This window comes from Olsenella sp. An188 (assembly GCF_002160255.1).
Classification (GTDB): Bacteria; Actinomycetota; Coriobacteriia; order Coriobacteriales; family Atopobiaceae; genus Thermophilibacter; species Thermophilibacter avistercoris.
Genome location: NZ_NFKF01000002.1, coordinates 114,773 through 171,460 on the forward strand (window position 1 = coordinate 114,773; position 56,688 = coordinate 171,460).

Genomic DNA, 56,688 nt, shown 5'->3' on the forward strand with positions numbered 1-56,688 from the left:
CCTCACCCTGCTTCCGTTCAAGGGGGGCATCGTGACCGACGGCAAGACGCTGCACATCTCGCAGAGCCCGGCCTCCTGGGCGGTGCCCCTCATGGCGCAGCGTGCGCGCGAGCTCGCCGGGAGCCGCCTCGTGTCCACGGCAGGCCAGCTGCTCGACTACGTCCGCCGCACGGAGGACGGGGGCAGCCGCGTGAACCGCCGCATCCAGAGGGCGGTCGACCGGGGCTTCGCGGACGGCACGCTGCTGTAGGGCGCGCGACGCTAGCTGTTGTGTGCCAATAGGTTGTTTACGCCGACGATGCGCGACATGGGCGGCAGGCCCCCGCACGCGCTGTGCGGACGGCTCCAATTGTAGTGCTCGAGGTAGGCCGGGAGGGCGTCCGCCCTCTCGGCCTCGCCGTCCCACGCCCGCCCGTACTGCCACTCCTGCGCGAGCGTCCGGTTCATGCGCTCGACCTTGCCGTTCTGCCACGGGCTGTACGGCCTGGTGTATATGTGGCGTACGCCCTCGGCGGCGAGCAGGGCGTTGAGCTCGCGGCTGCGGTACCCCGGCCCGTTGTCCGTCATGACCCGCTCGACCGCGACCCCGAGGCCGGCGAAGAAGGCAAGGCACCGTGCCATGAACGCCGAGCAGGTGCCCCTGCGCTCGTCGGGGAGGAGCTCGGCGTAGGCCACACGGGAGAAGTCGTCGACCGCGACGTGCAGGCAGGCCGCGCGCCGCCCGCCGGAGCCCCTGCCGTGGTCGAGCTCCGAGGCGCCGCGCGCCCTCCACCCGCCGCCGTCGGGGATGCGGGCGACCTTCTTCACGTCCACGTGGAGGAGCTCGCCGGGCCTCTCGCGCTCGTAGCGCACGGGCGTGACGGGCCCGCGGCGACGGGCCTCGCCCGTGACGCGGTCGACGTCGGCGAGCCTCGGAAGCCCCCTCCTCGCGACGATCCGCGCGCACGTCCTCGCCGGCACGCCCGTCACGGCGGCGAGCGCGAGCGGGGGGAGGAGCATGGACGAGCGCGCCTCGCAGACCGCCTCCTCGACCTCGGGAGGGGTGGACCTGGCGAGCCTGCGCGGCCTGCTCGGCCGGTCGGACAGCGGCTCGCCGCGCCGCGCGCGGGAGAGCCACTTGCTCGCGGTCTGCCTGCTCACGCCCATCTGGCGGGCGACGGCGGACACGCGCTCGCCCCCGGCGACCCGGGAGGCGAGCAGCTCCCGCCCCCTGGGCGTGAGCCTTGCGTTAGGATGCTGTGACATGGGAGGGCTCCCCTCGGCTGCAGATCTAGGCAATCCACAGCATGCGGGAGCCCTCCCTGTTTGTCACCCTCGGGGCGTAAACAACGTCTTGGCACTGAACAGCTAGCGCAGGCGCCTCTCCGCCGAGAAGAGCGCGGCCACGCGCTCCCCCGCCTCGTCCGGCGTGACGAACCGCTCGCCCACCGAGGCCGGGGAGCCGTAGCGCCCGTGGTAGTCCGACCCGCCGGTCACGAACAGGCCGAACTCCCCGGCCACCTCAAGGGCGCGCGGAATCTGACCGAACGAGGACGAAGCCCTTACGTCCCTTACACGACGCCGGCGGGAGGCCGAGGGCGGGAGGGCCTAGTCCTCGATGTGGCGGATGCTCGAGATTGCCCAGGTCAGGGCCGCGAGCGCAATCATCGCTGCGCCGGCGCCCACGAACCACGCCGGGGCGCCCACGGCATCGGAGAAGAGCGCGGAGACGGCGAGGCCCGCCACACGAGGGCGAGCGCGGGACCCCACGGGCGCCGCCCCCGGGCGCGCCTCTCCCGTCGGACATGCCGGCCCCCTACGCGTTGAAGACGTGCTCGTCCAGGCGGCGGAAGGCCTCCTGGACGCGCGAGAGCGGCAGCGCGAGGTTCACGCGGACGTGGCACGGACCGTGGAAGGCGCGGCCGTCCTGCCAGTAGACGCCCACGCGGTGACCGGCGCGCTGCAGCTCGTCGATGCCCACGCCGTGCTTCTCGCACCACTCTGAGCAGTCGAGGAAGAGCATGTAGGTGCCCTGCGGGCGGTACACGCCCACGCCCGGCAGACGCTCGGCGATGAAGTCGCAGGCCCAGTCCACGTTTCCGGCGATCACCTGGTTGAGCTCGTCGGCCCACAGCTGGCCCTCCGGCCCGTACGCGCCGATCAGCGCGTGCTGAGAGAGGACGTTCATGTGGTTGTAGTGGGTCTTCTTGCCCTTGGTGTCCACGCGGTCGCGCAGGTAATCGCTGTAGATCACGTGGTAGCTGCCCACGAGGCCGGCGAGGTTGAAGGTCTTGCTCGGCGCGTAGAGCGCGATGGTGCGCTCGCGGGCGTCGGCCGAGACGGACTGCGTGGGGACGTGCGTCACGCCGGGGCGCACGATGTCGGACCAGATCTCGTCCGAGACGACCACGCAGTCGTGGGCGCGGCAGATCTCCATGGCGCGCTCGACCTCCCAACGCTCCCACACGCGGCCGCAGGGGTTGTGCGGCGAGCAGAAAATCACGGCGTGGATGCGCTCCTGCTCGATGCGGCGCTCCATGTCCTCGAAGTCCATGCGCCAGACGCCGTCCTCGTCGCGCACGAGCGGCGAGTGCACGATTCTGAAGCCGTTGTCCTCGAGCGCGTGCGTGAAGCCCACGTAGGTGGGGCTGTGCACGAGCACGGGGTCGCCGGGAGCCGCAAAGGACGTGAGCGCGGAGACCACGCCGCCGAGCACGCCGTTCTCGTAGCCGATGTGGCGCGGCTCGAGGTCGCCCACGCCCTTGCGGATGCGGTGCCAGTCGATGATGGCCTGGTAGTACGCGTCGGACGGCTCGAAGTAGCCGAAGGTCGGGTACTCGAGGCGCTCCTCGATGGCGCGCTTGATAGAGGGCGCCACGGGGAAGTTCATGTCTGCCACCCACATGGGGATGGCGTCAAAGCCCTCCTCCGGCGCCGGGTAGCCCGAGCCCGGCTTGCCGATGGCGTCCACGGCAAGCGCGTCGTGCCCGCGCCGGTCGAGGATGGTGGTGAAGTCATAGGTCATGGGAACTCCTTCGTTGATGTGCCTCCCGCTAGGATACCCGGTGCCGCAAAAGCCCGTCAGTCCGGACAAAGGACGGGGCGCCGCTGTGCAAGGGGGCGGGGCCGGTGCATCCACCGGCCCCGCCGCACACATCGGTCAAAATGCCCCGCACCGAGCGCCCTACCCGAGCGCCTCCACGATCTTGTCACCCATGGCGGAGGTGCCGAGGACGCGATCGGCCGGCGTGGCATCGTCGGCGATGTCGACCGTGCGCCAGCCCCCGTCGAGCACGCGCGTGACCGCGGCGGCCAGCTCGTCGGCGGCCTCGTCCATGCCAAAGCTGTAGCGCAGCATGAGCTCCACCGAGAGGATCTGGGCGATGGGGTTGGCGATCCCCTGCCCCGCGATGTCCGGCGCCGACCCGTGGCTCGGCTCGTAGAGCGCCGTGCCGTCGCCCAGGCTCGCGGAGGCGAGCATGCCAAGCGAGCCCGTGAGCATGGAGGCCTCGTCGGAAAGGATGTCGCCGAAGGTGTTCTCGGTCACCAGGACGTCGAACTGCGCCGGCCGCGCGATGAGCTGCATGGCCGCGTTGTCCACGTACATGTCCTCGAGCGTGACGTCCGGGTACTCGGCGGCGATGCGGTGCGCCACCTCGCGCCACATGCGGGAGGTGTCGAGCACGTTGGCCTTGTCCACCGAGTGCACCACGCCCCGGCGGCGGCGCGCCGCGTCGAAGGCCCAGCGCACCACGCGGTCGACCTCGTACTCGCTGTACTCCAGCACGTCGCGCGCGTACTCGCCGCGCGTGCCGCCCGGGCCCGCGCCCTCCACGCCCATCGTGCGCTCGTGCCCGCCAAAGTAGAGGCCGCCCGTGAGCTCGCGCACGATGATGAGGTCGACACCGCTGAGCACCTCGGGCTTGAGCGTCGAGGCGCCGATCAGCGCGTCGAACATGCGCACCGGGCGCAGGTTGAGGTAGAGGCCCAGCTGTTTGCGGATGGCGAGAAGCCCCTGCTCGGGCCGCACGGCACCAACGCGCGTGTCGGTCCACTTGGGCCCGCCCACCGCGGCGAGAAGAACCGCGTCCGCCGCGCGCGCCGCGCTCAGGGTGGCCTCCGGCAAGGCGGAGACCGGGCCGCCCGCCTCGGACGTGGCGTCGATGGCCGCACCGCCGATGAGCTGGTCCTCGCAGACGAACTCGACGTCGTGGCGCGCGCCCACGGCCGCGAGGACCTTCTTGGCCTCGGCGATGATCTCCGGGCCGATGCCGTCTCCCGGCAGGGTGCAGATGCGATAGGTCTTGGCCGCCATGGTTAGTTGTCGCCCTTCTCGGCCATGACGCGCTTGGTGCGCGCGACGAGGCCGCCGTCGTTGATGATCTCCTGGATGAACGGCGGGAACGGCTGCGCGTGGAAGACGGCGCCCGTGGTCTCGTCCGTGATGGTGCCGGTGTCCGCGTCGACGGAGACCACGTCACCCTCGGAGATGGCGTCGGCGGCCTCCGGGCACTCGAGGATGGGCAGGCCCATGTTGATCGAGTTGCGGTAGAAGATGCGCGCGAAGCTCTTGGCTATGACGCAGGAGACGCCGGCGGCCTTGATGGCCACGGGCGCGTGCTCGCGCGAGGAGCCGCAGCCGAAGTTCTCGTCCGCCACGACGATGTCGCCGGGCTGCACGCGCGTGGTGAACGTGGTGTCGAGGTCCTCGAAGCAGTGGCGCGCGAGCTCCGCCGGGTCCGAGGTGTTGAGGTAGCGCGCCGGGATGATGACGTCGGTGTCGATGTCTCGCCCGTAACGGAAGACCGTTCCCCTGAACTGCATGGCTTTCCTTTCTTGTCAGGTGCCCGGGTCGTGGGACATGCCCCGTGCTCAAACAGCTTGCTGCGCAACAACTGCGCGCGGGGTATGTCCCACGACCCCCGCGAAGACGTGCAGAAAACAAAGGCGGTAAGAGGGCACGCCGAGCCGGACCGCCGTCGCGGGCCGCCCCGCCCTGCCCCGCCGCCGCTACGGAGCCGGCGACCGGGGCCCTTCTCGCCCAGCGACTTTTGCGAAGCAACGAGCTGGCGAGAAGGGCCCGGTCGCCCGGCCCTCGTTACAGGTCGCTCGGCAGGGCGATGTGGCCCGCGACGGCCGAGGCGGCCGCGACGGCGGGACTCGCCAGGTAGACCTCGGAGGTGGGGTCGCCCATGCGGCCGACGAAGTTGCGGTTGGTGGTCGAGACGCACTTCTCGCCCGCCGCGAGGATGCCCATGTAGCCGCCCAGGCACGGCCCGCACGTGGGCGTGGACACCACGCAGTGCGCGTTCACGAAGATGTCCATCAGGCCCTCGTGGACGCACTCGAGCCAGACGCCCTGCGTGGCGGGGATGACGATGCAGCGCACGCCGTCGGCCACGGTGCGGCCGCAGAGCACCTCGGCGGCCGCGCGCATGTCCTCGATGCGGCCGTTGGTGCAGCTGCCGATCACGACCTGGTCGATCTTGATGTGGCGGCTCTCGGTCACGGGGTGGGTGTTGCTCGGCAGGTGCGGCCAGGAGACGCAGGGCACGATGTCGGCCGCGTCGATGTGGATGACCTGCTTGTAGCGGGCGTCGGCGTCCGGGTGGTACTCCACGAAGGCTCGCTGGGTGCGGCGACTCACGTACTCGCGGCACTTGTCGTCCACCTCGAAGAGGCCCGCCTTGCCGCCGGCCTCGATGGCCATGTTGGCGATGGTGAGGCGGCCCTCCACGGAGAGCGCCTCGATCGTGGAGCCCGCGAACTCCATCGCGCAGTAGAGCGCGCCGTCCACGCCGATCTTGCCGATCACGTGGAGGATGACGTCCTTTGCGCTGGCGCCCTCGGGCAGCTCGCCGTCGACGACGATGCGGATGGTCTCGGGCACCTTGAACCAGGCGCGGCCGGTGGCCATGCCCACGCCCGCGTCGGTCGAGCCCACGCCGGTGGAGAACGCTCCGATGCCGCCGTAGGTGCAGGTGTGCGAGTCCGCGCCGATCACGAGGTCGCCGGGCACCACGATGCCGCGCTCGGGCAGGAGCGCGTGCTCGATGCCCATGCACCCCTGCTCGAAGTAGTGCGTGATCTGGTGCTCGTGGGCAAAGTCGCGCGTGACCTTGGTCTGCTCGGCGCTCTTGATGTCCTTGTTGGGCGCGTAGTGGTCCGGCACGAGGCAGATCTTGTCGCGGTCGAAGACGCCGGCGCCGATCTCGCGCACCGTCTTGATGGCGATGGGCGCCGTGATGTCGTTTGCGAGCACGAGGTCCAGGTCACACTCCACGAGCTGCCCCGGGACGACCTCCTCCAGCCCCGCGTGCGCCGCGAGGATCTTCTCCGCCATGGTCTGGCCCATGTCTCTCCTTCCGATGAGCTGGCGGGAGGTTGTCCCCGTGCTCAAACAGCTTTGCTTCGCAAAGAACTGCGCGCGGGAACAACCTCCCGCCAGCGGCAGCTCGATACAGCTTTCTACAACGTAAGACTTGCTTCCAACACTTCCGGTAAGAGCCAAGCGACAAGGACGTGAACGCCCGTCGCGGCAACGTCAGTGTAGGCCGTTCGGGGCGAGGTTTTTCTCGCCCAGCGACTTCTGAGCGTAGCGAAGTGAGCTGGGGAGAAATACCTCGCCCCCGCCCGACCGGACTACCTTCCTTCCTTCGAGCGCGTGGTCTGGATCATGCGGTTGATGGCGTTCACGTACGCCTTCGCGCTCGACACGATGATGTCGTTGTCCGCGCCGCGTCCGGTGTAGACGCGCCCGTCGTCGGCCGTGATGCGCACCGTGACCTCGCCGATCGCGTCGATGCCGCGGGTGATGGCCTTGACGGAGAACTCCGCGAGGTCGCCGTGGACCGCCACGACCTTGTCGATGGCCTGGTAGGCGGCGTCGACGGGGCCGGTGCCCGTGGCGGCCACCACGTGCTTGACGCCGAGCTCGTCGGTGATGGTGGCCGTGGCGGTGGGGATGAGCGGGTCGCCGCAGCTCACCTGCAGCGCGTCCAGGGTGTAGACGGCCGCAACGTCACGCTGGCGCTCCTGGACCATGGACTCGAGGTCCTCGTCGTAGACCTCCTTCTTCTGGTCGGCGATCTCCAGGAAGCGCTCGTAGAGCTGGTCGAACTCGGCGTCCTCGAAGGTGTAGCCGAGCTCGGCCAGGCGGTGGCGCAGCGCGGCGTGGCCGCTGCGGGCCGAGAGGATGATCTCGGAGCCGGCCGCGCCCACGTCGGCGGGGTCGATGATCTCGTAGGTGTTGCGGGCCTTGAGCACGCCGTCCTGGTGGATGCCGGAGCTGTGCGCGAAGGCGTTGGCGCCCACGATGGCCTTGTTGGCCTGCACGCTCATGCCCGTGATGCGGCTGACGAGGTGACTCGCGCGCGTGAGCTCGGTGGTCACGATGTCGGTGTGGGCGTCCAGCTCCTCGCCGTGCATCCTGATGGCCATGACGACCTCCTCGAGCGCGGTGTTGCCGGCGCGCTCGCCCAGGCCGTTGATGGTGCACTCGATCTGGCGGGCGCCGTTCTTCACGCCCTGCAGCGCGAGCGCCGTGGCCATGCCCAGGTCGTTGTGGGTGTGCACCGAGATGATCACGTTCTCGATGCCGATGACGTTGTCGCTAAGGCTCTTGATGCGCGCGCCGAAGGCCTCCGGCATGGAGTAGCCCGTGGTGTCGGGGATGTTGACCACGGTTGCGCCCGCGTCCACGGCGGCCTGGATCACGCGGATGAGGAAGTCCTGGTCGGAGCGGCCGGCGTCCTCGGCGTAGAACTCGACGTCCTCCACGTACTTCTTGGCGTAGGAGACGCAGTGGCGGGCGCGCTCGATGCACTCCTCCTCGCTGATGCGCAGCTTGTCGCGCAGGTGGCTCGGCGAGACGCCCAGGCCCGTGTGGATGCGCGGGCGCTTTGCGCAGGCCAGCGCCTCCGCCGCGCGGTCGATGTCCTTGTCCACGGCGCGCGTGAGGCCGCAGACCACGCAGGAGTCCCCGGCCAGCCGGCCGATCTCCTGCACCGAGCGGAAGTCGCCCGGGCTGGAGATGGGAAATCCCGCCTCGATCACGTCGACGCCCATGCGGATGAGCTGCTGGGCCACCACGAGCTTCTCCTCGGTGTTCATGGAGGCGCCCGGCGACTGCTCGCCGTCGCGCAGCGTGGTGTCAAAGATGTGGATCTTCCTGGTCATGTGCGTGCCTTTCTCGTCTGGGCGGGGCCGTCGCGGCCCCTCTGGGAGTCCGCAGAAAAAAGTGCCCCGCCCCCTGGGGAGGCGGCGGCACGGACGCGCGCGCAAGGGCGTGCGGGATGGCCCTAGCGCGCGCTGGCTAGCGAGAGTAGGCCGAGAGCGAGAAGGTCGAGCACGTACCCGGAAAAACTAGCGTCTGCCATCTGGCGCCCTGCCATGCCCAACCTCCCTCGTCTCACGCGCCCCCGACGGGCGCAGCTTGAGCGCAGTTTGGCACAGTTGGCGCCCCGCGCGCGGAACGGTATCTGGCCGGAAACAATCGAATCCACAGACGGTCTCGGGCGCCGCGCGGACGGCGCGGCCGGGCCGAGCGGACAGACGACGGTCCCCGCGGCGGCTAGAATGGGGCGAGAAGAACCTCGATGACGGGAGACCCCATGATCCGCCTCATCGCAAGCGACCTCGACGAGACCCTGCTCGACTCCAACCACCGCATCTGCGAGCGCAACCGGCGCGCCGTCGCCGCCGCGCGCGAGCTCGGCGTGCGCTTCGTCCCGTGCACCGGCCGCCCTGGCGACTCCGTGGCCGGCGACCTCGAGGTCCTCGGGCTCGCAGGACGTCGCGGCGAGTACGTGATCTCCTTCAACGGCGGCGTCATCACCGAGAACTGCGGCGGGCCCGCGCTGCGCACGGCCCGTCTCGACCACGCGCACGCCGACGCGCTCTACCGGCGCGGAACGGCCCTCGGCCTGTGCGTCCACGTCTACACGCTCGACACCGTGTGGGTCGCGAACTACGTGGACGCGGAGCGCGCCCACATCGAGGGCCGCATGAACATCCGCGAGACCTCCGCGCCCACGCTCGACTTCCTCGCCGGGGACACCGTGGTCAAGGTGCTCTACATGAGCCTCGACATGGCCGAGCTGCGCCGCGTGGCCGCCGACCTCGCCGCCGAGGGCCTCACGGACGGCCTCGACGTGGCCTACTCCTCCAACCGCTACCTCGAGTTCAACGCGCCGGGCGTCAACAAGGGCGCCGGCCTCATGGAGCTCGCCGCGCGGCTCGGCATCGCGCGCGAGGAGGTCATGGCCATAGGGGACAACTCCAACGACGTGCCCATGCTACGCGCGGCCGGGATCGGCGTGGCGGTGGCCAACGCGAGCGAGGAGGCCCGCGCCGCCGCGGGCTACGTCTGCGAGGCGGACAACGACGCCGGCGGGGTCGCCGAGGCCATCGAGCGCTTCGTGCTCGGCGCGTAGGGCGCCGCCGGGGACGGGGGTCGGCCCGCCGCCGCACCGTGATACGATGGTCCCACGAGCCGAGCACAGGGCGGTGATTCCCATGCAGGAGGGCGTTTTGCGACAGGTGGGCGCGGACCTCGTCGGGACGGCGGGCTCTCTTGCCCTTGCCCTCCTCGTTGGCACCGGGGCCCCGTGGGGCCTCGAGGTCGTCGCCGTCCCGCTGCTCGGGATGGCCCTCATGTACTGCTTCCGCCGCTTCGCGGCCCGTCAGGCGGCCACGCTGCACGGCGCGCTCGCCCAGAGCTTCCTGGGCTTCTACCTCGTGCACGTGACGGGAAGCCTCGCGGGGACGGAGGCGGCGCTTCTCGCAGGCGCCCTCTTCTGCCTGGGCGTCGCCGCCTTCCGGGCGTGGGCGGGGCGCCCCGCCCGCAGGTCGTCCTGACGACCGGCCTACTCCCAGGCGGCGCGGCCCATCGTGCGGAAGCGCTCGATCATCTCGCCGGTGAGGCTCGCGCGGTCGCCCACGCGCTCGAGCGGCATCTCGGAGCGCGTGAACCAGCGCGCCTCCTTGAGCTCGGAGTGGTCCACGGCCAGCTCGGACGACCCGTCCACCTCGCACCAGAAGCCGACCATGAGGGTGTCGGTGAAGCTCCACGGCTGGCTCTTGTAGAAGCGCAGGTTCTTGACGGAGAGCCCCACCTCCTCCATCACCTCGCGGCGCACGGTGTCCTCGAGCGGCTCGCCGATCTCGGTGAAGCCGGCCACGAGCGCCCAGAGCGCGGTGGTGCGGCCGGCGTAGCGCGTGAGCACCACGGCGTCGTCGGCGGGGTCGTCGCCCAGCCGCACGACGGCGCAGATGACGCCCGGGCAGATCTTGGGGTAGACGATCCGCGCGCACTCCGGGCACACGATCTCGCGGCTCGCCGGCGCGAGCTCGGTCGGCGCGCCGCAGCGGCCGCAGTAGCGGTTCTCGCGGTACCAGCGGTCCAGCTGGGATGCGGTGGCGGCGGCAAAGAGCAGGTGCGCGGGCTCGGCGCGGCGCAGCCAGTTGACGGACTCGTAGGCAAAGCCGGCCGGCGCGGCCACGCGCTCGTCGAGCGCCAGGAAGAAGCGCTCCTCCCCCAGCGAGAAGAGATAGGTCGCCTGCGTGGGGCGCCGGGCGTAGTCCGCCGCGCGGGGCAGCTCGATGACCTCGCCGGAGTCCCCCGCGTCGGCGTCGGTGCCGCCCACGTGGGTCACGCGCGTGAGGCACCCCCCGGCAAAGAAGTGCAGCAGGTAGTCGGAGTCGGCCGGCTCGTTCGGCTCGAAGTGGTTGTCGAAGGCGTGTCCCGCACCAAGGTCCTGGATCATTCCGTCCCCTTTTCGTCCGCGTCCCCCGCGGCGCGCGAGTTCCGGACGCTTTCGCCCGCCAAACCGTCCGCAAGCCGCACGCGCCACCAGCACGTGCAGGTTACGGACGCTCCAGCCCGTCAGAGCGTCCGGAAGCCGCACGTTCTTCTCGCCTGCCGGCCCGGCCGCTCAAGAGCTCGCTCACGAGCACCGCGACGAAGATCGTCCCAAAGCCCACGGCGATCCTCGGCGTCACGAGCTCGTCGTAGAAGAGCACGCTCGCCACGACGGCAAAGACGCTCTCGAGCGACAGCAGCAGCGACGCCTGCGCCGGCGGCACGTGCGCCTGGCCGAGGTTCTGCAGCACCATGCACACGCACGAGGAGAGCAGCACGAGGTAGGCGAGCGAGGCCCACACGTCCGGGCTCGCAAAGACCTCGGGCGCCGGGGGCCGCTCGAGGACGAGCGCCGTGCCAAAGGCCACGAGCGCGCTGACCGCGAGCTGCACCACCGTGAGCGTCATGACGTCGTGGGCGGACGAGAAGCGCGCCACGAGCACGATGTGCACCGCGAAGAGCACCGCCGCGACGAGCGTCATCCAGTCGCCGCGGCTCATGTCGAGCGAGAGGTCGTCGCCGAGCGCCACGAGGCCCACGCCCACGATGGCGAGAAGGGCGGCGATCACGTTGTTGCCCCCGGGGCGCCGGCGCGTGACCACCCAGTTGATGAACGGGGTCATCACGCAGTAGGTGGCGGTGAGAAAGGCGTTGCGCCCGTGCGTGGTGTCGTCGAGCCCGAGGTTCTGCACCACGAACGCCGCGCCCGAGGCCAGGCCAAGGACGGCGCCCATGAGCAGGTGGCTGGCGTCCAGGTTGTCGCGTAGCGTGCGCCAGAAGAGCGCCCCCACGATCACCGCGGAGGCGGCGAAGCGGATGCCCATGAGCCACGCCGGGGGTATCACGTCGAGCGTGTCCTTCATCACGACGAACGAGCCGCCCCAGATGGCCGCGCACGCGGCCAGGGCGAGCTTCCAGACTCCGACGGGTATGTTCCTCCTGCTGCTCACGGGGCGCGATTATAGCAGCTCGCCGCCTCCGTGCGTCGGGTGGGGCTCCGGGGCGCGTCCGAGGCCAGATTCATGCCACTCCGCCCTTCTCGCCGACGCGTTTTGCCGTAAACTTAGAGACGGGCTGGCCGTTTTGGCCGCCGCATGGCTCTGACCGGCCTGAGGGGGTCGGTTCGTTCGCGTCGGCGCTCGCCGGCAAGGGAATTCTGGAGAGGAGCATTACATGCAGTATTCCGCAGAAGTCGAGAATATGTGCCCCGTCGCCAAGGGCGCATATCACGGCCCCGCGCCCATCCCCGAGGAGGGCAAGTGGGTCCAGGCCAAGGAGATCTCTGACATCTCCGGCCTCACGCACGGTGTGGGCTGGTGCGCGCCCCAGCAGGGTGCCTGCAAGCTCACCCTCAACATCAAGGAGGGCGTCATCGAGGAGTGCCTCGTCGAGACCCTCGGCTGCTCGGGCATGACCCACTCCGCGGCCATGGCCTCCGAGATCCTCCCGGGCAAGACCATCCTCGAGGCCCTCAACACCGACCTCGTCTGCGACGCCATCAACGTCGCCATGCGCGAGCTGTTCCTCCAGATCGTCTACGGCCGCTCCCAGACCGCCTTCTCCGAGGACGGCCTGCCCGTCGGCGCCTCCCTCGACGACCTCGGCAAGGGCCTGCGCTCCCAGGTCGGCACCATGTTCGGCACCAAGGTCAAGGGCGCCCGCTACCTCGAGCTCGCCCAGGGCTACGTCACCCGCATGGCGCTCAACGACAAGAACGAGATCGTGGCCTTCGAGTTCCTGAACCTCGGCAAGTTCACCGACGCCCTCAAGAACGGCACGTCCCCCGAGGATGCCATCGCCGGCGCCATGGGCCACTACGGCCAGTGGGACAACGCCGCCAAGTACATCGACCCGCGCACGGACGAGGAGACCCACACGGTCGCCAACGTCTTCCCCGTTCACGAGTAGAAAGGGAGGGAAAACCAAATGGCAGTTTCGTTTGAGGGCTATGAGCGCCGCATCGACAAGATCAACAAGGTGCTCGCTGAGAACGGCATCTCCTCCCTCGAGGAGGCCGAGCAGATCTGCCTCGACAAGGGCGTGAACCCGCGCGAGATCGTCGAGGGCGTCCAGTCCATCGCGTTCGAGAACGCCAAGTGGGCCTACGTCTGCGGCTGCGCCATCGCCATCAAGAAGGGCGCCAAGAGCGCCTCTGAGGCCGCTTCCATGATCGGCGAGGGCCTGCAGGCCTTCTGCGTCCCCGGCTCCGTCGCCGAGGACCGCAAGGTCGGCAAGGGCCACGGCGACCTGGGCGCCATGCTGCTGGGCGACGACACCGAGTGCTTCGCCTTCCTGGCCGGCCACGAGTCCTTCGCGGCCGCCGAGGGCGCCATCGGCATCGCGCTCAACGCCAACAAGGCCCGCAAGAAGCCGCTGCGCGTCATCCTGAACGGCCTCGGCAAGGACGCCGCCCAGATCATCGCCCGCATCAACGGCTTCACCTACGTGAAGACCCAGTTCGACTACTTCACGAGCGAGCTCAAGGTCGTGGAGACCATCCCGTACTCCGACGGCCCGCGTGCCGCGGTCAACTGCTACGGCGCCGACGACGTCCGCGAGGGCGTTGCCATCATGTGGCACGAGAACGTGGACATCTCCATCACCGGCAACTCCACCAACCCCACGCGCTTCCAGCACCCCGTTGCTGGCACCTACTTCAAGGAGCGCGTGCTCGCTGGCAAGAAGTACTTCTCCGTGGCCTCCGGCGGCGGCACCGGCCGCACGCTGCACCCGGACAACATGGCTGCCGGCCCCGCCTCCTACGGCATGACCGACACCATGGGCCGCATGCACTCCAGCGCCCAGTTCGCCGGCTCCTCCTCGGTGCCCGCGCACGTCGACATGATGGGCCTCATCGGCATGGGCAACAACCCCATGGTCGGTGCGACCGTCGCCTGCGCCGTTGCCGTCAACGCCGCGCTCAACGGCTAGGACCGAGCCTCACAGGCACCTTCGGGGCCGTCACCCTCTGGGGTGGCGGCCCCTTCTCTTGTGGCGACGCCGCACCGTCCTTCTCGCCCCGCCCGACCGCACAAATCCCAAATTGTGCGGCCGCCAGGCATCCGGCGCATAAGGCACAACGTCGGTCACATATCACCCGGGGAGCCTCTTTTTCTACGTGAGTGGGCGTATACAATCGGTGAACGGTAGCTGATTTTGTCCGAGAACGTTCCCGTTCACGCCGGCGCGCCTTCCCAGATGTGATAATCTCCCACTTGGTCTGCATTCAACCGAGAGGGAGGACTGCCCCATGAGCCCCTGCTGCTCCATGACCTCAAGTGCCGCCGACCTTGACCTCGCCCGCGCCCTGCTCATCGCCAACAAGGACGCCACCTGCGTCGCCGTGCGCGGCGAGGAGATCCACGTCATCACCGAGAGCGGCGTCAAGCCCCTGCTCAAGATGGTCATGGACGGTCACAGCCTCAAGGGCTTCTCCGTTGCCGACAAGGTCGTTGGCAAGGCCCCAGCGCTGCTCTACGCGGTCCTCGGCCCCAACGCGGTCTTCTCCCCCGTCATGTCCTGGACCGGTCGCGCGGTTCTTCTCGCCGCTGGCATCGCCACGAGCTACGACCAGCTCGTCCCCCACATCCAGAACCGCGCCAAGACCGGCCAGTGCCCCATGGACGCCTCCGTCCAGGGCGTCTTTGACCCCTACGAGGCGGTCGGCGTGCTCGAGTCGCGCGCCGCTCAGATGGACATCAGCCTCTAGGTCTCTCGCACCTAACGCCAAGCGCCACGTTCCGCTCGCCCGGCGAGAAAAACGTGGCGCTTTTTCATGCCCATGAACGGGGTGCTCCGCCCTAGAGGATGTTCCAGATGGCGAGAAGGGCCAGAATCACCAGGCCGAGAAACACGACGTAGACAAGACCCACCAGCAGCCCCGCCTTGAGCGCCCCGAGCGCCATCCAGAGGCGCTCGGTGGTGGTGAACCTTACGTCGGGCTCGCGGCGGCGCGCGGGGGCCTCGGCGCGAGGACCCTCGCGGCGCGGCGGCCTCCCGGCGCCAAAGAGCGACGGCCGCTCAACGCCGCTCATGTCGGCGATGACGCGGCCGTCGTCCTCGAAGTCGTCCTTGCGCGTTTCGCGGCGACCCAAGGCTCGCTTCCCTACTCGTCGTAGAGGTGGCAGGACACGAAGTGACCCGGCTCGAGCTCGCGCTGCTCGGGCACGACTTCGCGGCAGCAGTCCTTGGCAAACGGGCAGCGGGTGTGGAACTTGCAGCCCTTGGGGGGGTTGGCCGGCGAGGGGATGGAGCCCTCGAGCACGATGCGGTTCTGCTTGGCCTTGGGGTCCGGGATGGGAATGGCCGAGAAGAGCGCCTTCGTGTACGGGTGCAGCGGGTTGCGGAAGATGTCGGAGGTGTAGCCGTACTCGACCATGCCGCCGAGGTACATGACGCCCACCGCGTCGGAGATGTGCTCGACGACGGAAAGGTCGTGGCTGATGAAGAGGTAGGTGAGCCCACGCTCCTCCTGCAGGTCGTGCAGGAGGTTGATGATCTGGGCCTGGATGGAGACGTCGAGGGCTGAGACGGGCTCGTCGCAGACGATGAACTCGGGGTTGAGCGCGAGCGCGCGGGCGATGCAGATGCGCTGGCGCTGGCCGCCGGAGAACTCGTGCGGGTAGCGCATCTTGTGGTACGGCTGCAGGCCGCACTCCTCCATCACGTGGTCGATGTAGCCGTCGAGCTCGTTTTTGGGCACGAGGTTGTGCTCGCGCACGGCCTCGCCGACGATCTCTGAGATCGGCAGGCGCGGGCTGAGGCTCGAGTACGGGTCCTGGAAGATGATCTGCATCTTGGTGCGCAGCTCGTGCATCTCCTTGTGGCTGAGGTCATAGACCTCGCGCCCGTTGAAGAGCACCTGACCGCCGGTCTTCTCGCCGGCGAGGCGAAGGATCGTGCGGCCGGTGGTGGACTTGCCGCAGCCGGACTCGCCGACGAGGCCCATCGTGTGGCCACGGCGAAGCTTGAAGGAGACGCCGTCGACGGCCTTGACGAAGCCCTGCACGCGGTTGAGCATGCCGCCCTTGATGGGGAAGTACTTCTTGAGATCGTTGACCTCGAGGATGATGTCGTCGGAAGCGGGGGTGGCGCTCGCCTTGGCGGCCTGGGCCTCCGCAGTGGTGTTCGTGGAAGTCATGGCTACTTGCCCTCCCCCTCGTTCTCGCCGCTCGCGATGAGCTCGTCGAGCACGGCCGCGGTCTCGTTTGCGGCGTCGGCCGTCGCGTTGTCATAGTAGCGGTAGCAGCTCACCTCGTGCGTCGGGGAGAGCCTCACCATGTGCGGGTACTCGCCCTCGCAGGCGTGCACGCACAGCTCGCAGCGGTCCTTGAAGTAGCAGTAGTTGGGCATGTCGACCGGGTTGGGGACCTTGCCCGGGATGGAGTAGAGGCGCTCGACCTTCTTGCCCACGACGGGCTTGGAGGCCATGAGGCCGATGGTGTAGGGGTGCGCCGGGTGGTCGAAGATCTCCTCGGCGGTACCCTTCTCCACGATGCGGCCGGCGTACATGACCACCACGAAGTCGGCCATCTCGGCCACGACGCCCAGGTCGTGGGTGACGAGGATGATCGAGGAGTTGATCTTGTCCTTGAGGGAGCGCAGGAGGTCGAGGATCTGCGCCTGGATGGTCACGTCGAGGGCCGTGGTGGGCTCGTCCGCGATGATGATGCGCGGGTTGCAGGCGAGCGCGATGGCGATCATGATGCGCTGGCGCATGCCGCCGGAGAGCTCGTGCGGGTACATCCCGTAGACGCCCTCGGAGTTGGCGATGCCCACGGTCTCGATCATCTCGATGGCGCGCGCACGGATCTGCTCCTTGGACCAGTCCTTGCCGTCGTGGAGGGCGATGACCTCCTCGATCTGCTCGCCGACCTTGAAGACGGGATTGAGGGAGGTCATGGGCTCCTGGAAGATCATCGAGACCTCGGAGCCGCGGATCTTCTGCATGGCCTCCTCGGGGGCCTTGGTCACGTCGATGGCGTGGTCGCCGAGGTTGAGGCGGATCGAGCCGCCGGTGACCTGACCCTGCGGGCGCTGCAGGAGCTGGATGAGCGAGAGGCACGTGACGGACTTGCCGCAGCCCGACTCGCCCACCACGCCCACGGTCTTGCCGACCGGCACGTCGTAGGTCACGCCGTCAACGGACTTGACCACACCGGTGTCGGTGAAGAAGTAGGTGTGGACGTCGTCGAACTCGACGGCGTTGGCCGGGTCGCGCATCTCGCAGGCGTACTCGGACGGGTCCACGTTCTTGCGCTTGCGCTGCTTCTCGTAGCCCTGCGTGATCCGGCGGTTCTCCTTGGTGATCTTGCGGGACTCGCTGGCGGAAAGGTAGCCCGCCTCGTCCTTCTTCTTGCTTCCAAACATGTGGCTGCTCCTCTCTGCCCTAGCGGTTCATCTTCGGGTCGAAGGCGTCGCGCAGGCCGTCGCCGACGAAGTTGAAGCCGAGAACCGCGAGCAGCAGGCAGATGCCGGCGGGAATCCAGATGAACCAGTAGTTGGTCATGACGTAGGCGTTGTTGACGTCGGAGATGATGTTGCCCCAGGAGGCGAACGGGAACTTGACGCCCAGGCCGAGGAACGAGAGCGTGGCCTCGGTGATGATCGTGGAGCCGAGGCTCATGGTGCAGGACACGATCAGCTGCGGCATGACGTTGGGGATGAGGTGACGGATGATGCGGTGCGGGACCGAGATGCCCGTGGCCTCGGTGGCGAGCATAAACTCCTGCTCGCGCAGCGAGAGGATCTGGCCGCGCACGAGACGCGCGATCGAGGGCCACGACAGGAAGCCGAGCACGAGCATGAGGTAGATCATGCGCGTCCAGGAGTCCAGGCGCAGCGAGTCCATCGCGGAGCCAAGGATGATGATGATCGGCATCGAGGGCAGGCAGTAGAACACGTCGACGATGCGCATGATGAGGTTGTCGACCCAGCCGCCGAAGTAGCCGGAGATGCCGCCCATGATGACGCCCAGGCCGGCGGCGATAAAGACGACGATGAAGCCGATGATCAGCGAGACGCGGCCGCCGTACATGAGGCGCGTGAGCATGTCCATGCCGTTGCCGTCGGTGCCGAGCCAGTGCTCGGCGGACGGGCTCGCGTAGCGGTCGTAGACCGTGTTGGTGGTGGTCTCGGTCACGTTGTAGACGGAGCTGTAGGCATCGTAGGAGATGCTGTAGGTGTGCTCGGAGCCGTCCTCGGCGGTGTAGGTGACCTCGGAGGCGTCGGTCTCGACGGCGGCGAGAAGCGCGGCGCGCAGGTCGTCGGGAATCTGCGTGTTGCCGTCGGCGGAGGAGATGGCGAACGGGCTCACGGTGGCCACGACGGTACCGGAGGCGTCGGTCACGTCTCCGACCTCGTTGACCGAGTAGCTCTGGCCACCGTACTCGAAGGTGCCGAGCGTGTCGATCTGGGTCTGGTCGGCGTCGACGGCCTCACCCTCGGCCGGTGCCTCCTCGCCGCTCGCGGCGTCGCCCTCGGCGGCCGTGGCGTCCGCGGCGTGGCTGGTGACCTCGGCGACGGCGGTCACCGCGGCGAGCTGGAAGTCGAACGAGGGGGTCTCGGCGCCGCTCGGGACGCTCACGAGGTTGGTGGAGGCGTAGGCCACGACCTCACCGCCCGTGCTGAAGGTGTAGACGCCCTCGGCAGGCTGGTCGATCGTGTAGGTGACGCCGTCGCGCTCGAAGCTCGACGCGCCCTCGGCGATGGCGCTGTTGGCGCTCGACTGCACGAGCGCGCCGAAGTCGGCGTCGGGGGCAGCGACATAGCGGCGCGAGGTGGTCTCGGTGATGCCGGCGTACTGCGTGTTGAGCTGCGTGGTGGTGTTGAACGTCTCGTCCTGGCCGTAGGGGCTCACGAGGCCACCGACGAACGAGAAGAGGAACATCACCACGAGGATGACGAGGCCGACCACGGCCAGGCGGTTACGGAAGAAGCGCTTGGCGATAAGGGCGCCGGGGGACAGGACCCTGACGCGGCGGTCGTCGTTGAGGGAGTACTCCTGCTCGTTGCTCTTCTCGGCGGGCATGCCGTTCTTGTTGTCACTCATGAGTTACACCCGCCTTCCTAGGAGATGCGCACGCGGGGGTCGACCACCGCGTAGAGGATGTCGGTCAGGAGGTTGGAGAGAAGCGTGATGATGGCGATGAACGTGAGGAAGAACATCGTGTAGGGGATGTCTCCGGCCGTCATCGACTGGTAGGAGGTGTAGCCCGTTCCCGGGATCATGAAGAGGGTCTCGGTGATCAGCGCGCCGGAGAAAAGGCCGGGCAGCGAGCCGCCGATGATGGTCACGAGCGGGATGAGGGTGTTGCGGAAGGCGTGCTTGTAGATGACCTTGCTCTCGGGCAGGCCCTTGGTGCGCGCCGTGCGGATGTAGTCGGCGTTGAGGACCTCGAGCATGTTGGTGCGGGTGTAGCGCATGAGCGAGCCGATCTGGATGACCGTGAGGGTCACGCACGGCATGATCATGTGGTTCACGATGTCGAGCGCCTGGCCGACGGCGTCAAGCTGGTTGAAGTCTCGACCCATGAGGCCGTAGAGATCGAACCACCCGAGGTTGACCGAGAAGATCAGCTTGAGCAGGGTGGCGAAGAAGAACGTGGGCAGCGAGATGCCCGCGAGCGCCACGGCGGAGATGATGTAGTCGGACTTGGAGTACTGGTGCGTGGCGGCGAAGATGCCAAGCGGCACGGCGATGATGGTGGAGGCCACGAAGGCGATGCCACCCATGACGAAGGAGATGCCGATGGTGTTCTGGAACTCGGTCAGCACCGGCACGTTCCACTTCCAGGAGTCGCCGAAGTTGCCCGTCATGAAGTCGGCGAGCCAGGTGACGTAGCCCGTGAAGATGTCCTTGTCGAGGCCGTACTGAGCGTTGAGCTGGGTCATCCACTCGTCGAACGACTTGGCTCCGGGCGCCTGGGAAAGCTGCATGGCCATCGTCTCAACGAACGAAGACGGCAGCGAGCGCATAAGGCCGTAGATGATGAAGGTCACGCAGAACAGGATGATCACCGAGATGCCAACGCGCTTGGCGATGTAGGTCCTCACGCCCCCTCACTCCTCTCACTCTGCCCGCCCCTCGGGGCGAGACGTCAAAGACCTCTTTCCTGCGCAGGGAGCGCAGGTCCATCCCCCAACACGGGAAGAAGGTCTCTGAAGCTGACATGTCGAACCGCAAAAGCCGAACCGTAAAAAAATACCACGATTCAAACCGCCGGGAGCGGCAGCGCGCGGCTGCCGCTCCCAACACGGTCAAATTGGGACAGAAAAACTACTTGAGCTCGAGCTTCTCGATCTCGTCCTTCCAGCCCCAGTACGGGGTCTGGTCCTTGACGACGGAGTCGATGTTGACACGCTCGGTCGAGAAGATCGTGCACTCGGAGCGCTGGTACACCGGAAGCTCGACGCCCCAGTCGAGGATGATGTCCATGGCCTCCTTGTAGATGGTCTTGCGGCTCTCGGTGTCGAGGCTCTGGCGGCCGGCCTCGATGAGCTCGTCGAGGTCAGCGTCGTCGATCATGTAGTAGTTCGTGGAGCCGTTGCTGTGGTAGAGCTGGTACATGTCCGGGTCGGCCGTGGACTGCCAGGCGGCGCACCACAGCTCGGCCTGGTTGGACTGGTAGGAGGCGAAGAGGTCAGACGCGTTGGCGATGTCGTTGACCGTGAAGGTGATGCCGATCTGCGCGAAGGCGTCGGCGGCCTCCTGGAGGATCATGAACGTCGGGTGGTCGCCCTGGCCACCGGCACCGACGTTGCACTGGTACTCGAGCTTGGCGCCAGCCGGGGCGGCGGTGACCTGACCGTCAGCCACGGTGAAGCCGGCGGCCTCGAACCAGGTGAGGGCACCCTCGAGGGCGGCGGCGTACTTGTCGTCGTCGCTCATGCCGTCGGTGTAGAGCGGGTTGCCGGAGGCGTCGGTGGAGTAGCAGACCTGGTAGCCCGGGTCGGTGACGTTCGGGGACGCCCAGGACGACGTGGAGATCGGGTAGTTGAGGACCGAGGCGGTATCACCGTAGTAGGAGGCGATGCCGGAGTCACGGTAGGCCGCGATGACGGTGAAGAGGGCCTTGCGCAGGGCCTTGGAGGCGTCGGAGCCGGGCTCGTTGTTGACGCACACCTTGTTGGCGGCGGCGGCAACGTAGCCGTAGCCGCGGTAGTCGTGCAGGAAGGTGGAGATGACGGAGCCGGTGACGCCCTCGCCGCCGTTGATCTCGGTGATCTGGTCGGCGACCTCCATGGAGTAGGACGGGGCGGCAACGTCGAGCGTGCCGGCCTGGACGCCGGTGATCAGGTCGGCCTCCTGGGACTCCACGACGTTGAGGTTGGAGACCTTCGGGGCGCCCTTGTAGTAGTCGGCGTTGGCGGAGAGGTGCACGGTGCCGTTGGTGTAGTCGTCGAACTTGAAGGCGCCGGAGCCCATCGGGGAGCCGTTGTGGCTGCGGGCGATGGAGAGGTCGCCCTTCGGGAAGCCGAAGGAGTTGTTCTCGTAGTCGTAGAGGTCGGGGTCGCCGTAGTAGCTCTTGCAGCACGGCGCGAGGGAGAGCTGGTAGATCATCGTGGCGTCGATGCCGTTGGTGGTGATCGTCATCGAGTAGTCGTCGTTGCGGACGATGCCGGAGATGTTGGCGGCGGCGTCACCGGTCTCGACGCCCTGGGAGCCCATGTTGTAGACGTCCTCGGGGATGAGCTCGGAGAGGGCGGTGCCGGCGGTCTCGGCCTCGCACGCGGCGAAGTTCCAGTCGTAGGCGGCGCCGATGGCCTCGAAGAAGTCGGTGGCGGTGGCGTCGGCCGGCAGGTCGGGGTAGTTCCAGCCCGCGGCAGCCTCGGCGACGGTCATGTCCTCGGAGCCACCGTTGGCGGGATCCTTCATGTAGTCGACGATCTCCTGGGCGAACTTGGTGCCGCCGTCGTCGACGGCCGCCCAGAAGGCGTCCTGCTGCTCCTGGGTGAAGTAGGTGAAGTCGGTGTTGTCACGGCCGGCGTTGCCGATGAGCGAGGCCAGCGTGGACATGCCGGAGCGGTACTCGGCGAGGCCCTGGATGTCGTTGGAGTAGAGGGTGGCGGAGCCGTCGTAGGTCGGGTCCACGTAGGCGTAGAGCGTGAAGATGACGTCGTCGATGGTCATCGGGGTGCCGTCGTGGAACTTGAGGTCGTCACGGATCTGGACGTCGTAGGTGACGGTGCCGTCAGCCTGCTCGGTCAGCGTGACGTTGGCGGGGCCGTTGTAGGTGTACTCGGTGCCGTTGTACTCCTTGGTCTCGCCGTCGATGCCGTTGTAGATCGGCTCGGCCATGCGGTCGGTGATGAGGAGCGCGACGTTGTTGAAGCTCACGACGTCCTGGTCGGCCGCGGAGGCGGTGAACAGCGGGCAGAACTTGCCCTCGAGGCCGGAGGTCGCGACGACGAGCGCCTTGTCGGAGCTGCCGCCCTCGTCGGTGGTGGAGCCGCCGCCGTTGTTGCAGGCGGCGAGGGCCAGCGCACCCATGGTGGCCGCGGAGAGCCCGAGCATCTTCCTTCTGGTAACGAGCATCTTTTCCCTACCTTCCTCCCATAAGTGGGGACTTTTGTACCGGACGCCGATGCGCCCGGGCAGAGCCAGGTAACGGCATGACGGAACCGTCATGTGACACAGCATGTTACGTACTTGTAATCCACAAAACCCGCACGCCGGCGCTCAGTTCACAGACCGGTTACAGTTTCCGGACTGTTTCATGGGTTGGAGACGGAATCCCCATGCCCCACGGGCCAGGGTGGGGCGGCGGGTCCGCGCTCGGGGCCGCCTGCGGGACGCCTGGTCGGGGCTCACGCGCCCTCCCACTCCGCGGCGCGCGCGGAGCGGCGCAGGGCGACGAGGGCCACGCAGCAGAGTGCCTCGCAGGCGAGCAGGGCGAACTCGGCGGCCGCGGGGGCGGCGCCGCCCGTGGCGAGGAAGACGACCTCCCCCGCCGCGGCGACGAGCGCGAGGCCGATCGCGAGCGCGCAGCGGCCCGGCAGCGACCCCACGGTCTCGTCGCGCACGTAGACGCGCACGCGGCCGCCCGCGGCGCCGCGCAGGGCCACCGTGAGCCGCCCGAGCGCCCAGGCGACGGAGACCAGGGCCACGAGCTGGAGCATGTAGGGCATCACCACGTACGGGCAGCCCGTGAGGCCCGCCGGGTTGACGGCTCCGGCCACGGCCGCGGCCAGCGCCGCCACGGCGAAGGCGGCCCAGAGGGCACGCAGCAGCTCGGAGGGGCCGAGCGCGCCCACCAGGCGCACGTGGTCGCCGGCGTAGGAGAACGTGCCGTCCTCGCCGCGGTGGAAGTCCTTGAGACGCTCGCGCTCCTTCTTGCGCACGTTCTTCTCGCCACCCTTCTTGCGTCGCGCGTGACCCAAAGGGGGGCTGTCCCCCTTTGGGTCCCCTTTCCCTACTCGATGCCGGTGAGATCGTAGGACTCGAGCCAGGCCGCGGCGCGCTCGCAGATGCCCCTGAGGCAGCCGTCGTCAAACGGCGAGGTCATGCCCGCGTGGGCGAGAAGGTCCGTGAAGGCGCGCGTGCCGCCCTGGCGCGTGTAGGCCATGTAGTGCTCCCACGCCCCGGCGAAGTCCTCCTGCGACATGGCCCAGAACTCCAGCGCCACCGTCTGCGCAAGACAGTAGTCGATATAGTAGAACGGGTTCTCGTAGATGTGGTGCTGGCGCTGCCAGCCCTCACCCTCGGCGTAGAACGGAATCTCGCCGTCGAGGCGCATCCACGGCATGTAGATCCCGAGCAGGCGCTTCCAGGTGGCGTGGCGCTCGGCCGGCGTCATCTCGGGGCGCTCGTAGACCTCGTGCTGGAAGTGGTCGACCATCGTGCCGTACGGGATGAAGGTGATGGCGCCGGCCAGGTGCGCGTAGCGGTACTTGCGGGCGTCCTCGCCGAAGAACTCCTCGGCCCACGGCCAGGCCATGAACTCCATGGACATAGAGTGGACCTCGCAGGCCTCCGAGGTGGGCATGGAGAGCGAGACGGGCACCTTGTCGGTGTTCATGTAGTAGGAGAAGGCGTGGCCCGCCTCGTGCGTGACCACCTCGACGTCGCCCTGCGTGCCGTTGAAGTTGGCAAAGATGAAGGGCACGTCGTAGTCCGGGATCATGGTCATGTAGCCGCCGCCGGCCTTGCCCTCGGTGGAGAGGACGTCCATGAGGCCGCGGTCGAGCATCATGTCGAAGAAGGCGCCGGTCTCCGGGGACAGCGCGCGGTAGAAGGTGCGCCCGGCCTCGAGCACGTCGTCGGCGTCGCCGCGCGGCTCCGGGTTGCCGGAGCGGAAGGTCAGCGTCTCGTCGGCAAAGGAGAGCGGGTACTCCACGCCCAGGCGCTCGGCCTGCGCGCGGAAGATCTTGTCCGCGAGCGGCACCACGTAGGAGACCACGGCCTCGCGGAAGCGCTCGACGTCGGCGCGGTCGTACGAGAGCCGGCCCATGCGGTCGTAGCCCAGGGGGATGAAGTCCTCGTGCCCGAGCTTTCTGCCCATGGCGTCACGCACGTGGACGAGCTCGTCGTAGATGCGGTCGAGGTCGGCCTGGTGCTCCTTGTACCAGGCGCCCTCGGCCTTCCAGGCGGCCAGGCGCTCGGCGTCGTCCGCGGAGCGCTTGAACGGCGTGAGCTGGGAGAGCGTGTAGGTGCCGCCCTCGAAGGGAATCTGCGCGGAGGCAATGAGCTTCACGTACTCCTGCGTGAGGGCGTTCTCGCGCTTCATGTCGTCGACGATCTGGGGCGAGAAGGCCCGGCGCTCCTGCTCGGCCTGGGCAAAGATCAGCTCGCCGTACCTCTCGGCAAGACGCGCGCGGAAGGGCGTGGCGAGAAGCGCGGCCTTGAAGGCGTCCTCGGCCTGCTGGAGCTCGGGCTGGGCGTTGTCCCAGAAGGTGGACTCGGCGTCGTAGAACTCGTCGCGCGTGTCGATGGTGTGGCGGATGTAGACGAGCTCGGCGGCCGTCTGGACGTGACGGTCCAGCCGGTCCTTCTCAAGGAACGCGCCCTCGGCGGCCTCGAAGCTCTCCGCGCCGGCGAGCTGCTCGGTGAGACGGGCGTAGGCGGCCTTGACGGCCTCGAGGTCCGGCCGCTCGTAGGACATGTCCTTGAAGGAGACGTTCTTCTCGTCTGCCATGTCTTCACTCCCCCCTGCGTGGCCGCGGGCGGAGGGGCCCGCGGCGGCGATTTCGGCTATGATTCGAGTTGGTATTGTACCCCGTCGAAGGAGAGTCTATGCCCGGCTACGTCCTCAGCTGCTGCTCGACCGTTGACCTGACGCGCGAGTGGCTCGAACGGCGAGACATAAAGTATATTTACTTCAACTACTTCCTCAATGGCGAGATGTGCAAGGACGACTTTGGGACCACCAACTCCCCCGCCGAGCTCTACGCCAAGATGCTCGCCGGCGCCGACGCCAAGACCTCGCAGGTCTCGGCCGGCGACTACATCGAGCACTTCGAGAGGTTCCTCTCGGCCGGGCTCGACGTCCTGCACGTGACGCTGTCCTCGGGCATCTCCGGCACCTACAACTCCGCCTGCGCCGCGCGCGACCAGCTGGCCGAGAAGTACCCGGACCGCCGCGTCGTGGTGGTGGACTCGCTCGCCGCCTCCTCGGGCAGCGGGCTTCTCATGGACAGGCTCGCCGACCTGCGCGACTCCGGGCTCAGCCTCGACGAGCTCGCGTCCTGGGCAGAGGAGCACAAGGGCGAGGTCCAGCACTGGTTCTTCTCGTCCGACCTCACGTTCTTCATCCGCGGAGGCCGCATCTCCAAGGCGGCCGGCCTGGTGGGCGGCATGCTCAAGATCTGCCCGGTCATGGACGTCGCGCCCGACGGCTCGCTGGCCGTGCGCGAGAAGATCCGCACCAAGGCGAAGGCCGAGAAGCGCGTGGTTGAGAAGATGGTCGAGCTGGCCGAGGGCGGCCTCGACTACTCCGGCAAGTGCTTCATCTGCCAGTCCGAGTGCGAGGACGACGCCCGCGAGGTGGCGCGCCGCGTGGAGGAGACGTTCCCCAAGCTCGACGGCCACGTCGAGATCTTCCCCATCGGCGCCACGATCGGCGTGCACACCGGTCCCGGCACGGTTGCCCTGTTCTTCTGGGGGCAGAAGCGCGCGTAGGGCTGGCGGCGGGAAAACCGCTGACAACGCAAGAAAGGAACCCCGCCGCGGGCGCCTGGGCGCAGGCCTAGAGCGGAAGCTCGAAGAAGCGCCGGTAGAGGGCGAGCTCGTCGGGCGTGTCCAGGCTGCTCGCAAACTCCACGCGCCCGGCGCGCCCGCGCTCCGCAAGCAGGCCCCCGGCCGCAAGGCGCGCGCGGAGCTGGCGCGCCGTCCCCGCGCCACCGTCGAAGAAGCGCACGCCCGGGCCGAGCGCGCGCTCGATCTGGGCGCGCACGAAGGGGTAGTGCGTGCACCCGAGCACGCAGGCGTCCACGCGAGCGGCGTGCGCCCCCACGAAGCCCTCGATCATCCGGGCCAGGTCGGGCTCGTCCAGCCCCCCGCGCTCGATACGCGCGGCGAGGCCCGGGCACGGGACCGGGATGACCTCGCACTCCCCTCCCCAGGCCCGCGCGAGCTCGTGGTACTTGTCCAGGCGCAGCGTGACCTCGGTCGCCATCACGAGGATCCGGCCGTGCGGGAAGGCGCGCGCCGCGGGCTTGAGCGCGGGCTCGATGCCCACGATCACGACGTCGGGGTGGGCGGCACGCAGCGTGGCGGCCGCGACCGAGGTGGCCGTGTTGCAGGCAATCACGATGGCCTTGGCGCCCTGTGCCAGGAAGCGCTCGACGATGCCGCGGGAGAGCTCGAGGACCTGCGGCTCGTCCTTCTCGCCGTAGGGGGCGTTTGCGGAGTCGCCGAAGAAGCGGAAGTCCTCGTGGGGCAGCTCGGAGACGAGCGCCCTCAGAACGCTGATGCCGCCCACGCCGGAGTCGAACACCCCGACGAAGCCGTCTCGCTTCCCTGACACCTGGCACCTCCCCACGTCGTCGCGTCGGCAAGAGCATAGCGCATCGCCGCCTCCCGCCGCCCGCGCGCAAAACCATGCCACTCGCAGTTATATTTCTGCAAAAGTATATCGACACACATAGTACCTTCCGATACACTGTTCCCAACGACGGACGACGGGGAGGTGACCCATGGCAGGCAGAGACGCGGAGAGCGACCTCATCCGGGGCAACATCGACGCCATCGTGCTGTGCACGCTCTCTGACGGAGACTCCTACGGCTACGAGATCCTGAAGGACGTGGCCAGCACGAGCCAAGGCGCGTACGAGATGAAGGAACCCTCGCTCTACACGAGCCTCAAGCGCCTGGAGGGCCAGGGGCTCGTGGAGAGCTACTGGGGCAGCGAGTCCCAGGGCGCGCGGCGCAAGTACTACCACATCACTGACGGCGGGCGCACGGAGCTCGCCGAGGCAACGGCGCGCTGGGTGCGCGCGCGGACCATCATCGACCGACTCCTCAGACAGGGCGGAGGCAGCAAATGAGCGGCAGGGGCGACATCAGGATGTACGTCGAGCACCTCTTCGAGGGGCGCACGCTCGACGCGGAGACCATCGAGCTCAAGGAGGAGATCTACGGCAACCTCGTGGCGCGCTTCGACGACTACGTGGCGCAGGGCATGTCCGAGGCCGAGGCGTTCTCGCGCACGTGCGAGGCCGTGACGAGCGTGGACGACGTCCTGGGCGGCGACGGCGAGAAGAACGCGGAGGCCGCGGGCGGCGAGAAGGACGGCGCAGGTGCGGACGCCGAGGCCACGCGCGTGGCTCCCGTGGCCGCCCCGGTGCCGCCGGGCGCCGAGGGGGCGTCCCAGCCGCAGGGCGGCAGGAGCCGCTGGTCGACCGGAAAGGTCGTTGGCGCGGTGGCGGCGGTGATCGTGGCCGCGGTGGCGATCGTCACGGTCGTCAACGTACTCAACTCCGCGGCGGCGAGCGTGGCGTACGACGAGGGAACCGTGGACGTCCAGGCCGTGGACGCCACGGGAGGCTCCGACGGGGACGTCACGTACGTGGACGGCGGGACGGACTCGGGCTCGGACACCAACGCGACCACGGGCTCGGGAACCGGTCAGGGCACCACCCTAGCGGGACTGACCCTGAGCACCGACGGCATCGCGCAGGAGATCTCCGGCCACGACGCCTCCACCCTCGCCGCCGGGGCGACCACCTCCTGGCCCCTGGACGGGACCGCCGTCGCGAACCTCGCCGGAGGCCTTCCGCTAGCCGGCTACCTCATGTCCACCGGAACCGACTCCAACTCCCGGGACGGCAACGTGGTCATCGTGGAGTACGAATGGGTGGAGGACGACCGGCTGGCCCGCACGGATGACGACGCTGTTGAGCAGGCGCTCGCCTACAACGCGGCCGCGCTGCTCTGCGCCGCGAGCTCCGCGGACGCCGTGCGCGTGGTGACCCACGAGACGGACGCCGAGGACGGCGAGCTCAGCGTGGACACCCTCACCTTCAGCCGGTCGGACCTCGAGGGGGTTCTCGGCACGAGCCTCACCGCGGACCGCCTGACCGACGGCACCTGGAACGACCTGCGCGCGCTGCTCTCCAGCGAGCGCTACTACGACCGGATCTGCGACCGCGCCGACCGCGACTAGCGCATCCGCCCCTCCCGGTGCCGCACAGCCCTCCCGCACGACGTCGATTCTCGTCGTATTTGGGACTTGTGCGGCATCGGGCGCTCCCTGGGGGCAACATCTGTCACAATCGGAGGCCGCAATGTCGCACGCACCAGGAAACGGAGGCCCCATGAGCAACGAGGGCAAGAAGGTCAAGGTCCACTACGTGGGCACGCTCGACGACGGAACCAAGTTCGACTCCTCCCGCGACCGCGGCGAGCCGCTGGAGTTCACCTGCATGGCCGGCCAGATGATCGCCGGCTTTGACGCCGCCGTGCGCGAGATGGAGGTCGGCCAGGTGGTGGACGTCCGCCTCGAGCCCGCCGAGGCCTACGGCGAGCGCGACGAGCGCCTCATCCAGACCGTGCCCGTCTCCGCCATGCCCGGCGCCGAGACCCTCTCCGCCGGTGACCGCGTGATGCTGGCCTCCCCCACCGGCCAGCCCTTCCCGGCCACCGTGGCCAAGGTCGAGAACGGCAACGTCACCTTTGACATGAACCACGAGATGGCCGGCAAGGCCCTCAACTTCAACATCGAGCTGCTCGAGGTCGCAGAGTAGGAAGGCCCCGCAGCTCTTCCCGCGCGGCCCGCCCCTCCGGGGACGGGCCGCCTTCTTGTGCGCTACTCCCAGCAGACCAGGTAGCGCAGCTCGTGCTCGCCGCGGCAGTCGAAGCGGTACTCCGCCCTCGTGGCCGGCCCGCAGCTCCCCGTGCCGATTCCCATCTGAAACGCCTGGACCGTGAGGTAGGTGCCGGTGCGCACCTCGTCCTCGCGGTGGCGCATCCCGCGCAGCTCCTCGTCCGAGTACGGCTTGACCGCGAGCTCGAAGGGCCGGTCGACGGCCGTCACCTGCACGCGGCGCACCCCGTCGGAGAGCGTCACGAACTGGCAGTCCATCCGGTTGCCGCTCTCCTGCGGCCGGATGTTGGGCTCGGTCATGTCCGCCACGCGGCAGCTCACGTGCGCGATCTGCGCCTGCTCGCGCATGTCGAGGTACGACTCGCCGTTTCGTCCCAGGTAGGACACCTCATCCCAGCGCTCGTCCAGCCGGTAGCAGGCGCCCAGGCGAGGCAGGTCGCCCCGCCCGCGCTCGCAGCGCAGCCGCAGCGTCACCAGCACGCCCGCCGCCACCGCCTCGTAGCTCGTCGTGCAGAGGAAGCGGTGGTGCGGGTAGGTGAGCCGCGCCCTGACCGTGGCCGCGCGGGCGCCGCGCTCGACGGAGAGCACCTCGCGACGGCACTCGTAGAACTCCTCCATCGGGCGGTGCCCCGTGAGCGTCCGGTCGTTGTCCGTCGACGCGCGGGCGAGAAGGACCGGCGTCGCCGCCGGGCGCAGCACCCCCGCGACGACGAGCCCCTCCTCCGTGACCTCGCAGTCCCGCGGGAGGCGCGGCGCGGCCGCCAGCAGCGAGCCGTCGAGCGGCTCCAGAGCGGAGAGGACCATCTGCTCGCGGGAAACCACGACCCCCGTGTCCCGGCGAAGCACGCTCACCGTCACCCAGCGCATCCGGTTGCGCCGAAGGGGGTGGTCCTTCTCGCCGCCCGATTCCGCGCCGGCGGGTGCAGGCCGCGGCCCGGAGCCCTCCGGACGGGCCATCACGGTCTGCTGGCGCAGGGGGTCGACGTCCGCCACGAGGGTGCACGCGCCCCCGTCGCTCCACTCGAAGCGCAGCTCGAAGGCATCGCCGGGAGTGAACGAGCAGGCGTTGAAGACGATGAAGAAGTCGCCGCCCACGTGGCGGACGCGGATGGGCCGGTAGGCGTGGGCAACCACGCGCGCGCCCGTGGAGGGCGTCCGGTCCGGGTAGAAGAGGCCGTCCACGCAGAAGTTGCCGTCGTGCTCCCACTCGCCGTGGTCGCCGCCGTAGGTGTAGCTCCCATCCGGGTGGAGCACCGCGTGGTCGGCGAACTCCCAGACGCAGCCGCCCATCAGGGCCTCGTAGGAGTAGATCTCACGCCAGTAGTCCTCAACGCCGCCCGGGCCGACGCCCATCGCATGCGCGTACTCGCAGAGGAAGTAGGGCCGGTCGTTCAGCTCCCGGACGCTCGCGCGCCCCTCCCCCGCCTCGCGCACGCGCTCGACGCTCGCGTACATCTCGCTCGCCACGTCGTAGGCGCGACGGCGGGAGTGGATGACCCCCTCGTAGTGGACCGGCAGGCTCGTGCGGGCGCGCAGCCAGTCGTACATGGCGTCGGTGTTGCGGTGACCGCCCGACTCGTTGCCCAGGCTCCACATGACGACGCAGGGGTGCAGCTTGTCGCGCTCGAAGAGCCGCTCGGCACGGTCGAGGTAGCGCGGGCGCCAGGACGGGTCCTGCGTGAGCCAGTTGGGGCTCGGCGGGACGCGCTGGACGAGAGCGCCGTGGGTCTCGAGGTCGGCCTCGTCGACCACGTAGAGGCCGCGCTCGTCGCAGAGCTCGAGCAGGTAGGGGTCGCTCGGGTAGTGCGAGGTGCGGATGGTGTCGATGTTGTGCGCGAGGCAGAGCTCGACGTCGCGCTCGATCTCGTCGGGCGTCATCACCCAGCCCGCCGCGGGGGTGTCGTCGTGGTGGTTGACGCCGCGCAGCTTGACGGGCCGTCCGTTGACGAGAAAGCGCCGCCCGTCCACGCGCGCCTCGCGAAAGCCCACGCGGGTGCGCACGCACTCGGCGTCGGTCTCCACGTAGAGGTCGTAGAGGTACGGCGTCTCCGCGGTCCACTCGAGCACGTCCAGGTCGCCGAAGTCCACGCCCCGAGGCACGCCGCCGCGGCCGCGCGTCGAGGCGGTGCGCTCGAGGCCGTGGCCGCGCAGGGTGACGCGCGCCTCGCCGTCGTCGACGAGCGTCACGTCAACGCGGAGCCGGTAGCGCACGCGAGACGCCCGCTCCTCTCGCCGCATGCCGAGCGCGAGGTCCCAGACGCTCGCCAGGGTCGTGGTGCGCAGGAGCACGTCGCGAAAGATGCCGTTGTTGCGGAACATGTCCTGGCACTCCAGGTAGGAGCCCGTGCACCAGCGCCGCACCACGACGAGAAGCTCGTTGGCGCCGGCGCGCTGCCAGGGGGTGAGGTTGAACTCCGCCGTGTTGTGGGAGCCCTCCGAGTAGCCCACGCGCTCGCCGTTGAGGTAGAGGTCCAGGCAGCTGGCCACGCCGAGAAACGAGATCACGTGGCCGAGCGCCGTCTCGCGCGGCGCGAGGTCAAACGTCGTCCGGTAGACGCCGACGAAGTTGTACTCGTCCGCGGGGTGCGCCACGTGCGGCCCGGGGCCGTCCTCCCCGATGAGCGAAAAGACCGGCCCGACGGGCCCCTCCTCGGGGATGCGCGGCGGGTCGAAGGGGAACTGGTAGCGCTCGTCCACGTAGAAGGGGCGGTCGTAGCCCTGGAACTGCCAGCAGCCGGGAACGGCGATGCGGTCCCAGGCCACGGCGTCGGTGTCCAGCACGTCGGGCAGCTCCGCGGGGCGCGGGTAGAAGTGGAAGTCCCAGGTGCCGTTGAGGCAGCGGACGAGCGGCGAGTCGTAGCGGCGGCGCGCGAGCGGGGCGGCATCGGCCGAGGCACGGTCCGGAAACGGGATGAAGTAGCTCCTCGCCGGGAGACGGCGCTCCTCGATGGTCGCCGCGTCGCAATACGCGCTCCTGTCGATCACATACCTCATCGTCGTCCCCCCAACGTGACACTGGCGTCAGAGCCGAGCGTCACACACAACGTGACACTGGCGTCTGAGCTAACTGTCATGGCTGTCATGGCTGACGGTCAGATTGTCACACAACGAGAAGGGCCGCCGGGCGAGAAGTGCCCGACGGCCCAAAGCGCGACCGCTTAGCCCGTCACCGTTGTCATGACTGACTCCAGGAGGTCTTGCGGACAAGGGCGACGACGCCCGCAACGGCCCCGACGAGCACGACGGCGTCGAGCACGTAAAGCGCCATCTGCCAGATGGGCGTCACGCTCACGACCTGCGCCGTGGAGGAGATGCCGTTCATGGCAAAGCTGCGGGAGACGGAGTAGAGGATGTGGCGCGCGGCGTCGCGCAGCTGGCCCATGACCGTGGGGTTGGACTCGTAGCCCTCGATCTGCCAGTTGTCGGTGCCGGAGTTGAGCCACAGGTCCGTGCCGCCCTCAAGGCCGGCGCGAATGGCGAGCAGCGGGAACGCCTCGGGATAGGAGGCCTGGTCGGTGATTGTCGTGCCGTCAAAGCCCCACTCGCCGCGAAGGACGTTGGTGGTCATCCCCTTGTGGTCGCCGGACCACGTGAGGCCAATGCGGTTCATGGAGAGCATGACGCCGAGCGAGCCGCTCTCCTCGTCAGCGATGCTCGGCTCAAACGCGGCGAGGTAGATCTCGCGGATGGCCTGCTCGTTCGAGAAGGTGGCGATGGTGGTGCGGTTGGTCTCCTGGTCGTTGAGGGCGAAGTGCTTCACGAAGGTGATGACGCCCTTGGAGCGCGCGCCGGCCACGGTGGCGGTGCCAAACTCGCCGGAGAGGAAGCCGTCCTCGGAGTAGTACTCGAAGTTGCGGCCGGAGAAGGCCGTGCGGTGGATGTTCATCGCGGGGGCGTACCAGCCGGCAAAGTTGAGGTCGCCCTGCGCGAGGCAGTCCTCGCCGATCATCTCGCCCATGAGGCGGGCGAGCTCGACGTTCCAGGTGGAGGCGATAACCACCTCGGAGCACCAGGCGTACGTGCTCTCGGGGCGGTTGACGCCCGTGGTGCCGGCGTTGCCCACGAAGGCGGGGCCGTCGACGCACACGGTAGCCGGCGCGCCCACGGAGTTGACCGTCTGCGTCTGATAGCCGCCCACGCGCACGAGGTTATACATCTCCTCGGCCGTGAGCTGGTCGAGCAGGTCGTCCCAGGACGGGTCGTCGGCGGGGACGTCGATCATCATGGCGAGCGTGAGGCCGTTCTCGGCGCCCGTCACGGGCATCTCGGCCTCGGGGTCGTCGGCACCCTCCTTGACCGCGAGCCCGGCCACGATCTCGTCGGTCGCCTCGAGCGCGTAGGTGGTGGGGTAGGTGCCCTCCCAGTCGCTGCGGGAGAGGTAGGTGAAGCCCTCGTCGTAGGTGCGCATGTCGGCATCTGCGAACTGGTTCTCGATGGCCTCGCCCGTGTGCTGGGAGGTGGCGTAGACGTCCGTCTCGGCAAGCGGGACCGTGGCGACCTTCTCGGCGTCGCCCTCGGCGTCCATGCCGTCGGCCGTGGTGGCACCCTTGGCGGCGAGGATGTTGTTGAGGGCGTCGTGCGCGTCGGAGCCGATGGCAAGGAGGTAGTCGCCGCCCTCGAGGACGTAGGTCCCGGCGCCGTCGGCATCATAGCTCGCGAGGTCCTTCTCGCTCACCTCCACGCTCAGGGTCTGGGTCTCGCCGGGCTCCAGCAGCTTGGTCTTGGCAAAGCCCACGAGCTGGACCGCGCTCTTCTCGACGCCGTTCTCGCGGTCGTAGTCCGTGTAGGGGCTCTGGGCGTAGACCTGCACCACGTCCTTGCCGGCAACCTCGCCGGTGTTGGTCACGTCAACCGTGAGGGTCACGGTGCCGTCGCCGCTGGAGCTGCCGGTGAGGGCCTGCTCAAAGGTGGTGTAGGACAGTCCGTAGCCAAACGGGAACTGGACCTCGTCGGCATAGGACCACGAGCCCGCGCCGTCAGAGGCGCCCGCGGCCGAGCTGGCGTTGCCCTGGCCCAGCACCACGTCCTCGTAGCGCGTCTCGTAGTAGCGGTACCCCACGTAGATGCCCTCCTGGTACACCACAAAGGGGCTGTTCTCGGCGCCGGAGATGAGGTTGTTGCCAAAGTTCTGGACGGCGGGCGCGGAGAGCGAGTTGGTGGCGTAGGTGTCCGTGGTGCGGCCGGAGGGGTTGATGGCGCCGGTGAGGATGCTGCCCACGGCGAGAAGGCCGTCCTGCCCCGGGTTGCCGATCCACAGGCACGCGTCGACGCCGTACTCCTCCTCGTCGAGGAAGGAGAGCTCCATGGCGTTGCCGGAGTTGATGAGCACGATCACCTTGTCAAAGCGCTCGGACACGTAACGGAGCAGCTCCTCCTCGGTGGCGGTGAGCTCAAGGTAGTGGCGGCCCACGTCATCCGGGGAGTCGAGCGGATCGGAGTGGAAGGCCCCCATGAAGCCCTCGATGTCCATCGGCTCGAGGTAGGACTCGTCGTAGACGGTGGGCAGATCGGAGCTCTCGGAGCCGGAGCGCGCAAACGTCACGATGGCGGCGTCACCGTACTCGTCAAAGCTCGAGGTCTCGGCAGACGAGAAGAGCTCGGGGGATGCCTCGTGGATCACGTAGCGGCCCGTGCCCGCCATGTCGGCGACGTCCATGCGGATGTCCGCCGCGGCGCCCTCGGTGTAGAACTCCCACATCGTGGGGTTGACGGAGTAGCCGGCCTGCTCGAGGGCGTCCTTGAGCGTCGGCGCCGTGGATGCGTCAACGGCGCCGGAGCCGCCACCGCCATAGAGGATGTCGGCCGAGCTCACGCCGAAGAGCGAGACGCTGCCGCCGGCAAGCGGTAGGGCACCGTCGTTCTTGAGCAGGACGGAGCCCTCGCCCTGCACCTGCTGGGCGGCGGCGGAGTCGGCGGCGAGGCGCTCCTGCTCGCTTGCGTAGGACGCCTTGTAGTACTCGGTGTCCTCGGCGCCGTCGCCGGTCTCGCGGACCTCGTAGCTCTTGGTGCCGAGGAACGTGTTGATGACCGGGGCGTACTTGTTGGCAAAGCAGGTGCCAACGCCGAGCGCGCACACCACCACGGCGATAAGGACCAGAAGCGGTATCGCCTTCTTCTTGGACAGGGTCTTCTTCATCCCTTCCCTCCTCTTCCTCGGGCGACGGCACGCCGCCGCCCCTTAACGATTCCTGAGGCGAGTATGGGATGAGAGGCGGGCGCCAAACGAGGGTTGGCACCGTTTGAGGCAATTTGGGCAAGATTTGTTGGTGAAGCGGATGACACCGGCGTCACCAACCAGCGTCACCATGCTTGCGCGGGGATGCTGATCTGCACCGTGAAGACGCCGCCGTCCGTGCTCACGTCGAGGACGCCGTCGTACTTCTCGGCAATGAGCCTGATGCTCTTGAGGCCAAAGCCGTGGCGCGAGGCGTCCGCCTTGGACGTGAGGGGCAGGCCGCCGCGCATGCGCAGCTCGCCCTCAAAGGGGTTGTCGCACGTGATGAGCACGAGCCCCGCGCGCCCCTGAACCTGCAGCGTGATGGCGCGGCGGGCCGAGTCGGAGAGCCGCTGGACCGCCTCGATGGCGTTGTCGATGGTGTTGCCGAGCAGCACGTAGAGGTCGGGCATGGAGATGAAGCCCAGGTCAACGCTGCCAACGACGCAGGAAAACGATATGCCGCGGTTCTCGCAGAGCAGCGCCTTCTCGGAGAGAAGCGTGTTCAGCGCCTCGTTCTCGGAGTAGACGAGCGACTCGTAGCGGCGTATGTACTCGGACGTCTCGTTGACAAACCCCTCGCGCTGCTCCGCGGGCAGCTGCTCGAGCGCGCGCAGGGCGTGCTTGAGGTCGTGCACCGAGCGGTTCACGTTCTCGATCAGCTCGTGGGAGAGGTCCCAGTGGCGCGCCCCCTCGCGTAGCATCTGCTCGGTCGCCGCGCGCTCGCGGCCCATGAGCGCCGCCTGGAAGTTCGCGTACTGCAGGCCCAGCACCATGAGGCAGAGAAGCACCGTCATCCAGATCACCGTGGGCCTGCTGCCCGCGAAGTTGGTGAAGAGGTGCTGGAAGCCAAACGCGCAGCCCAGGAAGATGACGAGAAGGCCCGTCATCATGACGACGTCGCGCGGGGACCCCTCCAGGATCTTCTCGCCCGCAAGGCTCAGGCGGCGCGAGAAGAACCAGTAGAGCAGGCCATACCATGCCGCGCAGACAAGCGCGCTCAGGGCAACGTAGGCCACAAGGCGCTCCGCGAGCTGCGGCAGGAGCCAGCGCGCGAGCATCTCGTGGACCACGGCGTAGACGACGTGCTGGGCGGCGTAGCTGATGATGCCCACGTAGAGCGTGTCGGCGTAGGAGACCGCAAAGCACCAGCGGAAGTACGCCATCATGAGCAGCGTGAGCACCACGTACCAGAGGGCGACGACGACGGGGAAGACGGGCACGAGAGGGGCCATCGCCCGCAGCCAGACAAAATAGCCCTGGGAGAGGACGGAGAAGAGCGCGAGCCCCAGCGCCAGGCGGGCCCCCACGCGCCCGCGCCTGCTGGCAAAGGACGTGAGGAAGAGCGCCTCCGCGGCATAGAGCTCCCAGACAAAGCGCAGCTCCTCGAACGTGGCGGCGGGCGCGGCGAGCGCGACGGCGGCCTCCCCCATCAGATGCCCCCGACAAAGCGCGAGAACGCGGCGAGAAACTCCGCGCGCCTGCCGCGGCTGATCTTGAGCCGCTCCCCGCCCACGATGACGTCCTCCCCGTCGATGCCCTTGACGTGGCGCAGGTTGACGAGGTAGCCGCTGTTGCAGCGCGCAAACTGCAGCGGCGCGAGGTTCTTCTCGGCGGAGGACATCGAGCCGCGCTCGCGGTACGTCTCGCCCGCGGTGTGATAGATGAGGTAGTGGCGCGAGGACTCCACGTAGAGCAGCTCCCAGACCGAGAGGCTCACCACGCCCTCCTTGGTCTTGATGACGACGCTTCGCTCCGTGTTGCGGCCCACGTAGCGCAGGGCCTTCTGCATCTTGAGGAAGAACTCGCCGTAGGAGATGGGCTTGATCACGTAGTCGACGGCCTCGACCTCGTAGCCCGCGAGCGCGTACTGCGGGTAGTTGGTCACGAACATGATGACCACGTCGGGGTCGGTCTCGCGCAGGAGGCGCGCCGCCTCGACGCCGTTCATGCCGGGCATGTCTATGTCCAGGATGACGAGCGAGAAGCGGCTCGTGTCGCCCTTGAAGAAGCTGCCGGGGTGCGAGAAGCGCTCGACCTGCAGGGCAACGCCGCGCTCCCGGGAGAACTCCTCGATGTAGGAGGCGAGCGACGCAGCGTCCGCCTCCGTGTCATCCACCACCGCGACGAGCATGCGCCCACCCCCCTCGTGTCGCTGGCGTCTTTCTCTGGCGTCAGAGCTGATTGTCACACATCAAGAAGGGCCGCCGGGCGAGAAGTGCCCAGCGGCCCCATGTGTGGCAATCAGCCCCGACGCCAGCGTCAAGTGTCGCCGCTGCTAGATCGCGGCGAGCGCCTGCTCGATGTCGGCGATGAGGTCCTCGGTGCCCTCCAGACCGCACGAGAAGCGCACCATGGCCGGGGAGATGCCGGCCGCGGCCAGCTCCTCGTCGGTCATCTGGCGGTGCGTGGAGGACGCCGGGTGCAGGCAGCAGGTGCGGGCGTCGGCCACGTGCGTCTCGATCGCGGCCAGACGCAGGGCCGCCATGAACTTCTCGGCAGCCGCGCGTCCGCCGGCAAGCTCAAAGGACACGACGCCCGAGCCGCCCTCGGGCAGGTACTTCTGCGCCAGCTCGTAGTACGGGTCGCCCTCGAGGTGCGGGAAGCGCACCGAGACGACCTTGTCGCTCTTCTCGAGGAACTCCGCCACCGCCAGGCCGTTCTTGAAGTGCTGCGGCATACGCACGTGCAGGCTCTCGAGTCCGAGGTTGAGATAGAAGGCGTTCTGCGGGCTCTGGATGGAGCCGAGGTCGCGCATGAGCTGCGAGGTGGCCTTGGTGATGAAGGCGCCCGCCTGACCGAACTTCTCGGCGTAGACGATGCCGTGGTAGGACTCGTCGGGGGTGGTGAGGCCGGGAAACTTCTCGGCGTGGGCCATCCAGTCGAAGTTGCCCGAGTCCACGATGGCGCCGCCGACGCCCGCGCCGTGGCCGTCCATGTACTTGGTGGTGGAGTGCGTCACGATGTCCGCGCCCCACTCGAAGGGGCGGCAGAAGACCGGCGTGGCGAAGGTGTTGTCCACGATGAGCGGCACGCCGTGGGCGTGGGCCGCCTGCGCAAAGCGCTCGATGTCGAGCACGTCGAGCGCGGGGTTGGCGATGGTCTCGCCGAAGACGGCGCGCGTGTTGGGGCGGAAGGCCGCCTCGAGCTCCTCGGCCGTCGCCGTGGGCGAGACGAACGTGGACTCGACGCCCATCTTGGCCATGGTGTGCGCGATGAGGTTGTAGGTGCCGCCGTAGATGGCCGAGCTCGCCACGATGTGGCTGCCCGCCTCGCAGATGTTGAACAGCGCGAAGAAGTTGGCAGCCTGGCCGGAGCTCGTGAGCATGCCGGCCGCGCCGCCCTCGAGCGCGCAGATCTTGGCCGCCACCGCGTCGTTGGTGGGGTTCTGCAGGCGCGTGTAGAAGTAGCCCGAGGCCTCGAGGTCGAAGAGCTGGCCCATGTGCTCGGACGTGTCGTACTTGAAGGTGGTGGACTGGACGATGGGAATCTGGCGCGGCTCGCCGTCGCCGGGCGTGTAGCCGGCCTGGACGCAGCGGGTGTCGATGGTCTGCTCGAGGTCCTTCTCGCTCATGGCGGTCCTTTCTGTTGGGTCTGTCCATGATAGAGCGGCCGGGCGCGGACGGAGGCGAGGTCGGGAAAACGTAACAGGCGAGAAGAACCGGAGGGCCGCGGGCCGCGCCGTCCCGCACTGCCACGCGCAGTCCCGCGCCGCCACGAAAGCCGCGCGATTGGGTGTTTGGCAGCCTCCGCGCTCCCGGAACAGACCGATTTGTCCCAACCCCGGGGCGATTGGGCGGCATGTTTGATGCGCTCGACGCGGATGGGAGCAAAATCAGCTCGCCAGGGCGCTCCGTGACCACAAATTGGGTGCGATTGGGCGGCATGTTTGATGCCGAAGCGACACCCATATCAAGGATGCCACCCAATCGCCCACAGTTCGCGGCAGCCCATGGTTCATGGCAGCACGCAGCTCGTGGCGGCACGCGGTTCGTGGCGGACCGCAGTTCGCGGCAGCGCGCGGCCTATGGCAGGAGGGGGCGTCGCGCGACCCGGCGGCGCGGGGCACGCCGGCGGGCCGCGGGCCTAGACCATCTCCTCCGGGCGGAAGACCTCGTCGAAGCGCTCCGCGGTGAGCAGGCCGAGCGACAGGCAGGCCTCGCGCAGGCTCGTCCCCTCGGCGTAGGCCTTCTTGGCGACCCGCGCCGCGTTGTCGTAGCCGATGTAGGGGTTGAGGCAGGTCACGAGCATGAGCGAGCGGTGGAGGTTCTCGGCCATCCTCTCGCGCACCGGCTCGATCCCGCTCGCGCAGCGCTCGTCGAACGAGGCGATCGCGTCGGCGAGAAGCCCCACGGACTGCAGGTAGTTGTATGCGATCACGGGCATGAACACGTTGAGCTCGAAGTTGCCCTGGCTCGCAGCGAAGCCGATCGCGGCGTCGTTGCCCATGACCTGCACGGCGACCATCGTCACGGCCTCGCACTGCGTGGGGTTGACCTTGCCCGGCATGATGGAGCTACCCGGCTCGTTGGCCGGGATCTTGATCTCGCCCAGGCCAAGGCGCGGGCCGCTCGCGAGCCAGCGCACGTCGTTGGCGATCTTCATCATGTTGGCGGCGAGGCCCTTGACCGCACCGTGGGAGAAGACGAGCGCGTCCTTGCCCGTGAGCGCCCGGAACTTGTTGGGGTCCGTCACGAACGGCAGGCCCGTGAGCTCCGCGAGCTCCTCGGCGACGGCCACGTCAAAGCCCGCGGGCGCGTTGAGGCCCGTGCCCACGGCCGTGCCGCCGAGCGCAAGGCGCACGAGCTGCGGCATGGCGGCGAGAAGCTCCTCGCGCGAGCACTCGAGAAGCCCGCGCCAGCCGGAGATCTCCTGCGCAAACGAGATGGGCACGGCGTCCTGCAGGTGGGTGCGCCCGCTCTTGACCACGCCGGCGCACTCCCGCTCGAGGCGCGCGAACGTGGCCGCGAGCTGGTCGATCGCCGGGAGCAGGCGCCCCGTCACGGCGAGCGCCGCGGCGACGTGCATGGCCGTCGGGAAGGTGTCGTTGGACGACTGGCTCATGTTCACCGTGTCGTTGGGGTGCAGGGGGCGCTCCAGCTCCGCGCCCCGCTCGGCCGCGAGCTGGTTGCCGCGGTTGGCGAGGACCTCGTTCATGTTCATGTTGGACTGGGTGCCGGAGCCCGTCTGCCACACCACGAGCGGGAAGTCCGCGTCGTGGCAGCCGTCCAGGACCTCGTCGGCGGCGGCGCAGATGAGGTCGCGCTCGGCCTCGCCGAGCCGGCCCAGGCGGCAGTTCGCGCGCGCGGCGGCCTTCTTCACCAGCGCAAACGCGGAGACGATCTCACGCGGCATGCGCTCGGTGCCGATGGGGAAGTTCTCGTGGCTGCGCTCGGTCTGCGCGCCCCACAGGGCGTCCGCGGGCACGCGCATCTCGCCCATCGAGTCGCGCTCGACGCGCCAGGCCCCGGTCGGGGTCTCGGCGCCGGACTGGATCTTCTCGCCCACGCGCTAGCCCTCCTCGCCCTCGGGCGCGTCCCCGGAGACGGGACGCGCGTCCGCCTCGCGGCGCTCGAGCCCCGAGGTGATCGCGGAGACCACCTCGGCCTGGTCGCGCGCGACCACGCCCAGGTCGGCGCGGACGCCGCGGAAGCGCGGGCTCTTGGCGCACTCCTCCGCGAGCTGCTTGTTGCTGCGCGCGTCCGAGAGCGCGCCGAGCTCCATCTGGATCTCGTCGAGGTACTCGCTCATCTGCGCGCGGTCGGCGCCCAGGACCTCGCCCAGGCGCTCGGCCACGTAGTGCATCTCCTTCGCGTCACGGCGCGCCACGTAGACGGCGTCGCCGTCGCGCAGGTCGAGGCCGAAGAGGTCCTCGTCGACCTCGTTGAACTGCTCGTCGAAGCGCGCGCGGAAGTCCTCGGACGTGAGGCCGCGCTCGGCGACCTTGGACTTCCAGCTCAGGTGCGCGAGGTCGCGGGCGAGCTTGCCCAGGCCCTTCGCGGCGTGGCGCTTGCGCATGTCCGTGATCAGCGAGGCGCACTCGAGCGCGCGCTCCTTGGCGCAGGCCATCGGCAGCAGGCTGTTCTCGCCCAGCTCGCCGGACTCCACGAGCCCGTCGACGCACTCCGAGAGGATGTCGAGCGCGCGCAGGCGCGCGGACGCCACCTGCAGCTCCTTGAGCACGTGCTCGGAGCGGCGGTTCTGCTTCTTGGTCTGCCAGGGGGCCAGGAACTGCAGCAGCGAGCGCACGCGCCGCAGGCCCATCCTGAACTGGCGCAGGCCCTCGGCGTCCTCGGGCTTGGCGAGAAACGCCTCGGAGTGCGCGGAGAGGTCGCTCGCGGCGAGCGCGACGGCGCGCTCGACGGAGGCGAGCTCCTCCCACGAGGCGACCTCCGGACCCGCCACGCACCAGCGCAGCACGCCGCGGCCGGACGCCCCGTCGGGCAGGTCGATCGCCACGGCCGTGCCCTTGCCGAACGACGGGCACTGGCCGAGCAGGCGCGTCGCGAGGTTGTCCACGAACGGGGCGTGCCCCACGGCGGCCACGACGAGCGCGTCACTCGCCTCGAGCTCGACGAGAAACGCCGCCATGTCCTGGGCGTAGAGCGACTGGTGGACCTCGATGTCCTGCGCGCCCGTCGACGCGGCCACGACGTCGGCCGTCTCGAGCGCGCGCACCGCCGGGCTGCTCCAGACCTCGACCTGGGCGTCGTCGCCCAGGAGCGCGAAGGTGCGCGGGTAGGCCGTGCGCAGGGCCCGGGCACCCGAGGCCGTGAGCCTGCGGTCGAGGTCCGCGCCCGAGGCGGCGGCCGCCTCGGGAGCACCGTGTCGAACGAGCACCAGCGTCTTGACCATGTCTCCCCCGTTCTCCGTCTCCGGCGCACCCCGCCGGACTCTTTAGCATAGCAATTCTCCGCTTACCGAAATCATGCGTCGGGGAACGGCGCCGAGAGCCCGAAGGCCGCACGTCTCGGCGCGGCGACCGCGCCGGCCCAAGCCAAACGCACGCTTTTCTCGACAAGAACGTGCGCGCAGCTCGGGACAACGCACGCAAACGGGCGCGGCGCCCGCCGACGCGAGCCCGGAGCTCCCCGGGCTTCTCGCCAGCGTGCGCCGCGCCCTGAAGTGACTCAAAGGGGGCTGTCCCCTCTGGATCACATGAGCTCGCAGACCTGGGTGGCGAAGGCCACGGGGTCCTCGGGCATGATGCCCTCGACGAGCAGGGCCTGGTTGTAGAGGAGCTCCGCGTAGAGGCCGACCTTCTCGGTCTCGCCGGCCTCCTGCGCCGCGCGCAGCTTCTCGAAGACCGGGTGCTTGGCGTTGACCTCGAGCACGCGCGTGGCCTTGGGGGCCTTGTCGGCCTCGGGGCCCACCGAGAGGACCTTCTCCATCTCCAGGCTGAGCGGGCCCTCGGAGGTGATGACCGCGGGGGCGCCGTCGGCCGCGAGGCGCGTGGAGACCGCGACCTTCTCGACCTTCTCGCCCAGGGCGTCCTTCATGGCCCCGAACAGGCCCTCGTTTGCCTTGGTGGCCTCCTCGGCGGCCTTCTTCTCGTCCTCGGTGGCCAGGTCGAGGTCGCCGGAGGTCACGTTCTTGAGCTCGAGCGTGCGGTCCTCGACCTCGGGCTCGGCGCCGTCGGCCACGGCCTTCTCGGCGGCCTCGCGCGCGGCGTCGTCCTCGTAGGCCATGGGCAGGCCCTTGGCCGTGAAGTCGCGCATGGCCTGGAAGCAGAACTCGTCCACGTCCTGAGTGGCCAGCAGCACGTCGTAGCCCTTGGCGAGGACGGCCTCCACCACGGGCATCTTGGCCAGGCGCTCGCGAGAGTCGCCGGCGGCGTAGTAGATCGCCTTCTGGCCGGCCGGCATGGCGGCGGCGTACTCCTGGAGCGTGACCATCTTCTGGTCGCGCGCGCTCCAGAACAGCAGCAGCCCCGCGAGCTCGTCCTTCTTCATGCCGTAGCTCTGGTAGATGCCGTACTTGAGACCGCGGCCGAAGTTCTCGAAGAACTTCTCGTAGTCCTCGCGGCTCTGGTCGCGCATGGACTCGAGCTCGGAGGTGATCTTCTTTTCGATGCGGCGCGCCATGGCCTGGAGCTGGCGGGTCTGCTGGAGCGTCTCGCGGGAGATGTTGAGCGAGACGTCGGCGGAGTCGACCACGCCGCGGACGAAGTTGTAGTAGTCGGGAAGCAGGTCGGCGCACTTCTCCATGATGAGGACGTTGGAGCTGTAGAGCTCGAGGCCCTTCTCGTAGTCGCGGCTGTAGAGGTCGAAGGGCGCCTGGCCCGGGATGAACAGCAGCGCGTCGTACTCGAGGGTGCCCTCGGCGTGGAGCGTGAAGGTGCGCGCCGGGTCGGCCCAGTCGTGGAAGGTGGACTTGTAGAACTCGGCGTACTCCTCGTCCGTGACCTCGGAGCTGCGCTTCTTCCAGATGGGGGTCATCGAGTTGATGGTCTCGAGCTCGGTGTAGTCCTCCCACTCCGGCGTGTAGTCGTCCGGCGCGTCCTCGGGCTTGTCCTTCTGGCGACTCTTGGTGACGAGCATCTTGACGGGGTAGCGCACGTAGTTGCTGTAGCGGCGGATGAGCTCCTTGAGCTGCCACTCGGAGAGGAACTCGTCGTAGGAGGCCTCGTCGGTGTTCTCCTTGAGGTGAAGGACGATGTCGGTGCCGCAGGTGGCGCGGTAGGCCGGGTCGTCCGCGGCGACGCGCTCGATGGTGTAGCCCTCGACGCCGTCCGAGGCCCAGCGGAAGCACTCGTCGGAGCCCCAGGCGCGCGTGGTGACGCTGACCTCGCGCGCGACCATGAACGCGGAGTAGAAGCCCACGCCGAAGCGGCCGATGATGTCCACGGCGTCGCCCTGCGCCTCGGCGTTGGCGGCCTTGAACTCCTCGGAGCCGGAGTGGGCGATGGTGCCAAGGTTCTTCTCGAGCTCATCCTCGGTCATGCCGATGCCGTTGTCCGAGACGGTGATGGTGCGCGCGTCCTTGTCAAAGGCAACGTTGATGGCGAGGTTGTCCTGGTCGACGTGGACCGAGCCGTCCGTGAGGCTCTTGAGGTAGAGCTTGTCGATGGCGTCGGAGGCGTTGGAGACGAGCTCGCGCAGGAAGATCTCGCGGTTGGTGTAGATGGAGTTGATCATGAGGTCGAGCAGCTTCTTGCTCTCTGTCTTGAACTTGCGCATGCGGCGCTCCCCTTTCGTGCGGTTGTTTGCCGAGGGGTAGTCTACCCTTTTTTAGATAATCTCAGTCGGTGACGCTTAGATGCTGGGCGCCGGCTCATCAGGGCTCGTCGTCGAGAAGGACCGCCCCGAGGAAGTCCTCGTCGTAGGCGATGGCGTCGGCAAGCTCGACGTCCCCGTCGGAGGCAACGACGAGGTAGTTGTCCTCGGCGGAGCGCTCCTCGTCGCTCGCCGGCGCCACGACGACGTTGGCAAACGCCAGGCGCGCCGTGGCCACGAAGGAGCGCAGGAACTCCACGTCGGAGCCGCCCTCGCGCGAGACCACGTTGGCAAGCAGGACGCCGCCGGGGACGAGGGCGCGGCGGGCGGCGCGCAGGGCGCCCACCGTGGCGAGCGAGGAGGCCGGCTCGGCGCCCACGAAGGCGTCGAGGACGACGGCGTCGTAGGGGCCGCAGCCCCGTTCGAGGAAGGCGCGGCCGTCGTCGCAGAAAACGCTCAGGTCGCCGCCGCCGGCCCGGGCGAGCGCGACGGCCTCGTCGAGGAAGAACCAGCGGCGCGCGGCGCGGACGACGGCCGGGTCGATCTCGACGACGTCGGTGCGCACGCCGGGATGCTCGGAGGCGACGAGCTTGGGGAACGCGAAGCCTCCCCCGCCGATCGCGAGGACGCGGCGCACGGCGGGCCGCAGCTCGAAGAGGCGCGCGAGGGCGCGGTAGTAGGCAAAGACCGGCTCCATGCGGCGCAACCCGAGGTAGGTCGCCGACTGGTAGACGCCTCCTGTGCGCAGCACCCTCACGGGCTCGCCCGCGCCGCGGCGCACGGTGTAGACGAGCGCAACGCCCCCGGAGACGCGCACGACGTGCGGGTTCAGCGTCCACACGCGGCGCGCGAGCACCCCAGCCGCGGTCGCGCCCGCCAGCGCGAGCGCCACGAGCCGACGGTTCTTCTCGCCAGGCATGCGACCCCCTTCTTGTAGACGCCCCCATGATGCTACGATTCCCGCAGGGAGGGGACATGTCACTCAGAATCATCATCTCGCCGGCAAAGGGCATGCGCGCGGTCGACGCGCCGCCGTGGCCCGTGCGCATGCCCGCGCTCCTGGGACGCGCCGAGCGGCTCGCGCGCGCCGTGGGAGAGCTCTCCCGCGAGGAGGCGCAGGCCCTCTGGGGCTGCAGCGACCGCCTGGCCGACCTCAACTACGAGCGCTTCTCCCACATGGACCTCGAGGGGGCCTCGACGGCGGCTGCCGTGGCGTACGAGGGAATCCAGTACACGCACCTCGCCGCGGCCGTCATGGACGAGCGGGCCCTGGGCTGGCTCGACGCCCACCTCAGAATCCTCTCCGGCCTCTACGGAATCCTGCGGCCCCTCGACGCGGTCGTTCCCTACCGGCTGGAGATGCAGGCGCGCCTGTCCGTCGACGGCGCGCGCAACCTCTACGGCTTCTGGGGCGACGCGATCTACGAGTCGCTTGCCGGGGAGGGGTGCGAGCTCATCGTCAACGCGGCGTCGGCCGAGTACGCCCGGGCCGTCACCCCCTACGTGCGACCGGACGGGCCAAGGGTCCTGACCTGCGTCTTCGGTGTGGTCCGCGACGGGCGGCTGCGCCAGCCGGCGACCGAGGCAAAGGCGGCGCGCGGCACCTTCGTGCGCTGGTGCGCTGAGCGCGGCGTCGAGGACGCGGGCGAGCTCGTGGGCTTCCGGGAGCGCGGGTACGCGCTGGACGAGGGGCGCTCGGGCGACGGGACGCTCGTCTTCATCCGCGGCTAGCCCGGACGACGCGGTCCGGACGCCTCCCGTATGCAATTTGGCCGTTCAGTCCATGCAGCGGGCATCCTCGCGTGCAGTTTTGCCTCTCAGTCCATGCGTTTTCCGAAGCGCGAGGGATGCGGGACGAGCGTCATGAATAACGTCCATATAAAACATGCTCAAATCGAAACCGTTCGTATATTTTTCTCCCCGAAAGGGAGTCGAGCGAAAAAGTGCATGGACTGAGAGGCAAAACTGCACTCCGACCTGTCCAAAACATGGACCGAACCCCCAAATTGCACAGCACGCGGCGTCGGACGCCCCGAGGCGCGGCGCGCGGGCGAGTAATATGTGGGTGCCGGACTCGTTCAGAGGGGTGCCATGCCAGACATCGATCGGATAATCGAGCAGATCGTCGCGGCAAGCCGCGCCAAGGGCGGAAGGACGTTCGCCAGCTCGCGCGCCTACGCCGACGAGCCCATCCTCATGCGCGGATCCCAGATGGCGAGCTACCGGCCCGAGCCCATCCGGCAGATGCGCGAGCTTGCGCGGCGACCCGAGAGCCGCTCGTGGTCCGACGCCCGGCTCTTTGTCGAGCAGGCCCGCCTCATGGAGGGCTACGAGGACGACTTCCCCTACCAGGGGACGTTCAAGAGCTACTACCCCACCTATGAGGCCATGGACGACCGCCAGCTGCGCGGATACTTCACCTGGCGGGTGAGGGTGCGGCGCGGCGAGGTGAAGCAGACCTCGACGTCGTTTGCCTACGTGTACCTCTACGAGCTCATCAACGGAGTTGGCGCCGAGCCCGGCGAGCGGGCCTTCCGGGCGATCGAGGCGTTCTGGCGCGCCTACCGCGACTTCGAGCCGGCCATGGACCGCTACGTGCGGCCCTGGCTCGTCGACTACGTGGTCTACCACGACCTCGACCCTCGCCTTGCCGAGCCATACGCGGGCGCGGGGCACGACCGCGCCGTCGCGACGCTCGCGCGCACCGAGCGTGTGGTGCTCGAGCGGGCGGGGGCGAGCCGGCGGCGTGCGGCGCGCGACTTCGGCGCGCACGCGGCGACGGACCGGGAGCTCTTCTCTGCGCTCGACGAGCTCTCCACCTACCGCCCGAGCGCCTCTCGCCTCTACCGGGATGAGCCCGAGGCCCTCGTGGCCGTAACCTGCGCCGTCTTTGAGCGGCTCGCGCGCTACTACCACTCGAGCAGGAGCCAGGGCCTCACGGTGAGCCTCTTCGGGTCGCCCCACCCCATGCCCCACCTCATGTTTGCCTCCGCGGTCTTCTGCCCGCCGGGGCCCCATCCCGACTGCGTGGTGCAGCTCGGAGAGACGCGCCGCTACGAGTGTCGCCGCAACCTCTGGACCTGCGACGCGCTGCACGACGGCGGGGGCCGGAGCGCCAGGCTCGGTCAGGCGCTGCGCGCCGCCGACCGGCAGCTGCGCGCGGCGCTCGACTACCCGCACCCGCTCAAGGAGCACGGCGACCCCAAGTACCTCACGCAGCTCGTCGAGCGCGAGGTCCGCGACTACCTCGACTGGCGCGCCGCGCACGCCCCGCGCCGCGTCGAGATCGATCTCTCCAAGCTCGCGGGGATCCGCGCGGCGGCGGCCGTGACACGAGAGGCGCTGCTCGTCGACGAGGAGCGCGAGGAGGCGCCCGCGACACCCGGGCCTGAGGCCGCGGGCCCCGCGAGCGCAGTCTCGCCCGCGGCCGCTGCCCCGGCCGGCGCCCCCGAGCCCCCCTCGCTCGGCGAGAAGGGTGCCCCGCTCGGCCTCACCCCCGAGGAGCTGGCGTTTCTCGAGGCCCTTCTCGAGGGAAGGAGGCCGGGGGGCAACGCGGACATGCTCGCCGACGCCGTCAACGAGAAGCTCATCGACCTCATCGGCGACACCGCGGTCGAGTTTGACGAGGCGGGGGAGCCCGCACTCGTCGAGGACTATGTCGAGGACGTGCGCGCGGCGCTCGGCGCCTAGGCCTGGCGCGGCGTCGCCGCGCCGGCACCGGGGCCGGGGGTGCCGGGCCGCGTCCCAAAGAGGACGTCGACGGTGACGTCGATCAGCACGTCGACGGCGCGCTCGAGCGCGTCGGGGTCGAAGTCGTCCCGAGACATGAGGGCCATGGCGATGATTCGCTGCAGCGTCATGGCGAGCGCCGGATCCGAGGCGGCGTCGCCGAGGATTCCGCCGACGAAGCCGCTGCCGACCTCGGGGCCAAGCTGCGCGTCCGCGGGGAGCGCGCGTCGGTTCTCGGCGACGAGCTCTCAGACGAAGTCGTCCTTCGAGGGGAAGAACCCGTAGAACGTGCCCTTGCCGATGCCCGCCTCCTGCGTGATGTCCTCGATGCGCAGTGCGCGGAAGCCCTTCCTGAGCAGGTGCTCCCACCCTATCTCGAGCAGGCGCGCCCTCAGGGCCCACTTGGTCCTCTCGTTGAATATGGCCAGCATGTCGCCCCTTCCTTTACCGACCAAATAATGTGACTGGTCGTGTTTTCTGGTCATTATTTTACGGAAGCACCACAAAGAAAAGAGAACACCTGTTTGCTCGTGGGCTGTCCGTGTGCTATCATCCAAGGTCCCCGGAAGAGAGGAGCGCGCATGGACGGGAGCACCACGAGGGTGCCGAGGCGCATCGCCGCGGTCATCATCAACTCGCTCAAGGGCGGGGTCGTGCCGCGCATCGGGCTCCCCTACGTAACCGTGGGCCGCGAGCGCGAGATTCAGGCGCTCCTGCACGACCTCGACCTCGTGGCGGACGGGGGCGCGAGCTTCCGCTTCCTCGTGGGCCGCTACGGCAGCGGAAAGAGCTTCCTGCTCCAGACCATCCGAACGCACGCCATGGGACGCGGCTTTGTGGTCGCGGACGCCGACCTCTCCCCGGAGAGGCGCCTCCAGGGCGGACAGGGTCAGGGCCTCGCCACCTACCGCGAGCTCGTGCGCAACCTCTCGACCAAGACGCGCCCGGAGGGAGGGGCGCTCTCGCTCGTGCTCGACCGCTGGGTGGCGGCGCTTCGCGAGGAGGCGGACCCCGAGGGTGCGCTCGCGCGCCAGCTCGAGCCCGTCCGCGAGCTCGTATGCGGCTTCGACTTCTCGCGCGTGCTGGAGCTCTACTGGCACGCCTCCCTCGAGGGGGACGACGACCGGCGCGCCGGGGTGGTCAGGTGGCTGCGCGGCGAGTTCCGCACCAAGACCGAGGCGCGCTCCGAGCTGGGCGTCAACGCCTGCATCACGGACGACACCTGGTACGAGTACCTCAAGCTCTTCGCCCAGTTCCTCGTCGGGGCAGGCTACCAGGGCCTTATCGTGCTTGTAGACGAGCTCGTCAACCTCTACAAAATCCCCAACGCAACGTCGCGCCAGTACAACTACGAGAAGATCCTCACCATGTACAACGACACGCTCCAGGGCAAGGCCCGCCACCTGGGCATCATCATGGGAGGCACGCCCCAGTCCATCGAGGACCGGCGTCGAGGGGTCTTTAGCTACGAGGCGCTGCGAAGCCGCCTCACCCAGGGGCGCTTTGCCGGGGCGGGCCTCTCGGACATGCTCGCGCCCGTCATCCACCTCGAGCCCCTCACCTACGAGGAGCTCCTCGTGCTCATTGAGAAGCTCGCCGAGATTCACGCGGGCTACTTCGGCTACGAGCGCACCGTCACGGAGGCGCAGCTCGTGAGCTTCCTCAAGATCGAGTTTGGCCGCGTGGGCGCGGACACCCACCTCACGCCGCGCGAGGTGATCCGCGACTTCATCGAGCTGCTCGACATCGCGTGCCAGAATCCCGGGGCGGACGTGGACGAGCTCCTGCGCTCGGACGCGTTCTCGGGCGCCGTGACGTCACCGGTGGCCGCGACAGCCGAGGGGGACGTCGACGAGGCCTACGCGGAGTTCACGATCTAGCTCACGCCTCCCCGTCCTCGCTCCAGACCCTCTCGACCACGTCATGCTCCCCCACGACGCTGGCCGAGTAGACCGGCTCGTCCCGCCCGCTCGCGTCGAGGCTGAGGTAGCGCGGCTCGCCGCCCTCGCTCGGAAGCTCGTAGCACACGTGCCCCTCCCCCATCCACGAGACACAGCACGGCCGGCCAAAGCGCTCCTCGAAGTCCCTGACCGACCTCCCGCCCTCGTCAAGGAAGGAGACGGCGTCTTCGACGTCAATCACGGCCCCCGTGGCGTCGTAGCGCAGCGGGTCGCCGCCCACGACACGCGTCTCCCACTCGAGCGGGTAGTCCAGGTACAGGCGCAGGCCCAAATCCTGGGAGTACTCCGTCTGAGGCTCGTCATAGATCATCGCGCTGTAGAAGTCCTCGGAGAAGACCGCAAGGGAGCTGACCCCCACCTCTCCCCCGTCGGCGTCATCCTCCGTCACGAGCGTCACGAGGCACCAGAAGTTGCGCCCGCCGCAGGTCATCAGGAAGTCAAACTCAAGCTCGACGCGCCTCATGCGGTCGTCGACGCTCTCGCGCTCGACGGGTCGCGCCGCCGAGTCCCGGTCGACGTATCCCACGGGACCGGAGCAGGCCTCGACGAGCTTTGCGGCGGTGGCGTCAAGGCCCTCGGACGAGGCGCGCGCGTTGGGCGAGAAGAGCCCGACCACGCCGTCGCGGTCGCCCTCCTCGAGCGCGGCGACGAGGGCGTCCACGGCGTCGAGGCACGCCTGCTGCCGCGAGCTCACGTACTTCTCGCCCGTGACGCCGCTTCCGACCAGCCTGGCCAGCGTGTCTGCGGGGCCCGAGCACCCGACGCACAGCGCCACGGCAACCAGAGCGGAGGCGAGCGCGGCGAGGTGCCGGGCGCGACCCCCGTGACGACGTCCCACCATGTCTGCCTCCTTCCCTCCGCCTACCACTTGACTATAGAAACATTTGTTCCTATAGTCAAGTCAGGAAGGAGGCTGCCATGGGAGTGTTCGATCGCTACGCGCCGTTCGTGCAGGACTTCATCTACGCGCACGAGTGGGAGAACCTGCGCGGCATCCAGGTGGCCGCCGGCGAGGCCATCTTTGACACGGAAGACCACGTGCTGCTGTGCGCCTCCACGGCCTCCGGCAAGACCGAGGCCGCCTTCTTCCCCATCCTCTCCGAGTTCTGGGAAGATCCTCCCGCCTCGGTGGGCGCGCTCTACATAGGCCCCACCAAGGCCCTCATCAACGATCAGTTCTATCGCCTCGAGGAGCTGTGCGAGGAGGCGGGCATCGCCGTGTGGCACTGGCACGGGGACGTCTCATCCTCGCACAAGGCGAAGCTCATGCGACGGCCCTCGGGCATCCTGCAGATCACGCCGGAGTCCCTCGAGGCCATGCTCGTGCGCAGGCACGCCGCCGTGGCCAAGCTCTTCTGCGACCTGCGCTACGTGGTCATCGACGAGGTCCACTCGCTGCTGAGGCAGGACCGAGGCGGCCAGACGCTCTGCCTCATAGAGCGCCTCTCGCGCGTCGCCGGCGTGAGCCCGAGGCGCATAGGACTCTCCGCCACCATAGGCGATCCCGAGGCCGTGGGTGCGTTTCTCGCCGCGGGAACCGGCCGCAACACGATCATCCCCCGGGTCAGCGAGCCGCCCCGCACCTGGCGCCTCTCGATGGAGCACTTCTACACCGGCGGCCCCCAGGCCGACGAGGGCACAAGCCAGACCACGAGAAGCGAAGTCGAGGCAGACGTCATCTCGATGGAGCCGGGGGCGCCGGGACTACCCCTGTGCTCAAACAGCTTCGGCGCACAGGGCGCGCCTGCAGAACTGCGCGCGGAGGTAGTCCCGGCGCCCGTCGAGCATCCCACCGACCTTGCGCCCGTGAACTCAGATCCGGGACTGGGATACATCTTCGAGCACACCCGCGGCCGCAAGTGCCTCGTCTTCTGCAACTCGCGCGAGGAGGCCGAGGAGGTCACCACGACGCTGCGGCGCTACTGCGAGGCCAACGGGGAGCCGGACCGCTTCCTCATCCACCACGGCAACCTCTCCGCCGCCATCCGAGAGAGCGCCGAGGAGCTCATGCGCGACGAGGAGACCGCGCTCACCACCGTGGCCACCGCAACCCTGGAGCTCGGCATCGACGTGGGCCGGCTCGAGCGCGCGTTCCAGATAGACGCCCCGTTCACCGTGTCGGGGTTCCTCCAGCGCATGGGCCGGACGGGCAGGCGCGGCGCGCCCCCGGAGATGTGGTTCGTCATGCGGGAGGAGCCGCAGGAGGCGCGCGCCCTTCTCCCCGAGACCATACCCTGGAAGCTCCTGCAGGGCATCGCCCTCGTCCAGCTCTACCGAGAAGAGCGCTGGGTGGAGCCGCCCAACCTCGACCGGCTGCCCTACAGCCTGCTCTGCCACCAGACGCTCGCCACGCTCGCCTCGGAGGGAGAGCTTACGCCCGCCCAGCTGGCGAGCCGCGTGCTCACGCTCACCTACTTCCACCGCGTCAGCACGGACGACTTCCGCGTTCTGCTGCGCCACCTGCTGCGCAACGACTTCGTCGAGCAGACCGAGTCGGGCGGCCTCATCGTGGGCCTTGCCGGCGAGCGCGTCACGAGCTCCTACAAGTTCTTCGCGGTCTTCCAGGAGAACGTGGAGTACACCGTGCGCTCGGACTCCACCGAGATTGGCACCCTGTGCGCCCCGCCGCCTCCCGGCGAGAAGGTGGCCATAGCCGGCCACGTCTGGGTGGTGGACGAGGTTGACCACGAGCGCCACCTGCTCTACGTCACGCAGGTCAAGGGCAAGGTACCCGCCTACTTTGGGGACGTGGCAGGAGACATCAACACGCACATCCTGGAGCGCATGCGCCGCGTGCTCGAGGAGGGCAGCGCCTACCCCTACCTCATGGACCACGCGCGCGCCAGGCTGCGCGAGGCGAGGCACGTGGCGCGGGCGTCGCGCCTCACCGAGGGTCCCCTCGTCTGCCTGGGCGAGAACGACAAGGGCCAGACCATGTACTGCCTGCTGCCGTGGCTGGGAAGCTACGCGTTTCTCGCCCTGGAGCGGCTCGTCAAGATCAAGTGCGCGGGCGAGCTGGGCATCAAGGGCGTGAGCTCGTCGAGGCCGTACTTCATCACCTTCGTGATGCGCGAGGACGAGCGTGCGTTCTTCCACGTGGTGTGCGACGCCGCCGAGCGCCTGGAGGACCCGATGGAGCTCCTCTACCCCGCCGAGGTCCCCTACTTCGAGAAGTACGACGAGCTCGTTCCCGAGGAGCTCATCCGCAAGGGCTTCGCGTGCGGCGTGCTCGACGTTGCCGGAATGAAGGCCCGCGTGGCCGAGTGGGGCCGCAGGCTGCTCGAGGGGTGAGAAGAGCACCGCGGCTAGCTACGCCCTCTCGCACGTGGCGGCCACACGCTTTCCCGAAAAAGCAATCCCCCACCGCAGGCGGCCGGAAGCGACGACGGGCAGGTCATCAGCGTCATAGCCGCGATTCCCTATCTGAGCAACGCCCTGGCGAGCAAGCCCGGCGAGCTCGCCCTCGGGTGCGTCGTGCTGATACAGGTTAGAGGCAGGACCGTCCTTCGCCCCACCCCGTCACCGAGCAGTGGCGTAGCTTTAGGCTTGTCAGTGGTTTATTTTGAGAACGCAAGGCACCCCTTGAGAGGACAGCTCGTCTACCAGGTAATTTGGCAAGCGCGCTCAAACGTACCACCCAAGAGGTCCAGAAAAACCGCTGGCAACCCCATCTTGCGCTGACTTTAGACGCAACGCGGGCGGGCCGTGCCCTCGCAAGAAAAAGGCACGACCCGCCCACACGAGGAACCGTCCAGAGGCCTACTCGTACTTGTAGAAGCCCTCGCCCGCGGCGACGCCGGTCTTGCCCGCGTCGATGTAGCTCTTCAGCAGCGCGACGCTCCTCGCCACCGTGGAGTCGGGGTTCTGCGCCGCCGGGTCCATGCCGATGATCTTCCAGGCCAGCGGCAGGCCGATGCGGTCAAGCTTGCGGAACGGGCTCTGCATGGGGTCGGCGCCCGTGGCGAGCGTCCAGGTGAGGTCGACGGTCTCCACGTCCGCGACGCCGTCGGCCACCAGCCCCACCGCCGCCTTGAGCCACGGGATGAGCAGGGTGTTCAGGATGTAGCCCGGCTGCTCCTTGTTGAGCGGCAGGCCAACCATGCCGATCGCCTTGGCAAAGTCCTTCGCCAGCTCAAAAGTCTCGTCGCTCGTCTTGTCCTGGCGCATGAGCTCGGTGATGTTGTTGCGCCAGATCTGGTTGGCAAAGTGGAAGGACATGAAACGGTCCGGGCGACCGGTCGCCTCCGCAAACATGCTCGGCAGCATCGTGGACGAGTCGGTGAGAAGAACCGTCCGCTCCGGGAGGTGCTTGGCGAGCTCCGTGTAGAACGCGGTCTTCTCCGCGGGGTTCTCGTTGATGCACTCGACCACGACGTCGGCGTTGCCGAAGGCGATGTCGTAGTCCACGACAAAGCTGATGGCGTCGAGACGCTCCTCGGCCTGCGCCTTGAGCTCGTCGATCTGCTCGGGGGTGAGGTCGCGCTCGTCGGAGAGCCCGCGGCAGTACGCCCCGGGGTCGCCCGACTTCATCTGCTCGAGCGCGTCGAGGTACTGGCCGCGCACCATCTCAAAGCGCGGCATCGCGCGGGCGATGGACTCCTCGCTGCGCACCCACACCGTGACGTTGTAGCCCTTGTAGGCAATCTGCGACGCGATCTGGCTGCCCTGCGTACCGCCGCCAGCTACCGTAACGTTGCGAACGTCCTCGACCTTCATTGGAACACTCCCTTCGTCGGTTTCAAGACAAGGGGAAGTGTGCCCCCAAACAACAATCTGGCGAGAAGAACCTCGGACGGACGGCTCCTCCTCTCGGTTAGCGGCGGGAGGAGGGGTCGTCATGCCAATAAAATTGCGCCTAGACACTGTCAGGCTTGACGAGATAAACCACAGCCGTTCCCTGTTTTACAACAGCTCGGCACGCCCTCTCTCGGGCCCACGCATCACTCCTCTGCCGCCCAGAGCAGAATCCGCTCAATAGGTAGTAGCCCGATTTGAAAACGCGAGCCAGCGAGGCGCGGTACCTGCGGCCAGTCCTCACGGCATCTGGAGTCGGCTCATATGGTACCGCCCGTAAAATCCGCAGCAGAGGCGCCTGAATGGCAGGCACCGCAAAGCGGAAAGAAGTTTGCGCCCATTCCCAAGAAGAAAAGGCCCCCCGATGCTCACGAAAGAAGGAGTCCCGCAAACCGAAACCGCGACCGCCCCGCACTCGAGCAAGCGCGACATCCCCACATGCAACAAGGCGCTGCTGGTAACGTACAATTTCTTGCGCACTTTGACAGCGGAATAGCGTCCAGGTAGGAAGGAGGGCACGGTCTGTCCCGGTATGATTCGAGTTGTCGAGACAAGAGTCATGTTGGAGGAGAGCCATGCCCGAGCCTATCGTAACATTGAACGAGGAGTCCCTGAAGTCCGACCTGCGCGAGCTCGTCAGGGGGACCGTCGAGGACACCCTGAACGGCCCGCTCGAGGAGGAGGCCGGACCTGGTCGGCACGGAGCGCTACGAGAGTACCGCGGAGAGGGAAGCCTACCGCGCGGGCCACTACGACCGGAAGCTGGCCACCACCTCGGGGGAGGTGACCATCCACATGCCCAAGCTGAAGGGGATGCGGTTCACCACGTCGATCATCGAGCGCTACCGCAGACGCGAGACCTCGGTCGAGGAGACGATGATCGAGATGTACCTGGCGGGGGTCTCGACTAGGCGGATCGAGGAGGTCTCGGAGATCCTCTGGGGCTCGAGCGTCTCCGCCGCAACCGTCTCCAATCTAAACGAGAAGGCGTTCGTGTCGGACGGGGAGGGCGCAACCGCCCGCTCGAGAGGGTCTACCCCTACGTCTACGTCGACGGCATCTACCTCAAGCGCAGCTGGGGCGAGGGCTACGAGAACGTGGCTGTGATGGTCGCCATAGGGGTGAACGACGACGGCTACCGCGAGGTCATAGGAGCCGCCGAGGGCTTCACGGAGTACGCCAAGTGCTGGCGCGAGTTCCTCTTGTGGCTGAGGGCCAGGGACCTCAGGGGCGTGCGCATGTTCACCGGCGACAAGGCCGCCAGGATGGTCGGGTCGATCGCCGAGGTGTTCCCCGAGGCGGCCTACCAGCGCTGCACGGTCCACTTCTACCGCAACGTACTGGCGAAGGTGCCGAGGACGAGGCGTGCGAAGGGGGCCGCGATGCTCAAGGCGATCCACGCCATGGAGTCGCGCGAGGCCTCCGAGGCCAAGGCCCTTGCCGTGACTGACGAGCTCGAGTCTATGAGGCTCGGGGAGACCACGAATGTCGCGCGCGAGGGGTACGCCGAGACCCTGATCTACACTCGCTTCCCGCGAGAGCACTGGAGGAGAATCAGGACCAACAATGCCATCGAGCGGCTCAACCGCGAGATTCGCCGTCGCACCCGCGTTGTAGGCACCTTCCCGGACGGGAGGAGCGCCCTCATGCTCGTGACCGCGAGGCTGAAGTA

The 56,688-nt window shown here is 68.4% G+C and carries 46 protein-coding genes and 1 pseudogene (2 of these 47 only partly in view); 15 read left to right on the plus strand and 32 right to left on the minus strand.

Features of this window, described 5'->3' with window-relative positions:
- Positions 1 to 250 carry the 3' portion of a hypothetical protein gene (locus tag B5F23_RS03000; protein ID WP_087351666.1) on the plus strand. The gene continues 452 nt to the left of window position 1, outside the view, so 250 of the gene's 702 nt are visible here — the last part of the coding sequence; its start codon lies beyond the left edge, outside the window; the stop codon is at positions 248 to 250.
- Between the two features lie 11 nt (positions 251 to 261).
- Here B5F23_RS03000 and B5F23_RS03005 read toward each other — a convergent pair whose 3' ends face one another.
- From B5F23_RS03005 to B5F23_RS03030, 8 genes are all read right to left on the minus strand, one after another.
- Positions 262 to 1,245 (minus strand): IS481 family transposase, encoded by a 984-nt coding sequence (locus tag B5F23_RS03005; RefSeq protein WP_087351668.1) that lies wholly within the window; start codon positions 1,243 to 1,245, stop codon positions 262 to 264.
- A gap of 102 nt (positions 1,246 to 1,347) precedes the next feature.
- The gene (locus B5F23_RS09670; RefSeq protein ID WP_158096102.1) at positions 1,348 to 1,500 is read right to left on the minus strand and encodes a hypothetical protein; all 153 of its coding nucleotides are present in this window, start codon (positions 1,498 to 1,500) and stop codon (positions 1,348 to 1,350) included.
- A gap of 87 nt (positions 1,501 to 1,587) precedes the next feature.
- Positions 1,588 to 1,749, minus strand: a complete 162-nt coding sequence (locus tag B5F23_RS09535) for a hypothetical protein (RefSeq protein ID WP_206392212.1) — start codon at positions 1,747 to 1,749, stop codon at positions 1,588 to 1,590.
- 46 nt (positions 1,750 to 1,795) lie between these two features.
- Positions 1,796 to 3,004, minus strand: a complete 1,209-nt coding sequence (locus tag B5F23_RS03010; protein ID WP_087351670.1) for a MalY/PatB family protein — start codon at positions 3,002 to 3,004, stop codon at positions 1,796 to 1,798.
- Positions 3,005 to 3,163: 159 nt separating this feature from the next.
- A complete protein-coding gene (leuB, locus tag B5F23_RS03015) occupies positions 3,164 to 4,294 on the minus strand; it encodes a 3-isopropylmalate dehydrogenase (RefSeq protein WP_087351672.1) in 1,131 nt (376 codons plus the stop codon).
- Positions 4,295 to 4,296: 2 nt separating this feature from the next.
- Entirely contained in the window at positions 4,297 to 4,803 is a 507-nt protein-coding gene (locus B5F23_RS03020) for a 3-isopropylmalate dehydratase small subunit (protein WP_087351674.1), read from the minus strand.
- Positions 4,804 to 5,077: 274 nt separating this feature from the next.
- Positions 5,078 to 6,334 carry a 3-isopropylmalate dehydratase large subunit gene (leuC, locus tag B5F23_RS03025; protein WP_087351676.1) on the minus strand — a complete coding sequence of 419 codons (1,257 nt, stop codon included), beginning with the start codon at positions 6,332 to 6,334 and terminating at the stop codon, positions 5,078 to 5,080.
- 287 nt (positions 6,335 to 6,621) lie between these two features.
- Positions 6,622 to 8,157, minus strand: coding sequence for a 2-isopropylmalate synthase (locus B5F23_RS03030; protein ID WP_087351678.1), 1,536 nt, complete (start codon positions 8,155 to 8,157; stop codon positions 6,622 to 6,624).
- A 434-nt stretch (positions 8,158 to 8,591) separates the two neighbouring features.
- Here B5F23_RS03030 and B5F23_RS03035 point away from each other — a divergent pair, with 434 nt between their 5' ends.
- Together B5F23_RS03035 and B5F23_RS03040 are read left to right on the plus strand one after the other, a co-directional pair.
- Complete coding sequence (locus B5F23_RS03035; RefSeq protein WP_158096103.1) at positions 8,592 to 9,413, plus strand: Cof-type HAD-IIB family hydrolase; 822 nt, start codon at positions 8,592 to 8,594, stop codon at positions 9,411 to 9,413.
- Positions 9,414 to 9,495: 82 nt separating this feature from the next.
- Positions 9,496 to 9,837: a hypothetical protein gene (locus B5F23_RS03040; RefSeq protein WP_143786346.1), complete on the plus strand. Its 342-nt coding sequence runs from the start codon at positions 9,496 to 9,498 to the stop codon at positions 9,835 to 9,837.
- A gap of 8 nt (positions 9,838 to 9,845) precedes the next feature.
- Here B5F23_RS03040 and nudC read toward each other — a convergent pair whose 3' ends face one another.
- On the minus strand, positions 9,846 to 10,745 hold the full coding sequence (nudC, locus tag B5F23_RS03045; RefSeq protein WP_087351684.1) for an NAD(+) diphosphatase: 900 nt from the start codon (positions 10,743 to 10,745) through the stop codon (positions 9,846 to 9,848).
- Between the two features lie 100 nt (positions 10,746 to 10,845).
- A complete protein-coding gene (locus B5F23_RS03050) occupies positions 10,846 to 11,790 on the minus strand; it encodes a DMT family transporter (protein WP_087351685.1) in 945 nt (314 codons plus the stop codon).
- Between the two features lie 223 nt (positions 11,791 to 12,013).
- Between B5F23_RS03050 and B5F23_RS03055 the strand changes: the two genes are divergently transcribed.
- The 3 genes from B5F23_RS03055 (at position 12,014) to B5F23_RS03065 (ending at position 14,549) form a co-directional block, all read left to right on the plus strand.
- The gene (locus B5F23_RS03055; protein WP_087351687.1) at positions 12,014 to 12,748 is read left to right on the plus strand and encodes an iron-sulfur cluster assembly scaffold protein; all 735 of its coding nucleotides are present in this window, start codon (positions 12,014 to 12,016) and stop codon (positions 12,746 to 12,748) included.
- Positions 12,749 to 12,766: 18 nt separating this feature from the next.
- Positions 12,767 to 13,771: a GGGtGRT protein gene (locus tag B5F23_RS03060; RefSeq protein WP_087351689.1), complete on the plus strand. Its 1,005-nt coding sequence runs from the start codon at positions 12,767 to 12,769 to the stop codon at positions 13,769 to 13,771.
- Between the two features lie 319 nt (positions 13,772 to 14,090).
- Positions 14,091 to 14,549: a DUF1893 domain-containing protein gene (locus tag B5F23_RS03065; protein WP_087351690.1), complete on the plus strand. Its 459-nt coding sequence runs from the start codon at positions 14,091 to 14,093 to the stop codon at positions 14,547 to 14,549.
- A gap of 91 nt (positions 14,550 to 14,640) precedes the next feature.
- Here the strand turns inward: B5F23_RS03065 and B5F23_RS03070 are convergent, their stop codons facing one another.
- From B5F23_RS03070 to B5F23_RS03105, 8 genes are all read right to left on the minus strand, one after another.
- Positions 14,641 to 14,934, minus strand: a complete 294-nt coding sequence (locus B5F23_RS03070; RefSeq protein WP_087351692.1) for a hypothetical protein — start codon at positions 14,932 to 14,934, stop codon at positions 14,641 to 14,643.
- A gap of 11 nt (positions 14,935 to 14,945) precedes the next feature.
- Entirely contained in the window at positions 14,946 to 15,980 is a 1,035-nt protein-coding gene (locus B5F23_RS03075; RefSeq protein WP_087351694.1) for an ABC transporter ATP-binding protein, read from the minus strand.
- Between the two features lie 2 nt (positions 15,981 to 15,982).
- Positions 15,983 to 17,209 (minus strand): ABC transporter ATP-binding protein, encoded by a 1,227-nt coding sequence (locus tag B5F23_RS03080; RefSeq protein WP_087351696.1) that lies wholly within the window; start codon positions 17,207 to 17,209, stop codon positions 15,983 to 15,985.
- A 19-nt stretch (positions 17,210 to 17,228) separates the two neighbouring features.
- Entirely contained in the window at positions 17,229 to 18,890 is a 1,662-nt protein-coding gene (locus B5F23_RS03085; RefSeq protein ID WP_087351698.1) for an ABC transporter permease, read from the minus strand.
- 17 nt (positions 18,891 to 18,907) lie between these two features.
- Positions 18,908 to 19,894, minus strand: a complete 987-nt coding sequence (locus tag B5F23_RS03090) for an ABC transporter permease (RefSeq protein ID WP_087351700.1) — start codon at positions 19,892 to 19,894, stop codon at positions 18,908 to 18,910.
- Between the two features lie 223 nt (positions 19,895 to 20,117).
- A complete protein-coding gene (locus B5F23_RS03095; RefSeq protein WP_087351702.1) occupies positions 20,118 to 22,376 on the minus strand; it encodes an ABC transporter substrate-binding protein in 2,259 nt (752 codons plus the stop codon).
- Positions 22,377 to 22,648: 272 nt separating this feature from the next.
- Positions 22,649 to 23,182, minus strand: coding sequence for a hypothetical protein (locus B5F23_RS03100; RefSeq protein WP_143786347.1), 534 nt, complete (start codon positions 23,180 to 23,182; stop codon positions 22,649 to 22,651).
- 71 nt (positions 23,183 to 23,253) lie between these two features.
- Complete coding sequence (locus B5F23_RS03105) at positions 23,254 to 24,975, minus strand: M3 family oligoendopeptidase (RefSeq protein WP_087351706.1); 1,722 nt, start codon at positions 24,973 to 24,975, stop codon at positions 23,254 to 23,256.
- Between the two features lie 98 nt (positions 24,976 to 25,073).
- Between B5F23_RS03105 and B5F23_RS03110 the strand changes: the two genes are divergently transcribed.
- Entirely contained in the window at positions 25,074 to 25,958 is an 885-nt protein-coding gene (locus B5F23_RS03110) for a DegV family protein (protein ID WP_087351707.1), read from the plus strand.
- A gap of 67 nt (positions 25,959 to 26,025) precedes the next feature.
- On the opposite strand, the gene murI is transcribed toward B5F23_RS03110, so the two are convergent.
- Positions 26,026 to 26,805: a glutamate racemase gene (gene murI, locus B5F23_RS03115; RefSeq protein WP_087351709.1), complete on the minus strand. Its 780-nt coding sequence runs from the start codon at positions 26,803 to 26,805 to the stop codon at positions 26,026 to 26,028.
- Positions 26,806 to 26,974: 169 nt separating this feature from the next.
- On the opposite strand from murI, the gene B5F23_RS03120 reads away from it, so the two are divergent.
- From B5F23_RS03120 to B5F23_RS03130, 3 genes are all read left to right on the plus strand, one after another.
- Positions 26,975 to 27,325, plus strand: a complete 351-nt coding sequence (locus tag B5F23_RS03120; protein ID WP_072374834.1) for a PadR family transcriptional regulator — start codon at positions 26,975 to 26,977, stop codon at positions 27,323 to 27,325.
- A complete protein-coding gene (locus B5F23_RS03125) occupies positions 27,322 to 28,443 on the plus strand; it encodes a hypothetical protein (RefSeq protein WP_087351711.1) in 1,122 nt (373 codons plus the stop codon). The genes B5F23_RS03120 and B5F23_RS03125 overlap by 4 nt, the downstream gene beginning before the upstream one ends.
- Positions 28,444 to 28,594: 151 nt before the next feature.
- Positions 28,595 to 29,023 carry an FKBP-type peptidyl-prolyl cis-trans isomerase gene (locus B5F23_RS03130; protein ID WP_087351713.1) on the plus strand — a complete coding sequence of 143 codons (429 nt, stop codon included), beginning with the start codon at positions 28,595 to 28,597 and terminating at the stop codon, positions 29,021 to 29,023.
- A 62-nt stretch (positions 29,024 to 29,085) separates the two neighbouring features.
- Here B5F23_RS03130 and B5F23_RS03135 read toward each other — a convergent pair whose 3' ends face one another.
- The 9 genes from B5F23_RS03135 to B5F23_RS03175 all read right to left on the minus strand — a co-directional run bounded on the left by B5F23_RS03135 (position 29,086) and on the right by B5F23_RS03175 (position 45,451).
- Positions 29,086 to 32,097, minus strand: a complete 3,012-nt coding sequence (locus B5F23_RS03135) for a glycoside hydrolase family 2 TIM barrel-domain containing protein (protein WP_087351715.1) — start codon at positions 32,095 to 32,097, stop codon at positions 29,086 to 29,088.
- A gap of 181 nt (positions 32,098 to 32,278) precedes the next feature.
- Complete coding sequence (locus B5F23_RS03140; RefSeq protein ID WP_087351717.1) at positions 32,279 to 35,239, minus strand: beta-glucosidase; 2,961 nt, start codon at positions 35,237 to 35,239, stop codon at positions 32,279 to 32,281.
- 164 nt (positions 35,240 to 35,403) lie between these two features.
- Entirely contained in the window at positions 35,404 to 36,750 is a 1,347-nt protein-coding gene (locus B5F23_RS03145; protein WP_087351719.1) for an ATP-binding protein, read from the minus strand.
- A complete protein-coding gene (locus B5F23_RS03150) occupies positions 36,750 to 37,451 on the minus strand; it encodes a LytR/AlgR family response regulator transcription factor (protein ID WP_087351722.1) in 702 nt (233 codons plus the stop codon). Before B5F23_RS03150 ends, B5F23_RS03145 begins: the two co-directional genes overlap by 1 nt.
- Before the next feature lie 144 nt (positions 37,452 to 37,595).
- Positions 37,596 to 38,891 carry an O-acetylhomoserine aminocarboxypropyltransferase/cysteine synthase family protein gene (locus B5F23_RS03155; protein ID WP_087351725.1) on the minus strand — a complete coding sequence of 432 codons (1,296 nt, stop codon included), beginning with the start codon at positions 38,889 to 38,891 and terminating at the stop codon, positions 37,596 to 37,598.
- 512 nt (positions 38,892 to 39,403) lie between these two features.
- Positions 39,404 to 40,825 carry a class II fumarate hydratase gene (fumC, locus tag B5F23_RS03160; protein WP_241145782.1) on the minus strand — a complete coding sequence of 474 codons (1,422 nt, stop codon included), beginning with the start codon at positions 40,823 to 40,825 and terminating at the stop codon, positions 39,404 to 39,406.
- Between the two features lie 3 nt (positions 40,826 to 40,828).
- On the minus strand, positions 40,829 to 42,172 hold the full coding sequence (locus B5F23_RS03165) for a CHAD domain-containing protein (protein WP_087351728.1): 1,344 nt from the start codon (positions 42,170 to 42,172) through the stop codon (positions 40,829 to 40,831).
- A 299-nt stretch (positions 42,173 to 42,471) separates the two neighbouring features.
- On the minus strand, positions 42,472 to 44,496 hold the full coding sequence (htpG, locus tag B5F23_RS03170) for a molecular chaperone HtpG (protein WP_087351730.1): 2,025 nt from the start codon (positions 44,494 to 44,496) through the stop codon (positions 42,472 to 42,474).
- Positions 44,497 to 44,593: 97 nt separating this feature from the next.
- Positions 44,594 to 45,451: a spermidine synthase gene (locus B5F23_RS03175; RefSeq protein WP_087351732.1), complete on the minus strand. Its 858-nt coding sequence runs from the start codon at positions 45,449 to 45,451 to the stop codon at positions 44,594 to 44,596.
- 56 nt (positions 45,452 to 45,507) lie between these two features.
- Between B5F23_RS03175 and B5F23_RS03180 the strand changes: the two genes are divergently transcribed.
- Together B5F23_RS03180 and B5F23_RS03185 are read left to right on the plus strand one after the other, a co-directional pair.
- Complete coding sequence (locus B5F23_RS03180; RefSeq protein ID WP_087351734.1) at positions 45,508 to 46,263, plus strand: YaaA family protein; 756 nt, start codon at positions 45,508 to 45,510, stop codon at positions 46,261 to 46,263.
- A 360-nt stretch (positions 46,264 to 46,623) separates the two neighbouring features.
- Positions 46,624 to 48,222, plus strand: coding sequence for a TerB N-terminal domain-containing protein (locus tag B5F23_RS03185; RefSeq protein WP_087351737.1), 1,599 nt, complete (start codon positions 46,624 to 46,626; stop codon positions 48,220 to 48,222).
- On the opposite strand, the gene B5F23_RS09675 is transcribed toward B5F23_RS03185, so the two are convergent.
- Positions 48,219 to 48,392, minus strand: coding sequence for a hypothetical protein (locus tag B5F23_RS09675; RefSeq protein ID WP_158096104.1), 174 nt, complete (start codon positions 48,390 to 48,392; stop codon positions 48,219 to 48,221). The two genes, B5F23_RS03185 and B5F23_RS09675, sit on opposite strands and share 4 nt — an antisense overlap.
- Positions 48,393 to 48,509: 117 nt before the next feature.
- The gene (locus B5F23_RS03190) at positions 48,510 to 48,692 is read right to left on the minus strand and encodes a TetR/AcrR family transcriptional regulator (RefSeq protein WP_158096105.1); all 183 of its coding nucleotides are present in this window, start codon (positions 48,690 to 48,692) and stop codon (positions 48,510 to 48,512) included.
- A gap of 150 nt (positions 48,693 to 48,842) precedes the next feature.
- On the opposite strand from B5F23_RS03190, the gene B5F23_RS03195 reads away from it, so the two are divergent.
- Positions 48,843 to 50,141 carry an ATP-binding protein gene (locus tag B5F23_RS03195; RefSeq protein ID WP_087351741.1) on the plus strand — a complete coding sequence of 433 codons (1,299 nt, stop codon included), beginning with the start codon at positions 48,843 to 48,845 and terminating at the stop codon, positions 50,139 to 50,141.
- Between the two features lies 1 nt (position 50,142).
- On the opposite strand, the gene B5F23_RS03200 is transcribed toward B5F23_RS03195, so the two are convergent.
- Positions 50,143 to 51,063, minus strand: coding sequence for a DUF5104 domain-containing protein (locus B5F23_RS03200; RefSeq protein ID WP_087351743.1), 921 nt, complete (start codon positions 51,061 to 51,063; stop codon positions 50,143 to 50,145).
- A gap of 77 nt (positions 51,064 to 51,140) precedes the next feature.
- Here B5F23_RS03200 and B5F23_RS03205 point away from each other — a divergent pair, with 77 nt between their 5' ends.
- Positions 51,141 to 53,513, plus strand: coding sequence for a DEAD/DEAH box helicase (locus B5F23_RS03205; RefSeq protein ID WP_087351744.1), 2,373 nt, complete (start codon positions 51,141 to 51,143; stop codon positions 53,511 to 53,513).
- A 468-nt stretch (positions 53,514 to 53,981) separates the two neighbouring features.
- Here B5F23_RS03205 and B5F23_RS03210 read toward each other — a convergent pair whose 3' ends face one another.
- Positions 53,982 to 54,938, minus strand: coding sequence for a 3-hydroxyacyl-CoA dehydrogenase (locus tag B5F23_RS03210; RefSeq protein WP_087351746.1), 957 nt, complete (start codon positions 54,936 to 54,938; stop codon positions 53,982 to 53,984).
- A 653-nt stretch (positions 54,939 to 55,591) separates the two neighbouring features.
- Between B5F23_RS03210 and B5F23_RS03215 the strand changes: the two are divergent.
- Positions 55,592 to 56,688 (plus strand): annotated as a pseudogene (locus B5F23_RS03215) (IS256 family transposase); it runs 55 nt beyond the window's last position.

Excerpts from the sequence above, each read along its gene's own strand:
- B5F23_RS03005 (WP_087351668.1), bottom strand. The coding sequence starts at position 1,245 with ATGTCACAGCATCCTAACGCAAGGCTCACGCCCAGGGGGCGGGAGCTG.
- B5F23_RS03010 (WP_087351670.1), bottom strand. The coding sequence starts at position 3,004 with ATGACCTATGACTTCACCACCATCCTCGACCGGCGCGGGCACGACGCG.
- leuB (WP_087351672.1), bottom strand. The coding sequence starts at position 4,294 with ATGGCGGCCAAGACCTATCGCATCTGCACCCTGCCGGGAGACGGCATC.
- B5F23_RS03020 (WP_087351674.1), bottom strand. The coding sequence starts at position 4,803 with ATGCAGTTCAGGGGAACGGTCTTCCGTTACGGGCGAGACATCGACACC.
- leuC (WP_087351676.1), bottom strand. The coding sequence starts at position 6,334 with ATGGGCCAGACCATGGCGGAGAAGATCCTCGCGGCGCACGCGGGGCTG.
- B5F23_RS03030 (WP_087351678.1), bottom strand. The coding sequence starts at position 8,157 with ATGACCAGGAAGATCCACATCTTTGACACCACGCTGCGCGACGGCGAG.
- B5F23_RS03035 (WP_158096103.1), top strand. The coding sequence starts at position 8,592 with ATGATCCGCCTCATCGCAAGCGACCTCGACGAGACCCTGCTCGACTCC.
- B5F23_RS03040 (WP_143786346.1), top strand. The coding sequence starts at position 9,496 with ATGCAGGAGGGCGTTTTGCGACAGGTGGGCGCGGACCTCGTCGGGACG.
- nudC (WP_087351684.1), bottom strand. The coding sequence starts at position 10,745 with ATGATCCAGGACCTTGGTGCGGGACACGCCTTCGACAACCACTTCGAG.
- B5F23_RS03055 (WP_087351687.1), top strand. The coding sequence starts at position 12,014 with ATGCAGTATTCCGCAGAAGTCGAGAATATGTGCCCCGTCGCCAAGGGC.
- B5F23_RS03060 (WP_087351689.1), top strand. The coding sequence starts at position 12,767 with ATGGCAGTTTCGTTTGAGGGCTATGAGCGCCGCATCGACAAGATCAAC.
- B5F23_RS03065 (WP_087351690.1), top strand. The coding sequence starts at position 14,091 with ATGAGCCCCTGCTGCTCCATGACCTCAAGTGCCGCCGACCTTGACCTC.
- B5F23_RS03075 (WP_087351694.1), bottom strand. The coding sequence starts at position 15,980 with ATGACTTCCACGAACACCACTGCGGAGGCCCAGGCCGCCAAGGCGAGC.
- B5F23_RS03080 (WP_087351696.1), bottom strand. The coding sequence starts at position 17,209 with ATGTTTGGAAGCAAGAAGAAGGACGAGGCGGGCTACCTTTCCGCCAGC.
- B5F23_RS03085 (WP_087351698.1), bottom strand. The coding sequence starts at position 18,890 with ATGAGTGACAACAAGAACGGCATGCCCGCCGAGAAGAGCAACGAGCAG.
- B5F23_RS03095 (WP_087351702.1), bottom strand. The coding sequence starts at position 22,376 with ATGCTCGTTACCAGAAGGAAGATGCTCGGGCTCTCCGCGGCCACCATG.
- B5F23_RS03105 (WP_087351706.1), bottom strand. The coding sequence starts at position 24,975 with ATGGCAGACGAGAAGAACGTCTCCTTCAAGGACATGTCCTACGAGCGG.
- B5F23_RS03110 (WP_087351707.1), top strand. The coding sequence starts at position 25,074 with ATGCCCGGCTACGTCCTCAGCTGCTGCTCGACCGTTGACCTGACGCGC.
- B5F23_RS03120 (WP_072374834.1), top strand. The coding sequence starts at position 26,975 with ATGGCAGGCAGAGACGCGGAGAGCGACCTCATCCGGGGCAACATCGAC.
- B5F23_RS03125 (WP_087351711.1), top strand. The coding sequence starts at position 27,322 with ATGAGCGGCAGGGGCGACATCAGGATGTACGTCGAGCACCTCTTCGAG.
- B5F23_RS03130 (WP_087351713.1), top strand. The coding sequence starts at position 28,595 with ATGAGCAACGAGGGCAAGAAGGTCAAGGTCCACTACGTGGGCACGCTC.
- B5F23_RS03135 (WP_087351715.1), bottom strand. The coding sequence starts at position 32,097 with ATGAGGTATGTGATCGACAGGAGCGCGTATTGCGACGCGGCGACCATC.
- B5F23_RS03140 (WP_087351717.1), bottom strand. The coding sequence starts at position 35,239 with ATGAAGAAGACCCTGTCCAAGAAGAAGGCGATACCGCTTCTGGTCCTT.
- B5F23_RS03145 (WP_087351719.1), bottom strand. The coding sequence starts at position 36,750 with ATGGGGGAGGCCGCCGTCGCGCTCGCCGCGCCCGCCGCCACGTTCGAG.
- B5F23_RS03150 (WP_087351722.1), bottom strand. The coding sequence starts at position 37,451 with ATGCTCGTCGCGGTGGTGGATGACACGGAGGCGGACGCTGCGTCGCTC.
- B5F23_RS03155 (WP_087351725.1), bottom strand. The coding sequence starts at position 38,891 with ATGAGCGAGAAGGACCTCGAGCAGACCATCGACACCCGCTGCGTCCAG.
- B5F23_RS03165 (WP_087351728.1), bottom strand. The coding sequence starts at position 42,172 with ATGGTCAAGACGCTGGTGCTCGTTCGACACGGTGCTCCCGAGGCGGCC.
- htpG (WP_087351730.1), bottom strand. The coding sequence starts at position 44,496 with ATGCGCAAGTTCAAGACAGAGAGCAAGAAGCTGCTCGACCTCATGATC.
- B5F23_RS03175 (WP_087351732.1), bottom strand. The coding sequence starts at position 45,451 with ATGCCTGGCGAGAAGAACCGTCGGCTCGTGGCGCTCGCGCTGGCGGGC.
- B5F23_RS03180 (WP_087351734.1), top strand. The coding sequence starts at position 45,508 with ATGTCACTCAGAATCATCATCTCGCCGGCAAAGGGCATGCGCGCGGTC.
- B5F23_RS03185 (WP_087351737.1), top strand. The coding sequence starts at position 46,624 with ATGCCAGACATCGATCGGATAATCGAGCAGATCGTCGCGGCAAGCCGC.
- B5F23_RS09675 (WP_158096104.1), bottom strand. The coding sequence starts at position 48,392 with ATGACGCTGCAGCGAATCATCGCCATGGCCCTCATGTCTCGGGACGAC.
- B5F23_RS03190 (WP_158096105.1), bottom strand. The coding sequence starts at position 48,692 with ATGCTGGCCATATTCAACGAGAGGACCAAGTGGGCCCTGAGGGCGCGC.
- B5F23_RS03195 (WP_087351741.1), top strand. The coding sequence starts at position 48,843 with ATGGACGGGAGCACCACGAGGGTGCCGAGGCGCATCGCCGCGGTCATC.
- B5F23_RS03200 (WP_087351743.1), bottom strand. The coding sequence starts at position 51,063 with ATGGTGGGACGTCGTCACGGGGGTCGCGCCCGGCACCTCGCCGCGCTC.
- B5F23_RS03205 (WP_087351744.1), top strand. The coding sequence starts at position 51,141 with ATGGGAGTGTTCGATCGCTACGCGCCGTTCGTGCAGGACTTCATCTAC.
- B5F23_RS03210 (WP_087351746.1), bottom strand. The coding sequence starts at position 54,938 with ATGAAGGTCGAGGACGTTCGCAACGTTACGGTAGCTGGCGGCGGTACG.